General features: G+C 47.6%; 42 protein-coding genes and 3 tRNA genes (1 of these 45 running past the window's edge). 24 read left to right on the top strand and 21 right to left on the bottom strand.

From position 1 onward, the window contains the following. Positions 1-1,300: the 3' portion of a c-type cytochrome gene (locus KW844_RS05260; RefSeq protein ID WP_218375668.1), read on the top strand. The gene continues 965 nt to the left of window position 1, outside the view; only the last 1,300 of its 2,265 coding nucleotides appear in the window; the start codon falls outside the window, past its left edge; the stop codon is at positions 1,298-1,300. Positions 1,301-1,660: 360 nt separating this feature from the next. Beyond that, positions 1,661-3,223: an FMN-binding glutamate synthase family protein gene (locus tag KW844_RS05255; protein WP_218375667.1), complete on the top strand. Its 1,563-nt coding sequence runs from the start codon at positions 1,661-1,663 to the stop codon at positions 3,221-3,223. A gap of 303 nt (positions 3,224-3,526) precedes the next feature. Here the strand turns inward: KW844_RS05255 and KW844_RS05250 are convergent, their stop codons facing one another. The 5 genes from KW844_RS05250 to dnaE all read right to left on the bottom strand — a co-directional run bounded on the left by KW844_RS05250 (position 3,527) and on the right by dnaE (position 11,631). Then, the gene (locus KW844_RS05250; RefSeq protein WP_218375666.1) at positions 3,527-4,054 is read right to left on the bottom strand and encodes a DUF192 domain-containing protein; all 528 of its coding nucleotides are present in this window, start codon (positions 4,052-4,054) and stop codon (positions 3,527-3,529) included. 9 nt (positions 4,055-4,063) lie between these two features. Beyond that, a complete protein-coding gene (gene mqnE, locus KW844_RS05245; RefSeq protein ID WP_218375665.1) occupies positions 4,064-5,239 on the bottom strand; it encodes an aminofutalosine synthase MqnE in 1,176 nt (391 codons plus the stop codon). Between the two features lie 2 nt (positions 5,240-5,241). After that, on the bottom strand, positions 5,242-7,332 hold the full coding sequence (locus tag KW844_RS05240) for a M43 family zinc metalloprotease (protein ID WP_218375664.1): 2,091 nt from the start codon (positions 7,330-7,332) through the stop codon (positions 5,242-5,244). A gap of 211 nt (positions 7,333-7,543) precedes the next feature. Next, the gene (trxA, locus tag KW844_RS05235; RefSeq protein ID WP_218375663.1) at positions 7,544-7,861 is read right to left on the bottom strand and encodes a thioredoxin; all 318 of its coding nucleotides are present in this window, start codon (positions 7,859-7,861) and stop codon (positions 7,544-7,546) included. 128 nt (positions 7,862-7,989) lie between these two features. Next, positions 7,990-11,631: a DNA polymerase III subunit alpha gene (gene dnaE / locus KW844_RS05230; protein ID WP_218375662.1), complete on the bottom strand. Its 3,642-nt coding sequence runs from the start codon at positions 11,629-11,631 to the stop codon at positions 7,990-7,992. Between the two features lie 141 nt (positions 11,632-11,772). Between dnaE and KW844_RS05225 the strand changes: the two genes are divergently transcribed. From KW844_RS05225 to KW844_RS05200, 6 genes are all read left to right on the top strand, one after another. Then, the gene (locus tag KW844_RS05225; protein ID WP_218375661.1) at positions 11,773-12,456 is read left to right on the top strand and encodes a C40 family peptidase; all 684 of its coding nucleotides are present in this window, start codon (positions 11,773-11,775) and stop codon (positions 12,454-12,456) included. A 156-nt stretch (positions 12,457-12,612) separates the two neighbouring features. Continuing rightward, positions 12,613-13,551: a hypothetical protein gene (locus KW844_RS05220; RefSeq protein ID WP_218375660.1), complete on the top strand. Its 939-nt coding sequence runs from the start codon at positions 12,613-12,615 to the stop codon at positions 13,549-13,551. Next, complete coding sequence (locus KW844_RS05215; protein ID WP_218375659.1) at positions 13,544-14,242, top strand: methyltransferase domain-containing protein; 699 nt, start codon at positions 13,544-13,546, stop codon at positions 14,240-14,242. The genes KW844_RS05220 and KW844_RS05215 overlap by 8 nt, the downstream gene beginning before the upstream one ends. Next, positions 14,229-15,227 carry a polysaccharide deacetylase family protein gene (locus KW844_RS05210; protein WP_218375658.1) on the top strand — a complete coding sequence of 333 codons (999 nt, stop codon included), beginning with the start codon at positions 14,229-14,231 and terminating at the stop codon, positions 15,225-15,227. Before KW844_RS05215 ends, KW844_RS05210 begins: the two co-directional genes overlap by 14 nt. 3 nt (positions 15,228-15,230) lie before the next feature. Beyond that, complete coding sequence (locus tag KW844_RS05205; protein ID WP_218375657.1) at positions 15,231-16,472, top strand: glycosyltransferase; 1,242 nt, start codon at positions 15,231-15,233, stop codon at positions 16,470-16,472. 12 nt (positions 16,473-16,484) lie between these two features. Next, complete coding sequence (locus KW844_RS05200) at positions 16,485-17,243, top strand: glycosyltransferase family 2 protein (protein ID WP_218375656.1); 759 nt, start codon at positions 16,485-16,487, stop codon at positions 17,241-17,243. On the opposite strand, the gene KW844_RS05195 is transcribed toward KW844_RS05200, so the two are convergent. Continuing rightward, positions 17,240-18,745, bottom strand: coding sequence for a lipopolysaccharide biosynthesis protein (locus KW844_RS05195; protein WP_218375655.1), 1,506 nt, complete (start codon positions 18,743-18,745; stop codon positions 17,240-17,242). The two genes, KW844_RS05200 and KW844_RS05195, sit on opposite strands and share 4 nt — an antisense overlap. Before the next feature lie 358 nt (positions 18,746-19,103). Between KW844_RS05195 and KW844_RS05190 the strand changes: the two genes are divergently transcribed. Continuing rightward, positions 19,104-19,712, top strand: a complete 609-nt coding sequence (locus KW844_RS05190; RefSeq protein ID WP_218375654.1) for a class I SAM-dependent methyltransferase — start codon at positions 19,104-19,106, stop codon at positions 19,710-19,712. Between the two features lie 80 nt (positions 19,713-19,792). Here the strand turns inward: KW844_RS05190 and KW844_RS05185 are convergent, their stop codons facing one another. After that, positions 19,793-22,339: a YfhO family protein gene (locus KW844_RS05185; protein ID WP_218375653.1), complete on the bottom strand. Its 2,547-nt coding sequence runs from the start codon at positions 22,337-22,339 to the stop codon at positions 19,793-19,795. 343 nt (positions 22,340-22,682) lie between these two features. On the opposite strand from KW844_RS05185, the gene KW844_RS05180 reads away from it, so the two are divergent. Together KW844_RS05180 and KW844_RS05175 are read left to right on the top strand one after the other, a co-directional pair. Then, positions 22,683-23,480 carry a queuosine precursor transporter gene (locus tag KW844_RS05180; RefSeq protein ID WP_218375652.1) on the top strand — a complete coding sequence of 266 codons (798 nt, stop codon included), beginning with the start codon at positions 22,683-22,685 and terminating at the stop codon, positions 23,478-23,480. A gap of 44 nt (positions 23,481-23,524) precedes the next feature. Next, positions 23,525-23,713 carry a hypothetical protein gene (locus tag KW844_RS05175; RefSeq protein ID WP_218375651.1) on the top strand — a complete coding sequence of 63 codons (189 nt, stop codon included), beginning with the start codon at positions 23,525-23,527 and terminating at the stop codon, positions 23,711-23,713. A 43-nt stretch (positions 23,714-23,756) separates the two neighbouring features. Here KW844_RS05175 and KW844_RS05170 read toward each other — a convergent pair whose 3' ends face one another. The 4 genes from KW844_RS05170 to KW844_RS05155 form a co-directional block, all read right to left on the bottom strand. Then, positions 23,757-24,209 carry an NUDIX domain-containing protein gene (locus KW844_RS05170; RefSeq protein WP_218375650.1) on the bottom strand — a complete coding sequence of 151 codons (453 nt, stop codon included), beginning with the start codon at positions 24,207-24,209 and terminating at the stop codon, positions 23,757-23,759. Between the two features lie 11 nt (positions 24,210-24,220). Then, complete coding sequence (locus KW844_RS05165) at positions 24,221-25,159, bottom strand: magnesium transporter CorA family protein (RefSeq protein WP_218375649.1); 939 nt, start codon at positions 25,157-25,159, stop codon at positions 24,221-24,223. 21 nt (positions 25,160-25,180) lie between these two features. Continuing rightward, entirely contained in the window at positions 25,181-25,966 is a 786-nt protein-coding gene (dapF, locus tag KW844_RS05160) for a diaminopimelate epimerase (protein WP_218375648.1), read from the bottom strand. A 139-nt stretch (positions 25,967-26,105) separates the two neighbouring features. Next, positions 26,106-26,984, bottom strand: coding sequence for a nucleoside phosphorylase (locus KW844_RS05155; protein ID WP_218375647.1), 879 nt, complete (start codon positions 26,982-26,984; stop codon positions 26,106-26,108). Positions 26,985-27,185: 201 nt separating this feature from the next. Here KW844_RS05155 and KW844_RS05150 point away from each other — a divergent pair. The 3 genes from KW844_RS05150 to KW844_RS05140 all read left to right on the top strand — a co-directional run bounded on the left by KW844_RS05150 (position 27,186) and on the right by KW844_RS05140 (position 27,975). After that, a tRNA-Cys gene (locus tag KW844_RS05150) sits at positions 27,186-27,256 on the top strand. 50 nt (positions 27,257-27,306) lie between these two features. Then, a tRNA-Cys gene (locus tag KW844_RS05145) sits at positions 27,307-27,377 on the top strand. A 124-nt stretch (positions 27,378-27,501) separates the two neighbouring features. After that, positions 27,502-27,975 carry a GNAT family N-acetyltransferase gene (locus tag KW844_RS05140; RefSeq protein WP_218375646.1) on the top strand — a complete coding sequence of 158 codons (474 nt, stop codon included), beginning with the start codon at positions 27,502-27,504 and terminating at the stop codon, positions 27,973-27,975. A 138-nt stretch (positions 27,976-28,113) separates the two neighbouring features. Here the strand turns inward: KW844_RS05140 and KW844_RS05135 are convergent, their stop codons facing one another. The 3 genes from KW844_RS05135 to KW844_RS05125 all read right to left on the bottom strand — a co-directional run bounded on the left by KW844_RS05135 (position 28,114) and on the right by KW844_RS05125 (position 32,299). Then, on the bottom strand, positions 28,114-29,412 hold the full coding sequence (locus KW844_RS05135) for a Gfo/Idh/MocA family protein (RefSeq protein WP_218375645.1): 1,299 nt from the start codon (positions 29,410-29,412) through the stop codon (positions 28,114-28,116). 265 nt (positions 29,413-29,677) lie between these two features. After that, entirely contained in the window at positions 29,678-31,174 is a 1,497-nt protein-coding gene (locus KW844_RS05130) for a sigma 54-interacting transcriptional regulator (protein ID WP_218375644.1), read from the bottom strand. A 33-nt stretch (positions 31,175-31,207) separates the two neighbouring features. After that, positions 31,208-32,299, bottom strand: a complete 1,092-nt coding sequence (locus KW844_RS05125; protein WP_218375643.1) for a VWA domain-containing protein — start codon at positions 32,297-32,299, stop codon at positions 31,208-31,210. A 121-nt stretch (positions 32,300-32,420) separates the two neighbouring features. Here KW844_RS05125 and KW844_RS05120 point away from each other — a divergent pair, with 121 nt between their 5' ends. After that, a complete protein-coding gene (locus KW844_RS05120) occupies positions 32,421-33,266 on the top strand; it encodes a sugar phosphate isomerase/epimerase (RefSeq protein WP_218375642.1) in 846 nt (281 codons plus the stop codon). 217 nt (positions 33,267-33,483) lie between these two features. On the opposite strand, the gene KW844_RS05115 is transcribed toward KW844_RS05120, so the two are convergent. The 5 genes from KW844_RS05115 to KW844_RS05095 all read right to left on the bottom strand — a co-directional run bounded on the left by KW844_RS05115 (position 33,484) and on the right by KW844_RS05095 (position 41,626). Then, a complete protein-coding gene (locus tag KW844_RS05115; RefSeq protein WP_218375641.1) occupies positions 33,484-35,907 on the bottom strand; it encodes a TonB-dependent receptor in 2,424 nt (807 codons plus the stop codon). Between the two features lie 199 nt (positions 35,908-36,106). Further along, complete coding sequence (locus tag KW844_RS05110; protein WP_218375640.1) at positions 36,107-39,319, bottom strand: DUF2723 domain-containing protein; 3,213 nt, start codon at positions 39,317-39,319, stop codon at positions 36,107-36,109. 139 nt (positions 39,320-39,458) lie between these two features. Next, the gene (locus KW844_RS05105; protein ID WP_218375639.1) at positions 39,459-39,755 is read right to left on the bottom strand and encodes a putative quinol monooxygenase; all 297 of its coding nucleotides are present in this window, start codon (positions 39,753-39,755) and stop codon (positions 39,459-39,461) included. Continuing rightward, positions 39,752-40,579: an S-adenosyl-l-methionine hydroxide adenosyltransferase family protein gene (locus tag KW844_RS05100; RefSeq protein ID WP_218375638.1), complete on the bottom strand. Its 828-nt coding sequence runs from the start codon at positions 40,577-40,579 to the stop codon at positions 39,752-39,754. The genes KW844_RS05105 and KW844_RS05100 overlap by 4 nt, the downstream gene beginning before the upstream one ends. 234 nt (positions 40,580-40,813) lie before the next feature. Next, complete coding sequence (locus KW844_RS05095; RefSeq protein ID WP_218375637.1) at positions 40,814-41,626, bottom strand: SDR family oxidoreductase; 813 nt, start codon at positions 41,624-41,626, stop codon at positions 40,814-40,816. A 143-nt stretch (positions 41,627-41,769) separates the two neighbouring features. On the opposite strand from KW844_RS05095, the gene KW844_RS05090 reads away from it, so the two are divergent. The 3 genes from KW844_RS05090 to KW844_RS05080 all read left to right on the top strand — a co-directional run bounded on the left by KW844_RS05090 (position 41,770) and on the right by KW844_RS05080 (position 43,965). Beyond that, positions 41,770-41,842 (top strand) — tRNA-Lys (locus KW844_RS05090). Positions 41,843-41,958: 116 nt separating this feature from the next. After that, a complete protein-coding gene (locus tag KW844_RS05085) occupies positions 41,959-43,302 on the top strand; it encodes an ATP-dependent endonuclease (protein ID WP_218375636.1) in 1,344 nt (447 codons plus the stop codon). Between the two features lie 3 nt (positions 43,303-43,305). Beyond that, positions 43,306-43,965 carry a hypothetical protein gene (locus KW844_RS05080; RefSeq protein WP_218375635.1) on the top strand — a complete coding sequence of 220 codons (660 nt, stop codon included), beginning with the start codon at positions 43,306-43,308 and terminating at the stop codon, positions 43,963-43,965. An 86-nt stretch (positions 43,966-44,051) separates the two neighbouring features. On the opposite strand, the gene KW844_RS05075 is transcribed toward KW844_RS05080, so the two are convergent. After that, positions 44,052-44,306 carry a helix-turn-helix domain-containing protein gene (locus KW844_RS05075; protein WP_218375634.1) on the bottom strand — a complete coding sequence of 85 codons (255 nt, stop codon included), beginning with the start codon at positions 44,304-44,306 and terminating at the stop codon, positions 44,052-44,054. Between the two features lie 81 nt (positions 44,307-44,387). Here KW844_RS05075 and KW844_RS05070 point away from each other — a divergent pair, with 81 nt between their 5' ends. The 5 genes from KW844_RS05070 (at position 44,388) to KW844_RS05050 (ending at position 55,373) form a co-directional block, all read left to right on the top strand. Next, positions 44,388-45,485, top strand: a complete 1,098-nt coding sequence (locus tag KW844_RS05070) for a FecR family protein (RefSeq protein WP_218375633.1) — start codon at positions 44,388-44,390, stop codon at positions 45,483-45,485. A gap of 254 nt (positions 45,486-45,739) precedes the next feature. Further along, complete coding sequence (locus KW844_RS05065; RefSeq protein ID WP_218375632.1) at positions 45,740-49,036, top strand: SusC/RagA family TonB-linked outer membrane protein; 3,297 nt, start codon at positions 45,740-45,742, stop codon at positions 49,034-49,036. A gap of 16 nt (positions 49,037-49,052) precedes the next feature. Further along, positions 49,053-50,801 (top strand): RagB/SusD family nutrient uptake outer membrane protein, encoded by a 1,749-nt coding sequence (locus KW844_RS05060; protein WP_218375631.1) that lies wholly within the window; start codon positions 49,053-49,055, stop codon positions 50,799-50,801. Between the two features lie 29 nt (positions 50,802-50,830). After that, positions 50,831-51,793 carry a BT_3987 domain-containing protein gene (locus KW844_RS05055; protein WP_218375630.1) on the top strand — a complete coding sequence of 321 codons (963 nt, stop codon included), beginning with the start codon at positions 50,831-50,833 and terminating at the stop codon, positions 51,791-51,793. A 22-nt stretch (positions 51,794-51,815) separates the two neighbouring features. Beyond that, on the top strand, positions 51,816-55,373 hold the full coding sequence (locus tag KW844_RS05050) for a glycoside hydrolase family 2 TIM barrel-domain containing protein (protein ID WP_218375629.1): 3,558 nt from the start codon (positions 51,816-51,818) through the stop codon (positions 55,371-55,373). A 43-nt stretch (positions 55,374-55,416) separates the two neighbouring features. Here the strand turns inward: KW844_RS05050 and KW844_RS05045 are convergent, their stop codons facing one another. Then, positions 55,417-55,989, bottom strand: coding sequence for an RNA polymerase sigma-70 factor (locus KW844_RS05045; RefSeq protein WP_218375628.1), 573 nt, complete (start codon positions 55,987-55,989; stop codon positions 55,417-55,419). A gap of 222 nt (positions 55,990-56,211) precedes the next feature. Here KW844_RS05045 and KW844_RS05040 point away from each other — a divergent pair, with 222 nt between their 5' ends. After that, the gene (locus tag KW844_RS05040; protein WP_218375627.1) at positions 56,212-57,435 is read left to right on the top strand and encodes an OprO/OprP family phosphate-selective porin; all 1,224 of its coding nucleotides are present in this window, start codon (positions 56,212-56,214) and stop codon (positions 57,433-57,435) included. Positions 57,436-57,671: the final 236 nt, after the last annotated feature.

The following is a 57,671-nucleotide window of genomic DNA, read 5'->3' as shown; positions in this document are numbered from 1 at the left end:
CCTGATCAAATGGAATATCCTGCGCGACAGCGGCGATGTTGTTACCGGAGAGCAAGCCTATAAAGGCAAGGAATTTCTGGCCAGTACGGACGAGCGTTTCAGGCCTACTAACCTCATTACCGGTACTGATGGTGCATTGTACATCACGGATATGTACCGGGGCATTATTCAGCATAAGACCTATCTCACCCCATACCTTAAGCAACAGATTGCAGCGCGTAAGCTCACTTTACCACTTAACTGTGGCCGGATTTATCGCATCGTACCGAAAGGTAGCCATCCTAAAATGATGACAACAGCTACCAGTACTTCCGCTATGCTCACCATGCTCCATCATAAGAATGGCATCATCCGTGATATGGCCCAGCAACAGCTGGTGGACCAGGGCATGAAGGCAGCAGTACCGTTGCTGCGTGCCAGTCTGCATGATACGACACATCCGCTTACACAGCGGCATGCCCTCTGGACACTGGAAGGCCTGGATGCGCTTACGTTGAATGACGTGCGCTATCTGCTGGACAGCTCGTCGTTAAAACTACAGATACAGGCCATGGCAGCACTGCCATCTCTCTATAATAAAAGTAATAGTAAGGCTGTAACAGCTATCATAGACAGCCTGCTACGTCAACCGGCTACTGCACGCTATGCCGCCTGGCTGTTGCCGGCTGTAAATAAGTGGGACAAGGCTGCGGTGACTGGTATGGAACAGTTTCTCCTGTCACATTATGCGGCCGACCGTTATATTGCGGCTGCGGTGGTCAACAATGCACAAGGCCGTGAACGTGCGTTGCTGGAACAGCTGCAGGTGGTGAATAAAGACACTACCATCTCCCTGTATAAAGCTTTACATGAAACCATGGAGGACATGCAAAGTGCTGCTGAACAACAGAAAATGGCTGCACTGGAATTGTCGTATCCACGGGGTTATGAAATATTTAACAATATCTGCCAAACCTGCCATGGTAAAAATGGAAATGGTATTGCTTCTATGGCGCCGCCACTCAATGAAAGCAATTGGGTGAATGGTGATAAGAAGAAGCTGGCTGCTATTGTATTATATGGCCTTACCGGACCTGTAACCGTGCATGGTAAAGTATACCAGGCGCCGGAGATCAGCGGTGATATGCCGGGAATCGGTGCCAGTGATGAATACAGCGATGCCGATATTGCGCAGTTATTGTCGTACCTGCGGGCCGCCTGGAAAAATAAGGCTGGTCAGGTTACCGAATCAGATATTAAATGGGTAAAAAAGCAATATAATGGTCGCCAAAAGCCATTCACCGCTTCCGAATTACAATAGAAGAAATGCGTAAATTATTCAATGTTGCACGAGCAACATTGAATAATTACAAAAGAAAAAGCAACAATATTTAATGTCTTGAAATCATTGGCAAAGTGCATTTCCGTGAAGGAAATTAGCCCTACCTTTGCCCTGTAATGACAAAGGCAACACATATACAAACGCAGAGAAACCTATGTACAACAGCTTGCTGTACTTGCGGATTTACGTTGCCATTTTTATCCTGCCCCAAAGACTTCAACATTTTAACCCGGACAACTTAATGGAAAGAGAATAGTTGTTCGGGAGGATCGCTACCTGGCACAACGCAGGCGGCAAACATCCAAAGCAATTACCAAACAATCTTATAAAAACAGTTTTATGAATCATCGGATTGCACGATGGGCGGTTTACTTTTTATGCCTCGTATTGGACATTACCGTAGCAGTGGGGATTTATCGCGGATATCTTAGCGGTTGGATCTTATTACCTGTGGCCGTGGGTTTGACCATTCTCACCCTGTACGACCGTTTCCAGAGAACGCATGCTTTGCTGCGTAACTATCCTGCCCTGGGCAGGTTGCGTTACCTGTTGGAGAACATCCGTCCGGAGATGCGCCAGTACTTTTTTGAATCAGATACAGATGGGCGTCCGTTTAGCCGTCGTCAGCGTTCTGTAGTGTATCAGCGTGCCAAGGATGTGAAGCAAACCGTTGCCTTTGGTGCATTGGCAGATATGTACGAGCCGGGATATGAGTGGGCGTCGCATACCGCGTTTCCAGTAAAAGTTAAAGCAGAAGCACTGCGCGTTACCATCGGTAATGAGCAATGTTCACAGCCATATAATGCCTCTCTGTTAAACATCAGCGCCATGAGTTATGGTGCACTGAGTAAGACGGCGGTGCTGTCGCTCAACGGTGGCGCGCAGATGGGCGAGTTTGCCCACAACACCGGAGAAGGTGGTATCAGTCCTTATCACCTGGAAAACGGTGGTGCCCTGATCTGGCAGATTGGTACCGGTTATTTTGGTTGTCGCGATGAATCGGGTAATTTCTCTCCTGCAGTTTTCGAAGCGGCGGCTGCGGCTCCTGCGGTGAAAATGATTGAGCTGAAACTGAGTCAGGGTGCGAAACCAGGTAAGGGTGGGGTATTGCCGGCGGCTAAGAACACACCTGAAATTGCGGCTATCCGTAAAGTAAAGCCAGGAGTGAGTGTATTATCACCGGCGGCGCATACAGCGTTTAGCAATGAATATGAAATGCTGGCATTTTTGCAGCAGATGAGAAAGCTGAGCGGTGGCAAGCCGGTAGGTTTCAAGCTGTGTGTGGGGCGTGCAGATGAGTTTGAGCGTATCTGTACCGCGATGATTCATACAGGTATCTATCCTGACTTTATCACCGTAGATGGTGCAGAAGGTGGTACCGGTGCGGCTCCGCTGGAATTTACGGATTCTATTGGTATGCCATTATACGATGCACTGGCAATGGTAGTGAATATGCTGAAGCATTACGATCTGAAAAAACATATCCGCATTATGGCCAGTGGAAAAATCATCACCGGTTTCGATATTATGAAAGTGCTGGCACTCGGTGCGGACGCTGCTTACAGCGCACGTGGCATGATGCTTGCGCTGGGTTGCATCCAGGCGTTACAATGTGATAGTGGCAGTTGCCCGGTAGGTGTGGCTACACAGGACCCTACCTTGTATCGTGGTGTGAATGTGGCAGATAAACGTATTCGTGTAGCAAACTACCACCGTAATACAATTTATGCGTTGGCAGAGCTGATGGGCGCCTGTGGCTTTACTTCCGCAGAAAAAGTGCAACCGGAAGCGATGTTCCGCCGTGTAACGAGAACGGATATACGCTCTTATGCAGAGATCTATGGTCCGCGTTTGAGCAAAGCGGGTGCGCCTTTGTACCCGGAGCAGATTGCTCATAATTAATTCAGCTATAGTGTTAGCAGTCAAATATGTATCAAAAGAGCAAAAAAAGCTCCGCTTTCCAGCGGGGCTTTTTTGTATCATCTGGTGTTATTTTGTTCGATTTGGGAGAGACCGAAGGTCTCTCCCAAATCGTTTGTTGGTCCGCCCTGGGCGGACCAACAAACGATGATTGCTTGTGTAAAAAATGCTCCGCTGGAAAGCGGAGCATTCGTTCGTAAGTCAGAATATGTATCAAAAGTGCCGATGGTAATCGGCGAAAAAGCAAAAAAAATCCGCTACTGTAATAGTAGCGGACGGATAGTGTTATTTGTTATAAACGATTTTATCACCGTATCCAATGTGGTATTTATCGCAGAAGCCACCGTTTACTTCCAGCACGTATTGTGCTTTTTTGAAGGAGGGCAGACTTTGTTCTGATAATGGCGTCGCATATTTCTGGATGGATACGATCTCCATTTTATCATCGATATAAATTATATCCAGGGAGATGTAAGTGTTTTTCATCCAGAAGGACCGCTCTTCCATATCAGGGAATATGAAAAGCATACCCTGGTCATCTGTCATCGACTTTCTGTACATCAGGCCATCTTCGCGTTGCGGGTCAGTTTCGGCGAGCTGGATATCAATTTTGCGGATGGTATCAGCACCGGATTTTGAAACGAAAGCCAGGGCAGCGTCCTTTCTGAAGGCGATGCCATTGGCAGTTTCTACCTGTTGTTCTGCAACAGGGGCGGTGGTGGTATCTGCAGCAGATTGATTGCTGGATGCGGACTGATTGCAGCCTGCTGAAGACAGACCTGCGACTAGTAAAAGTTTCAGATATAGATGCATAGATCAGGTTTATTTCAGCAGCAGCTCTTCATCAGAGAAAACTACTTCTGTATAGTCTTTGATTTCATTGTAAACAGTATCTCTTTCTACCGGGCGGCGACCAGCCTGACGAATCAGCATGGCCAGCTGTGCGGTGTTCATGGATGGATTCTGTTCTTCTGCACCTGCCATGGAGTAGATTTTGGTGGTATCGTCGATGGTACCATCCAGGTCGTTTACGCCAAAGCTGAGGGTGAGTTGTGCGGTGTTTCTTCCCAGCATAGGCCAGTAGGCTTTCAGGTGAGGGAAGTTATCCATATAGAGGCGTGCGATGGCATACAGGCGGAGATCTTCTACTACAGAAGTTTCCGGGATGTCTGACATGTCGTTGCCTTTGTTGCGGAATTTCAGCGGAATAAAGGTATTAAAGCCACCGGTTTCGTCCTGCAGGGAACGGAGGCGTTCCATGTGGTCGATGCGGTGTTCGAAGTTTTCTACGTGGCCATACAGCATGGTAGCGTTGGTGTGCATACCCTGGTTGTGTGCCGCTCTGTGAATGGCTAACCATCCATCAGCATCTACTTTATCGTGGCAGATTTTAGCACGTACATCCGGGTGGAAGATTTCAGCACCGCCGCCTGGCATGGATTGCAGACCAGCTTCGTTGAGGATGCGCATGCCTTCTTCTACCGTTACTTTTGCCTTGCGGAACATATAGTCCAGCTCAACAGCAGTAAAACCTTTAATGTGGAGGTCCGGACGATGGGCCCTGATTTTCTGAATCAGTTCCACAAAAAATTCCAGTTGCATTTTAGGATGTACACCGCCCACGATGTGCACTTCAGTAACGGGTTGATTATCGTAGCCTTTTACGATGTCCAGCATCTGGTCGATGCTTAGTTCCCATCCGTCTTCCCGGTTTTTGTAAAGGCGGGAGTAGGAACAGAAGTGACAGGTGAAGATGCAGACGTTCGTAGGTTCGATATGAAAGTTACGATTGAAGTATGTTTTATCGCCGTGCATCCGCTCTCGTACGAGGTTAGCTAATGCGCCCAAATATCCGATATCGCCTTTTTCAAATAAAGTCAGTCCATCTTGTGGCGTCAGTCTTTCCTGTCTTAATACTTTCTCGCCTATTGCTTTCAGCGACTGGTCCAGTCCGGGTTGCTGCAGTAATACTTCTACAGCGGGATAATCTTGTCTCATCGTTATCTTACTTTCATTAATTTAATGGTATTGGCCCTGTTCCTGTAAATTAATTTTACAAAATAAACACCATTTGGCTCATTTACCAAATTAAAGGTCATGCGGTTGGCCCTGTTGATGGCAGCGGGTGGCAAACTGGTAATCAGCTGGCCTGCGGCGTTATAGATCGCAACCTGTTGCAAGTCCTCCGGTACCTGGTAAAATGTCACCCAAACGATCCCCGTACTCGGGTTGGGATTCACCAGTACGCCCTGCTTTCTCAGGTCTTCATTGACGTCTCTCGTAATAATTCTTATATTATCAATATAAATATTATTCTCTGAATTTGAGATATTTCTGAAAGCTACCTGGAATTTTCCTTTACGTACAGCCGCTGTTAAATCAATTGAATCCCTTCGCCATTCGGAGGCGGTAGGGATATATTCAGTCTGGATCGGAGTTTTGTGTGTAATGAGATTCGGGCCCCACTTCTGGTACACCATTTCGGTGGTGTTCATACAATCGCTGCTCACATGCACCTGTAGTGTATCCCAGATATTACTGGTAGTGGCAGGGTCGGTGTAAACGGCCGCAGCTACATCAAAAAAGAGGAATACGGAGTCGTGGCCCTGCGGATCTAAAATGGGCGATAACAGGTCATCCTGCTGGAAATTGGTATTGTACCCCAGGTTGCGGATAAGCGCCGAAGCCTTGCTGGCGCTACCTACATCGCGGATGCGTTCCCAGGTGAAGCTCCTGTCAGGGTTGCGTATGGCCCAGCCGGGAGGAGGGAAGCTGTCGTTTTCAAAACCTTCGGTAAATGGGAGTATTACTTCGGCATCGTAGTTAAACCGGCCGGAGGTAGTATCGTTGGCAGGGTCACCGTCCGGTTGTCCGTTGGGCAACTGCGTATAGGCTTTAATGTTATAGTTACCAATGTTGATATTGGCAGATGGCAGGGTCACGGTGGTAGTAGTGAGCGGGGCCAGGTTGCCTGTCCAGCTATAGGTATGCAAACTACCGCCATTGAGCTGGTAGTTGATATTAACGCTGGTAAGCGGGGCGGTGCCTTTGTTACGCAGCGTTACGACCGGTGCTATGCCCGTATTGCACAACTTGCCCATGGGCGATAACAACTGCACCAGCGAAGCATTGTTGGGATAGACCACTGGAGGGGAGCAGCCGTCGGAGGTCATGAGCGTGGCGATGATATTTTCCAGCACATAGCGCATCCTGGTGACCTGGCCTGCGGTAAACAGTTGCATGCAGGCGTCGTCGGAATAGTCCATATAGTTCATGAACATGATGCCGGGAGCGGCGGGTGTGCAACGATCCGTTCTGGGAAAGGTAAAGCAACCGAAGCTGCTGGTGCCTTGCAGGGGCGTATCGGTGATGTCGTCATCGTCGGAGCAGTCGCCGTTATCATCTCCCCAGATATGTTTCAAACCAAAGTAGTGGCCTATTTCATGGGTCACGGTACGTCCTTTGTTATAGGTAGGGCTGATATTTCCGATGGTACCGAATGCGTTATAGGCGATCACCACCCCTTCCTGTTCGGGCTGAAAGCCGCTGCCAACAGGAGCCGCCACACCGAGGTAGCCGCTGGCCAGCCTGGTAACCCATATATTGAGGTATTTGCGTGTATCCCATGCATCGGAGCCGCCGGTATCGCCGTATTTCACGTCCGGAGCGCCGTTGGTGATATCAAAAGTTCTGTTGCTGGTGACGCGCACGATGCCGTTGGTTGGCTCACCATCAGGGGTGCGCTGGGCCAGGCAAAAGTTGATGTTCATATTCCCGATAATAGACTGCCATACGCCCGGGACTTTGGAAATATCGGTATTGGTAGCGGTATAATCGAGATTGAGTGCTGCCAGTTGTGACTGCACCTGTGCGTCCGTAACGCTGGCGGGATTATCCAGCACTATGTGTATCACCACGGGGATGGTAACGGCGGCTGGTACGGCTTCTGTCTTTAATCGTTGCTGGATCTGGCCGCGTAACAGTTTAGTATGGTATGCTTCAATCCTGGCGGCCATGACCGGGCTTTCAGCTGCCATTTGCTGCAGCACTTCACTGGTTCCACATTTGCGCTGCGCCTGCAGCGTAGACATAGCTGTTAAGGTAAGGAGGATAAGAAAAAGTTTGCGCAACGGCTCGGGTATTTGGTTGTGAAATTGTGGCCGTAAGATAACGTTTCTTTATTATACTTAATTTCTGTATATCGACGAAAAGCCTGGATTTGCGGTCAGGTATCCCATAAAAAAGGCAGGCCTTCCGATACCGGAAAGCCTGCACAAAATATTTCAATTGGTGAATTCCTGATTAGAGGTTTGCCTGGATTTTCTTATCCAGTACAGCTTTAGGAACTGCACCTACTTGTTTATCAACTACTTTGCCGCCTTTTACGAACAGGATCGCAGGAATGCTGGTGATACCGTAGTTGATAGATAACTGCGGATTTTGGTCCACGTTAACTTTACCAATGTTTACCTTTCCTGCGTAGTCTTTAGACAGCTCTTCAATTACCGGACCGATAGCACGACAAGGACCGCACCATTCTGCCCAAAAGTCGATAACTGTTAATTTATCGCTATTCAGAACTTCAGTTTCGAAGTTCGCATCTGTGAATTCTAAAGCCATATACTCTAATTTAAAATGATTTGATATGATTGTTTTGATTTTCTGCTGCTTTGTGTTTTTGTGTTCCAATCAGTGACTAGTTATTGTCAAATCTTGATCCACGTGCAAATTACTGCATTTTTGACATCTTACTTATTGATTATGTCTATATACACATCGATATCCGGTTGTTTAGCCAGGTAGTGTGCCAACTCGTCATTCATTTCGATATTACGGTTGAAAGTGTGGAGTTTAGCCTGTAATTGTGTGTCGATATCCGTCAGGTGTACGTGCATGGTACTGCTGCCAGGATAGCGGTTAACGTTCTCTACCAGGAAGTCCACGGTTTGCCGGGAGATGGACTTCGGAGAAGTCATCAGGAACACCTGCTTGGTATGGGTCTTCTTAACCTCCTGGAGCAGTTGGATGCTATTTACCTTGAACTCGTATTCATTATCATTGAATCGCTTGGATTTGAAGCCCCCATTGATAAACAGGCATAATCCGGGTTTGAGATAGGGAGCAAAACGGATAAAGTCTTCACTCCACAGGGCAAACTCGAATTTCCCGGTATAATCTTCAATGGTCATAATACCGAACTGGCGGTTATTCCTGGAGATTCTTTCCTGGGCGTTGGTGATAAATACGGGCAGGCGGAAGTTTTTTTCTCTGGCGCGACCACCGGTGCTGCCGGGCGTGCTGATGTCGGCCTGGTATTCCACCAGGTCCTGCACAGTGTTCATCTGGTAATGCTTCATTTCGAAGCGGTAATCGTCCAGCGGGTGACCAGAGATATAGATACCTGTTACATCCCGCTCATTATTGAGCTTCATGATCAGCGGCCAATGGTCGCAGGGTGGGATTTTCGGTGGTTCTACATCCGGGAGTTCATCGGCGCCAAAGAGGCTGCCGATATTGGAAGATCCTGCACTTACCTGCTGGCCGAACTTTACAATGCGGTCCAGGCCGGAGAGGGGATCATTTTCTGGTTTATGAAAATACTGCGCACGGTGGAGTTCCGGGAACAGGTCGAAGGCGCCGGACATGGCCAGGGCCTCCAGTGATTTTTTATTGACAGCGCGTTGGTTCACGCGTTTGATAAAATCGAATATAGATTTGTAGTTGCCCTCTTTCTTACGCTCTTCCAGCAGGTTTTCCACGGCTGCTTCACCCACGCCTTTGAGGCCCCCCAGGCCAAAGCGGACCTGGCCCTGTTTGTTCACTGCAAAGCCTTTGAACGATTCATTGACATCCGGCGGCAATACGTCGATGCCCATACGTTTACACTCCTCCATGAAGAAGGTGATTTTCTCAATATTGCTGGCGTTATTAAGTACGGCAGCCATATATTCAGCAGGGTAGTGGGCTTTGAGGTAAGCGGTTTGGTAGGCTACGAACGCATAGCAGGTAGCGTGGGATTTATTGAACGCATAGGATGCAAACGCTTCCCAGTCGGTCCATACTTTATCACAGATTTTGAGGTCATGCCCGTTTTTCTGGCAGCCTTCCATAAACTGTGATTTCATTTTATCCAGTACGGCTTTTTGTTTTTTACCCATAGCCTTACGGAGTACGTCAGCATCTCCTTTGGAGAAGCCGGCGAGCTTCTGGCTGAGCAACATCACCTGCTCCTGGTATACCGTGATACCGTAGGTATCGTTGAGGTATTCCTCCATTTCGGCCAGGTCGTAGGTGGTGGGTTCCAGTCCGTGTTTACGGCGGATAAACGCCGGGATGTACTCCAGTGGTCCCGGACGGTACAAGGCGTTCATGGCAATCAGATCATCGAAACGGTCCGGTTTGAGTTCGCGCAGGTATTTTTGCATACCGGCAGACTCGAACTGGAACGTAGCGTTGGTTTCACCTTTCTGATAGAGCTCGTACGTCTTTTCGTCGTCCAGGGGGATATAGTCGATATCGATCACCACGCCGTGGTTCTGACGGATCAGTTCCAGGGCATTTTTGATGATGGTGAGGGTTTTAAGCCCCAGGAAGTCCATTTTGATAACGCCGGCGTTCTCGATGATGCTACCCTCGAACTGGGTAACGAGGAGGTCGGAGTCTTTGGCGGTGGACACGGGGATCAGATCGTAGAGGTCCTGCGGGGCAATGATGATACCCGCTGCGTGGATACCGGTATTACGCACGGAGCCTTCGAGTACGCAGGCTTCGCGGAGTACTTCCCCCTGGAGGTCTTCTCCTTTGATGAGTTCACGGAGTTTTTTAACGTTCTCGATATCTTCTCCGGCGAGGCCTTCTTTATCGGCCAGGCTTTTATCCCCATCCAGCGGGGCGTTGAAGATACGGTCCAGCTGGATGCCTGGTTTATCCGGCACCAGTTTGGCGAGGGCGTTGGAGTCGGGCAGTGGGAGGTCCATTACACGGGCCACGTCCTTGATACTCATTTTGGCGGCCATGGTACCATAGGTAATGATTTGTGCTACCTGGTTACGGCCGTATTTCTGTACTACGTAGTCGATTACTTTCTGGCGGCCTTCATCATCGAAGTCCGTATCAATATCGGGCATGCTCTTACGTTCCGGGTTAAGGAAACGCTCAAACAGGAGGTTGTATTTAATTGGGTCGATGTTGGTGATACCGATGCAGTATGCTACTGCGGAACCGGCAGCCGATCCACGGCCGGGGCCGATGAACACGCCCAGATCGCGGCCTGCTTTGATGAAGTCGGACACGATGAGGAAGTACCCGGCAAATCCCATGTTTTCAATTACCTGCAGTTCGAAATTGAGGCGTTCTTCCACATCGGCGGTCATTTCCGAGTAGCGGGTGCGGGCGCCTTCGAAGGTGAGGTGGCGCAGGTACTGGTCCTGCGTGAAAAACTCTTTAGGGATGGGGAAGTTAGGCAGCAGGATATCTCTTTTGAGGTCCAGCAGCTGTACTTTATCTACGATTTCGTTGGTATTATCGATGGCCTGCGGAAGATCGTGGAACAGGGCCGACATTTCTTCCGTGGTTTTGAAATAGAATTGGTCGTTATAGAAGGCGAAGCGTCTGTTTTTCATGGACACGTCGTCGTCTGCGAACTCCTTCATGGTTGGCGTACTTTTCTTTTCGCCGGTGTTGATACAAAGGAGGATATCGTGTGCATTGGCATCCGCCTGATCCACGTAGTGGGAGTCGTTGGAGGCAATGATTTTTACATTGTATTTTTTTGCGAAGCGCAGCAGTACTGCGTTTACCTGTTCCTGTTCCGGGATGCCGTGGCGCTGGAGCTCTACATAGAAGTCCTCACCAAAGAGATCGAGCCACCATCTGAATTCCTTTTCACCTTCCTCTTCGCCTTTGCGGAGGATGGTTTTGGGTACGGAGGCGCCGAGGCAGCAGGTAGTGGCTATCAGGCCTTTGTGGTACTGAAGCACCAGTTCCTTATCGATACGGGGGTATTTACCATACAGCCCTTCCATATAGCCCAGGGAGCAGAGTTTGATGAGGTTGCGGTAACCTTCATCATCTTTTGCGAGTAATACCTGGTGGTAGCGGATATCTTTTTCTTCGCGGGTGAAAGCACGTTTGTGGCGGTTTTCCACGAGATAAAATTCGCAGCCCACAATAGGTTTTACTTTCAGCCGTTTATCTTTTGGATCGCCGGGGTTCAGTTTGTTATTGTAAGCTTCTGCCACAAACTGAAATACACCGAACATATTTCCATGGTCTGTAATAGCCAGTGCGGGCTGATTAGAAGCCATCGCTTTTTTATACAGCGATTTTATGTCGGCAGCACCATCCAGCAGGGAAAATTGCGTGTGTACGTGTAAGTGGGAGAAATTCATCTTGCTATCCTCTTTTGTCAGACAGCAAATGTCGGAAAATATTCCTTAAAGCGTTCTATGTGAGTAAATTTAGCAGGAACTCCCTCATGGAAATTCGAAAATCTTAAATATTTTAGCGAAAAATTAACCAGTCCAGAATTTATGAAGCGTGTAAAGAGGAATTTAATTGTGAAATTATCGGTATGTGCACTGTCACTTAGTTCCTGTTCGACACTCCATAAGAGTACTTCCAAAACTGCGGGGAAATCGGCTTCAGCTACTGCCGGTAACCAGTCAGCATCGCGGGTACAGTTTATTGAAGGCATTTCAACAAGGCAAAAACCAAAAGAGGTCGTAAATCCCAACCACAGTAAAAATGTGGCGATCAGTTCCAATGTGAGTGTGGGCAGTTCCATTATCGAAAATGCTTCCAGCTGGCAGTTTAAGTATTCCCAGTTGCTGGATGTGCCGGTAGAAGCGGTGCTCAATGGCAGGTTGTATAACTTCATTGAAGACTGGATGGGCACTCCTTACCGGATGGGAGGAAAAACCAGGGATGGCATTGATTGTAGCGGTTTTGTGAACATCCTGATGAACACGGTGTTTCAACTGAATCTCATTGGTAACTCCGTACAGCTTTATAGCCAGGTTACCCGCCTGGGTAAGCAGCAGCTCAGAGAAGGTGATCTTGTATTCTTCAAAATCCATCATAAAAGAATTTCACACGTCGGTATCTATCTCAATAATGATAAATTCGTACATGCCAGCACCAGTAATGGTGTGATGATCAGTGATCTGAAAGAAATGTACTGGAAAAAATATTATGCCGGCGCGGGCAGATTATAACCCCGGGCACTCTTTTCGTATAACCTGTTACGTTAGTGGATGGTGCTGTACAACCCACCAATGCAGCCTTTCCGGCCTTGCCGGAGCGCGGTGCATATTTGTTTAATTGTGGGTTTTGTGCTATTTTCACGGCTTTGTAATTATAGAATATCCTGGATGGAACTGGCTCCCGTAGTATTATTTGTTTATAATCGTCCTGAACTGACGCTCAGTACCTTAGAGCATTTAAGTCGCAATAATGAAGCTGCAAGCAGCACCTTATATGTATTTTGTGATGGTCCTAAACCGGGGTCGTCAGAAGAGCAGCTGGCATTGATTGCGGAAACGAGAAAAATCGTACGCAGCCGGCAGTGGTGTAAGGAGGTGATTATTGAAGAAGCGGCACAAAACAAGGGGCTGGCTAATTCCATCATTTACGGAGTCACTAAAATTGTGAACCAGTTCGGAAAAATTATTGTGCTGGAAGATGACCTGGTGGTAGCACCGCATTTCCTGGCGTATATTAATGAGGCACTGGTGAAATATGAGCACAATGAAAAAATGCTCGCCGTGCACGGTTATATGTACCCGATTGAAATACCAGCCGGTTATCCGGATGAAACATTAACCATACACGATCCGGGATGCTGGGGCTGGGGTACCTGGGCGCGCGCCTGGAGTAAGTTTGAGCCGGATTCCACCAAGCTGATACAACAGATCACCGAACGTGGCCTGAGAGCGGAATTTGATTTCTGGGGTGGCTATCCGTTTTTCAGAATGCTGCACCAGCAGCAACAGGGGAAGGTAAGCTCCTGGGCAATCCGGTGGAGAGCGGCCGCCTACCTGCATGATATGCTGACGCTTTATCCTACAAAATCGCTGGTAAGGCACGATGGTAACGTGCCGAGTGCTACTCACCATTACACGGTGCATGACTATACCTATACTGAACTCTATCCCGGTGTAATTCCGGTGAAAGATATTCCCGTGGTGAATAACCTGGATATTGAAAAGCGCTTCGGAGTTTTTCTGCGTAAGAATGCCGGGATGACTATCAAGGAAAAAGTAAGAGATAAGCTTATTAAAATCTGGCGCAAAATTGCAGGCAATGCTTAAAAAGATACTCAAGAAGTTTAAACGGGAAATAGTAGCTCCTTTAAACTGGAATAACCTACGCAGTGTAAAACCTATTTCCACGACGTTCGGATTTGATCGTGGCACCCCGGTGGACCGCTATTACATCGAAAGTTTCCTGCAAAAAAACTTACCGGATATTCACGGTCACGTACTGGAGATTGCAGAAAGTTCCTACTCAAAACAGTTCGGTCAGCATGTGACGAAGTTTGAGGTATTGCATACGCAGCAAGGCGCTCATGTAACGATACAAGGTGACCTGACGGACATTACATCTCTCCCTGAAAACCAGATAGACTGCTTTATCTGTACACAAACGTTCAATTTCATATACGATTATAAAACGGCCATCGAAGGGGCCTATTACCTGCTGAAACCCGGCGGTGTGCTGCTGGCAACCCTTGCAGGTGTATCACAGATTTCTGCCTATGATATGCAAAGATGGGGCGACTACTGGCGTTTTACTACCAAATCCGCCCAGCGGGTTTTTGATGAAATTTTTGGAGAAGGCAATGTAACGGTTCAGGCATATGGTAATGTACTGGCAGCTACCTCTCTTTTCCATGGTATTTCCGCAGAGGAAGTTACGCGTGAGGAACTGGATTACCATGATCCGGTGTATCCTGTTATCATCAGCATCAGAGCAACGAAGAGCGCCAATGGGAAAGCTTAGTGATATACTATTTTCGGCTGGCAACTTTGTAGCCAACAAAATCCAGCAACCGGCTGTGATCCTGCTGTATCACCGGGTTACAAACCTAGCTGCTGACCCCCAGGAGCTGGCGGTCAGCCCTGCCAACTTCGATGCACAGTTACAATATCTGCAAGCTAACTATAACGTTTTGGATGCTGCCCAATTTCTGGCGTATGCACAGTCAGGCAAGCCATTTCCGAAACGGTCCGTGCTCATAACTTTTGACGACGGCTATGCGGATAACTACCTGGAAGCTTTACCTATCATGACAAAGCAGGCTACGCCGGCATTGTTTTATATTACTACTTCCAAACTCAATACTACCAAAGAACAATGGTGGGATGACCTGGAACGGGTGTTGCTCACCGGCAATACTTTACCGGACACACTTCACATTAACATTAACGGTGCTGCACACACGTTTAACACCGTTGACACAGCAGCCATCACTGGTACTTATTACGCTTTGCAGGCCATCCTTCGGTTTTGCGCACCGGATGTTATTGATCGTGCGATGCAATACCTCTACAGTTGGGCGGGTTGCGGGTCTGAAGGCAGACCATCCCACCGCATGATGACTTTCGATGAACTGAAAGCGATGGCCGCCAGTCCGTATGTACAAATCGGCTGTCACACCCATCGCCACCCGGCTGTGGGCATGTTGCCCTACGCACAGCAACTACAGGAAATAGGTCAGAGCAAAGAAATACTGGAATCACTTTTGCAGCAGCCCATCCAGCATTTTTCCTATCCTTTTGGCGGGCGTAAATTCCTTGGCAGCAAGCGGTATTACAATGCCGACAGTATTAAAGCCTGCAAGGAGCTTGGGTTACAGATGGTATGTGCCAACTATTACGGACAGGTACATAGCTGGAGTAATCGCTTTGCACTGCCTCGTATCCTCGTCAGGGACTGGAAAGAGGAGGAATTTGCATCCAGGATGGAGCGCTTTTTTAAACTATAACAGGTGAAAGTACTTTTTATAAACAGGTATGAGAATAGCGGGGGCGCTGCCATTGCCGGACAACGGATTGGTGCGGCACTGCAAAAATATTACCATACTACCAATCACTTTATAGCAGGTACGCATCATACCAATGCGGAAAACGTAACGGTGACCCGTACAGGCGCCGCTATTAATTTTATAGAAAGAGGCTGGAACGTTGCCAGCAACCTGATGGGATTGCAGTACCTATGGTTCCCGTTTTCATCAGCGGTGATCATGGATACGGTGAAAAGGTTTAAGCCGGATGTGATCAGTTTACATAACATTCATGGTGGCTACTTTGACGCGGCGCTGCTGCCCAAATTATCCGAATATGCGCCCATCGTATGGACGCTGCATGATATGTGGGCACTTACCGCCAATGCGGCACATACTTTTGGGGATACTTCCTGGAAGGCAGGTTTACCGGCAAAGGGAGAATATAAACACTCGCCCACCACAGGGATCGATACGGGTAATTTCCTGATCCGCAGAAAACAACGAATCTATGCAAAGAGTGATCTGTACATCGTATCACCGGCAGAATGGTTGTATAACATGACCAGGGAAAGCCCGCTCACACAAAACAAGCCGCTCTATCATATTCCGAATCCCATTGATACGGACCAATATGAGCCGCAGGATAAACTGGCTTCCAGAGCCGCTTTGGGACTCACAGAAGATCTCCCTGTTATCAGCTTTGTGTCGGAAAGACTTTTCGCCAGCGAGTTTAAAGGCGGTAAAGAACTGCTACAGGTATTATCTCTCTTAGATGAAAAACTGGATAGAGATGTATACCTGCTTATGATTGGGAAAGACAGACTGCCGGTGGAATTCAAGCACCTCAAAGGAGTGTACACAGGTTATGTAAGCGGAGTAGAAAAAATGATGCAGTGCTACAGCGCCAGCGACATCTTCATCTACCCAACAAAAGCTGATACCCTGCCGAATGTATTAATAGAGGCTGGCAGTTGTGCCACGCCCTGTATTACCTTTGATGTAGGCGGATGCGCAGAAATTGTGTCAGATGGCCAAACCGGCTATGTCATCCCTCCCGGGGATTACCGGCAGTTTACAACAGCAGTGCTGGATTTACTGGCAAATGAGGAGAAGCGTGCCCGATTCTCTTCCCAGGCAAGAAAATATATTATCAATCATTTTGGAATGGAAACTATTGCAAGGCAGTATTATCAGCTGTTTTCAGCGGTAGCAAAACATTCATAAACAGAGGAACCAGTGACCAGTCATACAACAAACCCGGTTATCAGTATCATTACGGTATGTTATAATGCGGAAAAGCACATTGAGAAAACGATTCAAAGCGTGTTATCGCAAACGTACCCGCATATTGAATTCATTATCGTGGATGGTGCTTCGAAAGATGGTACAATGGCGGTGGTGGAAAAGTACCGCGATCACATAGCTACTATCATTTCTGAAAAGGATAAAGGGCTGTATGATGCCATGAATAAGGGTTTGAAAGCGGCTACCGGGGATTATGTTTACTTCCTTAATGCCGATGATCTGCTGCATGACAGCGATGTGCTGACCAAAGCATTTGCTACCTGTGCGGATGCGGATGTATATTATGGAGAAGCCATGTTTCTCACGGAAGATGGCAAGCCTTTGGGACTGAGGTCGCAGCAAACGCCGCATCAGGTGCCGGAGCAGCTTACCTGGAAAAGTTTGCAGCATGGAATGGTGGTATCTCACCAGGCATTTATTGTAAAGCGTACTATCAGTCCGGCGTATGATCTGCAATACAAAGTATGTGCGGATATCGACTGGATGATACAGGTATTAAAGCATGCGAAGACCTGTTGCAATACACACCTGGTGATAGCCGGATTCAGGGTGGGAGGCACTTCCAAGCAGCGGCAGCGCCTGGCCTGGAAGGAACGTTACCGGATACTGGACCAGTATTATGGCAAGGTATCCAACTTCCTGCATCACCTGTATATTGTTGCCCGTTATGTTGTTAAGAAGAAGTATTAAGCCTGCTTCCTGCTGATTTTTTCATAGACCATTGTCCACATGCCATTAATATCTTCCGAAAGTCTCAGCCCTATTACAGCAGGTACATACAGAATTACGAATACGATACTTCTGATGATCGTATCTGCGTACAGGTTCCAGGCAAATGGGATTTGCAGGGTGATGGCGATACAGGCTACGCCCAACACCAATGTAATCAACGTTTTATAACTCAGCGGCTGCATGCCGAATTTAATCCAGATAAAGGCGAAACGGACCATATTGTTCAGCGAAACGCCGATCAGTGTAGCGTATGCCGCTCCAACGATGGCCATTTTTTTCTGTAGGATATAAGTAAGCACAATCGATACGATTACAAAGGAGATCGCACTGATAAAATCAAAGCGCCAGAAGTTGGAGGTTTGAATAACAATGTTATTCACGCCTGTTACGAGGTCGATCAGTTTGGCGATGCAAAGGACCAGAATGATTTGTGGGATAATAGCCTGTTGTGAAGGGTTTAGGAAGTGATTAAGGAACAACACCAGGTTATGCTGACTGCACCAGATCACGCCGAATATACCGAATCCAAGTATGATCAGCGTAATAGAGCTTTTGGAATAGATGGACTGTATTTTGGTCAGGTCACGGTCTTTCCAGGCCTGCGACAGGATTGGTGTGGTAATTGAATACATACTCCGTTGCGGTACCTCAATGAGGCTGGCCACGAAAGTGGCGATGCTGTAAACACCTGCTGCTTCCAGGCCGATTACGCTGGACATAATCAGCAGGTCATTGGTTCTTGCTATCAGGGAAAATACATTGGCAGAAAATACGTAGCCACTAAAAATCATGATACGCCCTTTCATTCTCCTGGTTACGCTGCTCAGCCGGGGAACGGTTTTCAGCTCATCCGTTCTATAGATTACCCACCACAACAACACTGCTATCAATGCGTACGGTACGCAGAACAGTATCATAAAGGTGCTGAATTGGAACTGTGCTATCGCGTAAATGATCAATATAACGGTGGTGGCTACACGCAGTAGGTTTTCTTTCAGGAAGTTGGAAGCGATCGTTTTTTTCAATCCCCAGGCAAAGGCTTCCAGCAGGTTGTAAACCATTATAAAGAAGGTGAGGGGGTATACGATGTAAAAATAATCAATGAACAGCTGGGAGTTGCCGCTGAACTTCTGTATAATCAACCCTTTAAAAATGAAGGAGAAGATAACGAAAAGCAGAAAGCCTATAGCTGCTACTATGGTGGTGATATATGGGAGATCGTTATTTTTCTTTGTCAGATAGTCTTTATAGAACGGAAAGAACTTATTAATAGCAGGAACGGCGCCCAGGGATGCGACAGTTGCCATCAGGGTGGCTACATCAATCAGGAGACCTTTAAGACCATATTGCTCAGCGTTCAGTAAACGGGGAAACAGTACCAATTGATTAAATGCACCAAATGCAAAACCAATATAAATGGAGATGGAGGAATATAAACTCTGTTTTCTTACAATGCCCATTTAAGCGTGCGTGTTTATCGATTCGGGCAAAGATAAGCAGCCCGGGTGAAATTATAGGTAAGCAGTAGGGTATTCGCCCTGGTTTGGGGTATTATTTTTGTCCAGATGGTATTTTTTTATAATTTCGTCGGATGTAGTATCAGGTGTTGAGCGCTGATATTACAGGAGTTCAGGCGTTTTACATAACTCACTTATTAACCAGACAATGATAAAAAACTTCCTGATAAGGAATAGTGTTGCCCTCTTTAATAAAAAATTAAGAAAGCAACCACTTCAACCATATCCGCTGACTTTTTGGGAAAACCGCAGGGCGCAGTTACGTAAATATGCTGCGTTGCCGGATATTTTAAGACCATCCATGAGAACATTGAAAACTGCCGGGGAAAATATTCCCATTGCGGAGTTGCGTGGATTTTTTGATGGCCGTGTACTGGGCGAATGGACGCTGGATGCAGACTCGATGCTTTTTTTGTGGCAGCGTTTACAGGCCGAAAAACCAAAAGTGATCGTAGAATGTGGTTCTGGTGTAAGTACGTTGTTGTTTGCCCGTTACCTTTCTTTGTATCAGCCGGATGGTGTTTTGCTCAGCCTTGAGCAGAGTGCCGAAGAAACGAAGGTGGCACAGGATAGGTTGGAGAAGCATGGCCTGGCAAAATTTGTGAAGATGTATCATGCGCCAATGGTGAGTGAAGAGAGAGGGTACAACCTGAACGGAGTAGAAACCTGGCCTGGCATGCAGCGGTTTGACTGGATACTCGTTGATGGCCCTGCAGGCAATAATCTGGTGAGATATTATACCATTGCGGATATGCAAAAGCTTGCCAACCCGGGTGCCCGCTGGTTCCTGGACGACAGCTTCCGGGACAATGAATTAAATGTACTGAGCAAATGGGCTGAACTGCCAGGAGTGAAAGTAGAAGGTATTTATCCGATAGGAAAGGGCTTAAGCACAGGTACCATTCAGTAGATAGTATTATTGCATTTATAGCATTAAAAAAGGAGTTTCCACTGTGGAAACTCCTTTTTTAATGTTAGGATGTATGCTAATTACTTAGCACCGGGTGCTTGTTTTTTATCCAGGAGCGCCTGTCCTACAAATCCGGCAATCACCAGCAGGATGAGCAGGATGGAGGAGATGCCTGCAATTTTTACTCCTTTGAAATAAGTAGGCGGTGCAAATTTCATTTCGATCTTGTGCTGACCGGCAGGGATTTTCAGGCCGCGTAAACCATAGTTAGTGCGGATGATATCCGTTTCCTTTCCATCTATGTACGCATACCAGCCGGCAGGGTAGTAGATGTCGGAGAATACGGCAAAGCCTTCCTGGCTATTGCTGGAAGCGTATTCCAGGTTGTTCAGGCCGTATTTGGTCAGTTTAATGGTTGCCGCGGAATCCGCCACAGGTTGGAATGCACCACCCAGTTTAGGTTCGAAGCGTTTGTCGACTACTGCACTATCTTTCACGTTGAGTGATTGCAGGGTAGTCATTTCGCTGTTGGCATCCGGTGCGTATACGATACCTTTTACAAACCATGCGTTGCCGTAGGCATCCGGGTTGCGTTGTGGCACCAGTTGGTTATTCTGACCAGGGTAGATCAGGTATTTGGTATTGAGCATGTTAAGGATGCGCATATCCTGTGCGGTAGGTTTACCGGAGGCGATGTGCTGATAAGCCGGGATCAGCAGATGATCCAGCATATCCTGGTAGATCCAGAGCTTAGCAGGGCTGTAACCACCGATATTCTTATGGAAGTAAGAAGGAGCGGCATTGTCCAGCGGTGCTGAGAGGTTCCAAACGCGGTAATATGGATCCGGGTCTTTTTTGATTTCCAGATCGGCAGCGGTAGGCTGTAATTCCGCCATGAAGGTGGATTCGTCCACGAAGCTATCGTTGTTGAGATATTTTTTATCCTGCTGCCAGAGGTCGATGGTGATAGCGCCAATGATAATTACTGCCAGTACTTTTATATTGATCTTGCTTTTCAGGTAAGCCCAGAGTGCGGCAGCCGCGATCAGAATAAACACCAGGGAGCGGAAAGAATCTTTCATCACCAATGCTGCTCTGTCTTTTTCGAGGCCTCTGATAATGGATTTGGCGTTTTCTTCTCCACCAAAATACTGGGTAAAGCTGGTGAGCAGTTGTGCATCATGATGGCTGGTCATGCTCATCATGGAGCTGCCAACCATACCAAATACTACGATAACGCCGGCGGTAGCGATGGTGCCGTATTGCAGTTTTTTGAGCAATACTGGTGTTGACAGCGTACCTGCCACGATTTCCTGCAGTGCCAGGATAGCCATTACTACAAAGGAGAATGATGGTATCACGAGCGCCATGGCAGGAGCACGGAATTTATTGTAGTAAGGGAGATGGTAGAACAGGAATTCGTTGATGACCATGAAGTGGTTACCCCAGGAGAGGATGAAACCAATAATGGTAATAGGTATCAGCCACCACATATGCCAGCTGCGAACGATCAGGAAAGCCATCATCACCAGCAGGCAAATAATAGCGCCTACGTAAACCGGGCCGGATGTGCCTTTAGGCTGGTCGCCATGGTACATCGGGAAAGGTGCCTGTTGCAGTATTTGTTCGGCCTGTGCTTCCGGTGCACCGATTTTTACCAGTGCTTCGTAAGTGTTGGAGCCTGGGCCTGGTCTGGCGCTGGAGGAGTTACCTGCATAGCCGGGGATGAGCATGGTGAATGATTCGCCCACGCCGTAGCTCCAGTCGTATGCATAGTCGATATCCAGGCCGGTAGATTTTTCATCTTTCTTAGAAGTGCCTGATTCTTCGGGAGAATGAATGGTTAATTCGGACTTACTGCCGCGCATGGTATAATCGGTATACTCATGGGTGATGAGCAGCGAGTTCATATTGGGCAGGATACTGATAATACCCATGGCCACCAGGATAGCGGATGCTTTGAAGAAAGCAGGCAGCTCTCCCTGTTTTTGGGCACGGATGAACGCTGCGATGGCCACTACCAGGATACAGATCAGCGCATAGTATATTACCTGTAGGTGGTTGTTATAGATGAAGAGGGCGGTTGCCAGCAGGGTAAGTGCGGCGCCGCTCAGGTATCGTTTTTTGTAGGTGAGCAATATCCCTGCAAACACGGCCGGCATGAGGGCGATATCGTACATTTTGGTGATGTGCCCTACGTCGATAATGATCACGTTATAGGTACAGAAGGCAAAGGCGATGGCGCCGGCGATTCTGATCCAGTATTTAATATCTAACACACATGCCAGTACGTACATACACAGCATGGCAAGGAAGAGCATGTTGATGGGGTCCGGCAAAAAAAGGCATACGGCTTTGTTGAGTACCGATATTTTATTCGGGTTTGGGCCGGTGTACACCACATAGGTGGGCATACCACCGAACATGCTGTTGGACCACAGAGGAACATCGCCAGTTTGCTGATAGTAATCTTTTGCTTCTTTGGCCATTCCCTGCACGTTCATCATGTCGGACTGGTTTACCACTTTCCCTTCGAGGACGGGAGCGCAGTAAACGGTAGCCAGGATCAGGAAGATCCCGATCGCTGCCAGATGTGGAAGTATGGCTTTTAGCCAGTTTTGCTTCATCGGATATTTTGAATTTAGTTTTAAAGAAACAAAAATAACTGTAATTTATCCGAAATTTCAATATGCGCCTGATACGTTTTCTGTTAAAATTTGTGTTTATCTGTAATCTGTGCTTTGTTACCGGAGAAATTCTACGTATTACAGCGTATAACCATAACTGGGATGGTTTGGTAAAACATGTCCTGGTGTTGGGCGTGGGGATTGCTTTTCCATTGAACTTTTTGCTGAGTATAATAGTTGGTGTATTGTTGCTGATCCGAAAAATAGAATGGAAATCACTCCCACCGTGGGTATATTTGTCGAATCTTGCAATACTTATAGTTCAACTCATAGTTTCATTCTGATGATCAAGAAAATATTAGATGATAAGCCCACGAAGCTTTTCATCGGATTTGCCTGTTTTTTTGTTGCCAACGCCTTGCTGGCGGAATGTATTGGTGGCAAGCTGTTTTCACTGGAAAAGTTACTGGGGTTACCGGTACATGAATTTACCATTTTCGGGCAGAGTGGTTTGTCGGTGACGCTCACAGCGGGTGTGTTGTTATGGCCGCTGGAGTTTGTGATGACAGACATCGTGAACGAGTACTACGGTCCAAAGGCGGTGAAACGTATCTCTTATACGGCCGTGATCCTGATATCCTACGCTTTTCTCATGTTCCTGGTGGCGATGAAAGTGCCGCCATCAGATTTCTGGAAGGGAAGTCATCAGGCAGAAGGTATTCCCGATATGCAGGTGGCGTTTGAAAGTATTTTCGGCCAGGGGATGTGGATCATACTCGGTAGTTTAACGGCCTTCCTGGTAAGCCAGATTGTAGATGTGACGGTATTCCATAAGATTAAAAAACGTACTGGTGAAAAGTATGTCTGGTTGCGTGCTACCGGGTCTACGCTGGTATCGCAGCTGGTGGACAGCTTTATAGTGCTGTACATCGCCTTTAAGCTGGGGCAGGGATGGAGCTGGCAGCTGGTATTGGCAATTTGTGTGGTGAACTATACTTATAAAGCTGTAGTGGCAGTGGCACTGACACCGTTGATATATTTCCTGGAGCACCGGATTAATAAGTATTTAGGTCCGGAAACTACTGCGCGGATGAAGGCGGAAGCGATGGGAAAGGAGTATGTGCCGGTGGTGAATGATTGATTTTTAATTTTTAATATACCTATGCTAAAGAAAGTTTTATCCACTTGGGTGGTGACCAACATCTCCCTGAAATACCCTCCGCAGCTACTGTAGAAAAAGAAGGGATTGAATTAGGGGAGATGAATAAGAAACTGTTGCAGAAGATTGAAGAGTTAACGCTCTATATTATCCAGCAGGATAAGCAACTGGCAGAAGTGCAGGAGCGGTTAAAGAAATTAGAAGAAAAGAAATAAAAGCAGAACGGGCAACTACCTTGGTAATTGCCCGTTTTACATTTTAATATTTTGCTTTCACCATATCGGCTACTACCTTATCTATAGGCAGTGTAACAGCTTCAGCTGAAAACTCGTCCCAGTTGATCCAGCGTGCCCTTTCCATTTCGTCGGTGCCTTCCGGCACTTCAAAGTCAAACGGTGTGGTAATTATCGGGGCAATAAAGGGAGATGTTGGTGTTACGAGATAATAGATGCTGATGATCTGTGTAACGTTGTCGAAGGCGGAAATCTGGAAGAAGTCGGTGGTATAAATATGCTCTACCACCTTTACGTCCTGGCCCAGTTCTTCCTGCCACTCTCTCACTACGCATTCGAGCGTACCTTCTCCAAATTCGAGGCCTCCGCCCGGAAATTTTGTATAGTAACCTCCTCTGATATATTCGTCACTAACGAGCACCTGTTTCTGTTCATTGATCATGATGCCGTAAACTCTAACGTTGAAGCCTGTAGTCATAATTTAAGTTATCAGAACCATTTCTTTTTCATGAAGTACCAGCTGATGACCACTGATATTGCGATGGAGAGAATGATCGGGATGTAGAATGCGTGTAGGGTGTGTTGATAGGGGATATCTACGTTCATGCCGTAGATACTGGCTACCAGCATCGGGAAAGTGAGTACGATGGTAATGGACGTGAGCCGTTTCATCACCACGTTCAGGTTGTTGGAGATGATACTGGCAAAGGTATCCATGGTATTGCTAAGTATGTTGGTGTAGGTGTTGGCCATCTCGAGGGCCTGTGAAGTGTCTACGATAAGATCGTTGAGGAATTCCTTTTCGTCTTCATTGAGGGCGAGGAAGTTGGTGCGTTCCAGTTTCATGAGCAGCAGTTCGTTGCTGCGCAGGGCGGTGACGAAGTAGACCAGACTTTTCTGTATCCGCATGATGGCGAGGAGTTCCTCGTTACGGTTGGAGTCGTAGAGTTTTTGTTCCAGTATATCTCTGCGCTGGTTGATTTCCTTGAGGTAGTCGAGGAAGTTAACCACCACTTTTTCAAACACTTTGAGCACCATCATATTTCTCTTTTCGGGAGAGCGGTTATGGAAGGTATTCAGGAATTTTTTGATGGCGGTGTTATCGAAAGAGTTGACGGTGATTACCTGGTTATGTGTCAGAATGATAACGATTGGGATAGTGATGTAGTAGGCATCACTTTCGTTGATGGAGTTATTTTCTGCAGGTGTTTTGATTACGATCAGCCTTACTTTGTCTTCCAGTTCATAGCGGGGGCGCTCATCGATATCGAGGGAGTCGGTGAGGAAGTCCAGCGGGATGTCCAGTTCTTCAGACAGCTGTTCGAATTCGCTTTGTTTCAGTGGGGGGGTGATGTTAATCCAGGCGCCTTCTTCGGGCGCCTGGACTGCCACTGTTTTAGCATCAATATTTTTAAAATACTGGATCATCAGGGAAATGTGGGGTGGAGATTACCGGATATTCAACTGTCCTTCAAACACGAGGGTGGCGGGGCCACATAACCATACGTTTTCGAAGGATCGTTCACCGGTTTTATCGAATTTCACTTCCAGTTGTCCGCCGAGTGTTTGCACGGGGATTTCGTAGTGATCTTCTTCTTTACCGGCGAAGGTAAGGGCGGCGGCGGTTACGCCGGTGCCACAGGAGTAGGTTTCATCTTCCACGCCTCTTTCGTAAGTTCTTACGAAGATGCCTTTTTCGAAGGGCTGTACGAAGTTGACGTTGGTGCCAACGGCTGAAAACCTTTCGTTATAGCGGATTTTGCGTCCTTCGTCGAACACGTCTACGGCTTGTACATCATCTACAAATTTCACGAAGTGTGGGGAGCCGGTGTTGAGGTAGTAATACAGGGAGCCATGTTCTACATCATGTACGTCCTGCATTTTCAGGTTTACCCAGGAGTCACCGTCGATGGTGGCTTCGTGGGGGCCGTCTACTGCGATGAAGTAGAAGTTGCCGTCGCCTACGCCCATTTTATGAGCAAAGGCTACGAGGCAGCGGCCACCGTTGCCGCACATGGTGCCTTCGCGCCCATCTGCGTTGTAATATTTCATGGCGAAGTCATAGTCTTCGCTTTTATTGAGCAGCATCAACCCGTCGGCGCCGATGCCGAAGCGGCGGTCGCACAATTCATGCACCTGTTCGTCTGTAAGCCAGTCGTACTGGCCATCCCGGTTGTCCATGATGACAAAGTCATTACCGGTACCCTGATATTTGTAGAAATTGATCTGCTTCATGTGCGCAAATATAATTTAGATATTCTGGACATGCAAAATATCAAATGGTTATGACGGTATAGTTATCCCTGGTTGTGCCAGCGCCTTCGGCGCTGGCACAACCAGGGAACTGTAGGACCGAAGGTCCAGCAGTTCCCAATTAAAGTGTTGCAATAATTTCCAATCCTTTTTTAATCAGCGCCTGCACGGCTGCGCCACCATCTTTACTAAACTCCTGCCGGATACGGTTAGCCACAATAGCGCTGATAGACACCGTTTGGTGGCCCAGCACGCGGCACATACCGTACATGGCGGAGGTTTCCATTTCGAAGTTGGAAATACGGTGATGGTTATACGAAAACCTGGTTAAGTTATCAATCAGGTTTGGATTGGAGAGGGTTCCTCTGAGCACGCGTCCCTGTGGTGCATAGAAGCCCGGGCAGGTAACGGTGATACCATGATGGAAACCTTCCTGGAATTTGTCAAAGAGGCTCGCGCCGGCTGCAAAGATAGCAGGGAAGGCACTTCCAGGGTAGAGTGCTACCTGTCCGCGAAATGCTTCCAGGAGCTGTTTTTCTTCTTCCGTATTATCAAAAGCATAATAATTCATGAGGTTATCCAGGCCAAGGCCGTGGGACGACACCACAAAGCTATCCACGGGAATGCCTTCCTGCAAGGCGCCGGAAGTACCAAGGCGGATGATGTTGAGCGACGAAAGATTTTCCTTTACCAGGCGGGTATTGAAATCAATATTTACCAGTGCGTCCAGTTCATTAAAAACGATATCGATGTTATCGGTGCCAATGCCGGTAGACACTACAGACAGGCGTTTGTTGCCGATATATCCGGTATGGGTCACAAATTCCCTGTGTTGGAATTTGCCTTCAATTTTATCAAAATGCTGACTCACAGCAGCTACCCTGTCGGGGTCACCTACGGTAATAATAGTATCTGCAAGTTCTTCAGGTCGTACGTCCAGGTGGTATACTGCACCACGGCTATTAATGATGAGTTCTGACTCAGCGATACGTTTATCCATGTTAGATATTTTATTATTCACAATACGTTACTTTCTCTGGTTCCGGGGTCAATATTCCTAAGTCCCTGCCTATTATCAAAATATTTTCTCAGATATTTTTTGAATAATATTTGGTGATTATCAGAATTTTACTACTTTTGCAATCCCAACAACGAAAGAGGATTGCCAGCTGGGTGAAAAATGGTAATATTGCAAATATACGGTTTCATGGCCGAGTGGCTAGGCAGAGCTCTGCAAAAGCTCGTACAGCGGTTCGAATCCGCTTGAAACCTCTGAAAAAGGATCGCTGATACAGCGGTCCTTTTTTATCTCTGAAAAAAATGGTTCTATGGCCGAGTGGCTAGGCAGAGCTCTGCAAAAGCTCGTACAGCGGTTCGAATCCGCTTGGAACCTCTGAAAGGATCGCTGCTACAGCGGTCCTTTTTTTATGTGAAATCCTAAAATAATTGCTTGGAAATTGCCGGAAAATAATTAAGTTGTACGTCCCAAAATTATTTGGTGCTAAAACAGTGTGGTTATGATTGAAATAATAAAAGTAACCGCCGATGACACCGCGAACCTGGACGCTGTTAGGTCCCTGTTTCGTGAATATGCCAATTGGTTGAGCGTAGATCTTAGTTTCCAGCAATTTGAAGATGAGATGGCTCATCTGCCTGGCGCTTACGCTGCGCCCACCGGTGCATTATTCCTGGCTAAATCGGATGGTCAGATCGCAGGATGTGTGGCAGTCAGAGAATTTGACAAGAGTACTGCCGAAATGAAAAGATTGTTTGTAAGAGATGCATTTAAAAAGCAGGGATTAGGAAAAATGCTTGCATCTACAGCGATAGAAGAAAGTAAGAAATTAGGGTATAAACGGATTTTATTAGATACCCTGGCCCATATGCGACCCGCTATTGAGTTATATACTTCTCTTGGTTTCCAGCCTATTGCAGCGTATTACGACAATCCACTTTCCAGTGCAGTATACCTGTCACTGAATATTGAATAGGGATTGTATCAACAGTGATTTTCGCGGGGCATCTGTTCCTTTGTTTTCCGTCATTTGGTAATGACGGTGATTGGGGATTTTTTGTTGCTGCGTAAAAGAAACAACACCACGCTATGCGCGGTGTTGTTGATTACTTCATTATCCTATCTTAGGGATTTTGTATCCGTTATGATAAGCTGCGGCCAGTAATTTATTGGCATCGCTGTCAGTGAAGTTTTGTTTTCCTTCGTTCCAGTAAATTTTCTTGCCGGTGCGGAAGGCGATATTGCCCATCTGCGCAAAGGAGGCAATATGTGCGCCTGCGCTGATAGGGCAGTTCAGGTCACTCATTTTCCTGGATTTAATAACGTCTACAAAATTTTTGGCGTGCAGGTCCAAACCTTTATCTACGGAAGGTTTGCGGTCTACCGCTTCCATCTTGCCTTTTTCCGGAATTACTTCCCATCCGCCACGATCCAATACCAGCGTGCCGTTGTTGCCAATGAAGGCGATACCGTGCGTGCGGCCATAAGGACCTCCATCGATACCGGTAGCCTGTTCCCACTGGATATTATAGTTGTCGAATTCGTATACGGTAGTGAGGGTATCAGGTGTTTGGGCGGCATCATTCGGGTAAGCGAATTTACCACCTGCTGCCATGATGGATTTCGGGTTGCTGGACTTCATACCGATCAGGGCATAGTCGAGCAGATGCACGCCCCAGTCAGTCATTAAGCCACCTGCATAATCCCAATACCAGCGGAAGTTAAAGTGAAACCTGTTGGCATTGAACGGACGTGTTTCCGCAGGGCCGAGCCAGGCTTTATAATCTACTCCTTCAGGCACCGGACCATCGGCTACTACGGGGATGGATTTCATCCAACCCATGTAGGCCCATGCTTTTACGAGGCGAACCTGTCCTAACTGTCCTGAATGTACGAAGCTGATGGCATCGCGGAAGTGCTGCTGGCTGCGTTGCCATTGGCCTACCTGCACTACGCGGTTATAGCGCTGTTGTGCAGCTACCATGGTGGCACATTCAATGATGGAGTTGCCCACCGGTTTTTCTACGTATACATCTTTGCCGGCAGAGCAGGCATCTGTCATCATCAGGCAATGCCAATGGTCAGGAGAGCCAATTACAACGGCATCGATGGATTTATCTTCCAGCAGCTTGCGGTAATCGGTGTAGCCTTTTACCTTGATATCTCTTTTCGCGAGTTCGGCAATGCGTTTGTCCAGTACATTCTTATCTACATCACAGAGCGCTACTACTTCTACTTCCGGGTTTTTAAGCAGGGCGGTAAGGTCTGACCAGCCCATGCCATTAATACCGATTGCGCCTATACGAATTTTGTCGCTCGGAGCGATGGCACGCAGGGGCAGGGTATTCAGGAGACTTGCGCCAGCAACCAACGCGGACGCAGATCTGATGAAGGATCTTCTTGAATTATTCATGTGATTTGTACTTTTTGTAGGAATCGTGGAATTTTTATGTCGCAAACAAAATAGTGAAAATCTTTTTTTTGTTTAGAATTTTGGGAGGAATGAAACATTTGACACCCTTATTTCATTAAAAAGAGGCCGCTGCTGGTGGATTATTTCAGGCGGGCGGCCCTTTCAGGGCTTGAAGTGTAGCCTGGTGTTGCACCTATATGTTTTCATAAAAAGAAGGGTCCCGCCATCGGCGGGACCCTCCTTTTTATGAAAACATATAGGAATGCTATTCTACATCGTCTTCGCTGCTGAGGTTGAAATTCATCATAGTTCCCAGCAGGTCGGAGAACCGCGTTTCATTTTCCAGCACTTTTTTGCTGATGAGCGAATACGCGCTGAGTCCGTGCAGTACGAATTCCATGAGTAGCAGGGCTTCGCGGCCGTTGGCTTTAGGGAATTTTTCCCCAACCAGTTCCCGGAGGCCGTCCACTGACATCAGGCGGGATTCGTATTGTTTGTCGGTCAGGTCGCCGAGGAGTTGCAGCTGATTGCCCTGGTCGAACCATAGGATGACGGTACGATATGGGTTTTCTGCCGGGGATGCCTGTTTACGCTTTTTATAGTTTTCCGGGTTAGGGAAGTAGGTGGCAAACACGGTGCGGATGGATTTATCCAGCAGGTTGTGTGCTACCTGTAACGGGCCTTCCTGTTCACCTTCATATACCAGTTCAATTTTACCGGTGATGGCGGGGATAATGCCCTGGAGGTCGCCTATACGTACCTGTGTTTCTTTTTCTTTGTTGATGATGGCTCTTCTTTCGCCGGCGCTGACTGCATTTTCGTAGGCGGCGATGGTAAGGCGGGCGGATACGCCGCTTTTCTTGTCTACGTACTCGCTGTTGCGGGCTTCGAAGGCTACCTGTTCAATAAGGCGTTTGACCATATCGGAGATCTGCACCTTTTTGAGCTGGTCGCTGTGTACATCGGCTTCCTGTTCAGTGATGAGCAGGGAGTTTTCGATGTTTTTCGGGTAGTGGGTAATGATCTGGCTTTCGATCCTGTCTTTCAGCGGTGTAACGATGGAGCCGCGGTTCGTATAGTCTTCCGGGTTAGCGGTAAACACAAAGAGGATATCGAGCGGCATTCTGATTTTGAAGCCACGGATCTGGATATCGCCTTCCTGGAGGATATTGAACAGCGACACCTGGATACGCGCCTGGAGGTCGGGTAGTTCATTGATAACGAATATGCCTCTGTTGGAGCGCGGGATGATACCGAAGTGGATCACGCGTTCGTCGGCGAAGCTGAGTTTAAGGTTGGCGGCTTTGATCGGGTCGATGTCACCGATCAGGTCGGCCACGGAAACGTCAGGCGTGGCGAGCTTTTCGCCGTATCGCTGGCTGCGGTGCAGCCAGGAGATCGGCGTTTTATCACCTTTTTCGGCGATGAGGTCGCGGGCATAACGAGAGAGGGGCATGAATGGATCATCGTTTACTTCTGATCCTTCTATAACTGGTATATATTCGTCGAGTAAGTCTACCATTTGCCTGGCCATCCTGGTTTTCGCCTGGCCGCGGAGGCCGAGGAAGAGGATGTTATGGCGGGAGAGCAGGGCTCTTTCTGTATCGGGGATAACGGTATCTTCATAACCAATAATTCCCGGGAAGGCCGAATCTTTTTCTTTGAGTTTGGTAATCAGGTTTTGTCTGATCTCTTCTTTTACCGACTTAGGCTTGTAGCCGCTTTTTTTCAGTTCGCCCAGCGTTTTAATATTTGTGTCCATGCTCAAATTTTGCTGATTACTAGTAGAATAAGTTTAAAACAATTTACGTTTACCATTTTCGAAGTCGTGGAACAGGAACTGGCCGAGGTTATCGGTGCCGCTGAAAAAGGCTTTACCGTTATTTGTTTCGGTGAATTCCTGCACAAATTGCTGTAACCACGGGTCGGTGGCTACCATGAAAGTGGTGATGGGAATTTTCAGTTTTTTGCATTGGGCGGCGAGGTTGAGTGTCCGGTTAAGGATTTTCCTGTCGAGCCCGAAGCTGTTTTTGTAATACTGTTTTCCCTGTTTGAGGCAGGTAGGTTTACCATCTGTGATCATGAAGATCTGCTTGTTCGGATTGCGTCGTCTGCGAAGCAGGTCCATGGCCAATTCCAGCCCAGCTACCGTATTGGTATGGTAGGGGCCTACCTGAAGGTATGGCAGGTCTTTGATTTCAATCTGCCAGGCGTCATTTCCAAACACGATGATGTCCAGGGTATCTTTTGGATACCGGGTGGTGATAAGTTCGCTCAGCGCCATGGCTACTTTTTTAGCGGGCGTGATGCGGTCTTCCCCATAGAGGATCATGGAGTGGGAGATATCGATCATCAGGGCGGTAGACGTTTGGGTTTTATAGTCTGTTTCCTTGATGACGAGGTCGTCCTGGTCGATGTTAAAGCTGTCGATACCGTGATTGACCTGTGCATTGTGAATGGAAGCGGTAATATCGAGGTGGTCCACATTATCACCAAACTGGTAGGGGCGGCTTTCAGCGTTTAGCTCATCGCCCATGCCTGATTTGCGGATGTTATGGTTACCGGCACCTGATTTTTTTAGTTTACCGAATATTTCTTCCAGTGCACTTTTGCGGATGGTTTGTTCTGTTTTGGAGGTGATGGATATTTCGCCGGCTTCATTTTCGCGGAGATATCCTTTTTCCTGCAGGTCGCTTAGGAAATCACCTATGCCATAGTCTTCATCAGTGAGGCCGTACTCATTATCCAGCTGGGTAAGCCATTGCAGGGCTTCATTTACATCGCCGCTGGTATATGTCAGGAGTTGTGTGAAGAGATCCAGGAGTTTCTGGAAAGGTGGCTTGGTACTGTCGCCAGGGTTAAACCTGGAAAATGTAATTCCTCTCATAGCACTAGTTCTACCTTAAAAGTAACGAAAAATAACCGGAATACTAAAATGGAATAATAGGAGCAGAGATTTGCATTTTAACCTGAAAGCTATTACTTTCAATTATCAAAAAAATATCTATATGAAAAAACTGAGACATGCATTAATGCTGGCCGGTGGCCTAACGGCTGCTCTATTTGCACAAAGCGCCAAGTCCCAGGCCAGGGCTGATGCATTGGGCTGGAAACTGGGGGCACAGGCTTACACCTTCCACAAATTTACTTTTGCTGAGGCGCTGGACAAAATGGACAGCTGTGGTATTCAGTACGTAGAGGCGTTCCCGGGGCAACAGCTGGGTGGTGGCCTGGAAGGTACCTTTGATTATCATATGTCGCCCGAAAAACAGGAACAATTGAAGCAACTGATTAAAAAGAAACACAAAGTGCTCATGGCCTTTGGCGTGGTAGTACCAAAGTCTGCTGCTGAATGGAGAATGTTATTTGATTTTGCCAACCGTATGGGGATTCAGAGTATTACCACAGAACCGCAGGCAGAGTTCCTGGATTTGATTTCTTCTCTCTGTGATCAATATAATATTAAAGTAGCGATACATGACCATCCGAAGCCAAGTCATTACTGGCATCCGGACAGCGTACTGGCGGCCATCAAAGGCAGGAGTAAGCTCATGGGTGCTTGTGCCGATATCGGTCACTGGGTGCGTAGTGGTCTCGATCCGGTGGAGTGTCTGAAAAAGCTGAACGGTCGTGTGGTGAGCCTGCATTTCAAGGATCTGAACGAAAAATCAGCGCAGGCGCATGATGTGGTTTGGGGTAATGGTGTTTCAGAAATTCCGGGAGTGCTGGAAGAGCTGAAAAATCAGAAGTTCAAAGGTTTGTTTTCGGTAGAATATGAATATCACTGGGATAACAGTGTTCCGGAAGTGAAAGAGAGCGTGAAGTATTGGAGAACTATGGTGAGTAATTTGTAAGACGTCAGGGTTACCTGGGTAGGTGGACCCGTTCATAGGGCCTTATGTGCAGGTAGACCGTTTCGCGAAATTGCCCGGTTGTGTGTAAGCCATTGTACCAATGTGCATAGGCCCTGGCCACGAGGTGGTGGGAAGGTAACTTCTCTTTAAATAAAAAAAAGAACGTCCGGTCAAACGACCGGACGTTCTTTTTTTTATCGGTATTCGGAAAATTAAATTAGAACCTGTAAGTCACGTTAGCAGAGAATCTGCGAGGCATTTGCTGCTCGATTGTAGTCCAACCGGTGAAGTATTCCTTGTTGGTCAGGTTGTCCAGTTTCAGGCCAATTCTGTATTTCTTCACATCGTAGAACACGGAAGCGTTCAGGATGGTATAAGAAGGGAGGATGAACTGACCGGTTGTAACCGTATTGGTGACAATGTTTTCGCTGGCATAGTTACCACCAAAACCAGCGCCGAGGCCGTGGAGCGTACCGCTTTTAACGGTATAGCTTACCCAGAGGTTAGCCTGGTCAACAGGACCGGCGCTAACAGGGCGCAGACCTTTGGTATTGGCAGGTGCTTCCGGGAGGTTGCTGGTATTGTGGCTGTATCCGGCGGTGATATTTAAACCTGGCAGCGGATTAGCGCCAACTTCCAGTTCAAAGCCACGGCTGGTTTGTACACCACCCTGGGAATTGTAGTTGTATACGGTGCCGTCTGGAGCAGTGTAGGTAGCAGGCAGCAGGATGTTGTTTACTTTGATATCATAGTAGCTGGCAGTGAGGTTGAGTTTACCGTTGGCCAGTTCTGTTTTCACACCACCTTCCCATTGGTTAGCCTGTTGTGGCTTCATGGTGTATTGCAGTTCAGGCAGCGGGAATGTTTGCGGTGCTACGTTTTTGAAACCGTTCATATAGTTGGCGAACAGACTTACTCTGTCTTTCACTACCTGGTAGATCAGACCGAATTTAGGAGACAGTGCCACCTGGTTGTAACCGGCGCCGGTAGTTTGACTGATATAGTCCTTGTAACCTTTAAGATCATAGTAGTCAACACGAAGGCTGGCCATGGCCAATAATCTGTCGGTAACATTGAGTACATCGGAGATGTAGGCGCTGTAGGTATAGTTATTACGCTGGCCTCTGGTGGCTCCTTTATTTTCAGAAGCGGCGATTTTAGCGTCTACTGCCTGTCGGGTCAGCTTATTGTAGTTAGCATCGTTTTTAAATGCATCCAATCTGTCAAACACCAGGTAAGGTGAGTTATCGTCAGTTTGCTGGAGGTGCAGGAAGTCCAGACCAAATACCAGGCGGTTACGCATGTTACCGATTTTAAAGTCGCCGGTAAAGTTCTGCTGGATGTTGGTAGAAATGGTGGTGGAGTTCTGCTGATAAACGTACCTGCTGAGGGTATCGTCTTTAGGACCGAGGAACATTACATAAGAGTAATATCCTTTGGAAGTGGCGCTGTTGCGGCCCACTACTGTTTGAGAGGTCCATTTGTCAGATATCTTATAATCCGCTGTTGCCTGGAGGGAGACAGTAGGCGTTTTATAAGTAATATCGTTCATGGTGTATGACTTATTGAAATTGAAGCCGGCGTTTGCCATTTGCGCTGGCGTATTGTATTCCAGCTTACGGGCACGGTTAGGGAATATCATGGGTACGTTGGTGGATTCCATGGTATTGAAAACCGTGCTCAGGTTCAGAGTGAGTTTATCGTTTACGCTATATTTCAGGCTTGGCGCGAGGAACATGCTTTTGCGGAAGCCGGCATCCTGCCAGGTATTTTCGGAAGAGTAGGCAGCGATGGTACGCAGTACTACAGATTTATCTGCATTGAGTGGTGCGTTGATATCGCCGGACACACGGTTAAGGCCATATCCGCCAGCGGTGTAGGAAACTTCACCACCGAAGCTGTCATAAGGTTTTTTGGTTACGATATTGATCAGGCCACCGAAGGAAATGAGGCTGGAACCGTAGAGGGTACCGGATGGGCCTTTGATTACTTCCAGGTTTTCGATATATGCCGGATCGTTTACGCCGTTGGTGATGCCTGCGATACCATTGATCATGGTTGGTTGCACGGCGAATCCGCGGAGGGAGAAGTAGCCGGCACCATCAGCAGGGCGGCCTGTAGAGGACCACATTTTGGAGATGCCAGGAACGTTTTTGATAGCATCGTCAAAGTTGGTGATCACCTGTTCTTTCATCAGGGCGGAGCCCACTACAGAGTATGCTTGTGGGTTTTCCAGGTTTCTGATAGGAAGCTTGGCGATGTATTTTGAGTTTTTAATATCTTTTTTCTGAGTACCGGTAACGGTTACTTCTGCCAGTTGTTTATCAGTTACGTTGAGGCGGACGGATACACTAGCTGTTTTATTAGCTTCCACCTGTACCTGTTGTTCCGTGGCTTCGTAGCCGATCATGGAGATATATAAGGTGTAAGATCCCGGTTCCAGTTTACGGAGGGAGAATTCACCTTTTTCGTTGGATACGGTACCGCGGTCGGTAGGTTTCACCTGTACGCTAACGAAGGGGCCAGGTTGGCCGTCGTTGGTAACGATGGTGCCTTTGATATTACCTGTGTTGGACTGTGCGGAGGCTACTGTGCAAAGTGCGAGCAGTAGTGTGAGAATGCCTGTTAATTTTCTTAGCATATGCAGCTTGTATATTGCTTCCTTAAATATGGCAGTGCGTTGGTATTACAGTGCCTTTGAGGCCGCAAAGTTGGGGCAATGGCATCTCCCTACATACTCCAATCGGGAAAATGAGTTACGCGATGCGGAAAAACTGCAAACAAAAAGCCCGGTAACCTTGGTTACCGGGCTTTTATATATCAGATTGAAACTGAATGTATTATTGCTTGCTTGAATCAGGAGCGGTATGTACTTCTACGCCTTGTTCCTGGTTGGCGGCAGGTGTTTGCGGGTGACCGAAGTCTACTTTCATACGTTCCATCCAGGCGATCATTTGCTGGGCGGCCTGACCGTCGCGTTTGAGATCTTCTGTCATTCTGTTGTCCGGCAGTTGGTTGTAGTAGCGCAGCTGCTGGTTACAGTCTTTGATGATCTTATCGGCGATGGCGTCACCTTTTTTGGTGTCACCGGTCTGGTAGTAAGCGTAAGCTACCTGCAGGGAGGTATAGTTATGCATGTTACCAGGGGAGGTCATGGCGTAAGGGTAGTTTTCATCCAGGATATTGGAATCCATGTAGTTGAGGGCTTTGAGGCCTTCAGCTTTTTTGCCGTCGGCGGCCATGGCTACACCCAGTTTAGCGAATGCCTGGCGGAGGTACAGCAGCATTTTCCTGTTAGGCTCATCGAAGTAAGTACCAGGTGTTTGTGCACCACCGAAGGAGAATTTGGTCATCATGTTGTTGTACATCACGTCTCTGTTGATCTGGATGTCCATACCGATTGGATCGTTGTTAGGCTCTTTGGCCAGAGGCACGAGGCGGTAGGTCAGACCATCAGGACGGAGGTAGTCGTTCAGACCCAGATCCGTAGGGCTGGTGAAGTAGATAGGGCGCTTCCAGTTGTTGGTAGCGATGATATCGTACACAGCCAGGTCGTTTTTCACCAGGTAGTTCTTACTGATTTTGAAAGGTACCTGAGGGAGGATACGGGCGCTGTCGGCAATGGTAACCACTCCGTCTTTAATCACCTGATCTTTATCCACTGGGATAAACAGCTGGCGGGTAGGGAGGAAGTTCTCAGAGCCACCGTCCTGGGTATTTACTTTAGCGTTTACGTCGTCGTTACCCATGAAGGCTACGATTTCTTTCAGGTTAAAGTATTTATCCTGCGGGATATTACCTGGATCGAAGTAGCGGATAAAGTTGCGGGTTTCGCCGCGGTATTTATCAGGCGACCAGCTCATTGGTACGCCGGGGCTGTTGTTTACTTTCACGCGTTGCTGATCGATGTACCAGTCTACTCCGAGGAGGGAGAGGTTGATCACGCGAACGTCCGTACGAATTCCTTCTACTTCCTGTGCGTACCACAGTGGGTAGGTATCGTTATCTCCTACGGTAAAGAGGATAGCGTTAGGAGCGCAGGATTCGAGATAGTCTTTAGCTACATCTCTGGCGATGGTTTTGGTGGAGCGGTCGTGGTCGTCCCATTCCTGGAAGCCCATGAGCACTGGCACGGCCAGCAGGCAGATGATAGTAGCTACGGCAGGGCCGGTGGTACCTTTGAGTGATTTTTTGAGCCAGTAGTATACCTGGAGTACACCTAAACCGATCCAGATGGCGTAAGCGTAGAAGGAGCCTACGTAGGCGTAGTCACGTTCACGTGGCTGGTTACCGGCCTGGTTGAGGTATAATACGATGGCGAAGCCTGTAAAGAAGAACAGCAGGGATACGATGAGGGTATCTTTGCGGTGGTATTTGTATTGGAAGAAGAAACCGATGATCCCGAGTGCCAGTGGCAGCAGGAACAGGCGGTTATGTGCTTTGTTTTTGGTGAGACTGTCCGGCATGGCGGATTGGTCGCCATAGAGGAAGTTATCAATAAATGGAATACCGGAGATCCAGTTACCATCGCGCACGTTGCCGTATCCCTGGGTATCATTTTGTTTACCGGCGAAGTTCCAGAGGAAGTAGCGGAAGTACATGAAGTTCACCTGGTATTGGAGGAAGAATTTCACGTTATCGCCGAAGGAAGGCTTTTCTCCTTGCTGGAGGCCTAACCAGGAGCGGTAGTAATCGGCATGGCCCTGATCGTTGCTGGCGTCCCAAACGCGTGGGAACAGCATCATATCTTCAGGTGCGTATACCGGGTCCATTTTTTTACCGGAGACTTCATATTTCTTTTCGCCGCGGGCGTAGATGTTACCACCTTCTTTGTATTCGGTAGGCCGTGCGGTAAACACCTGACCGTAGATGAGTGGGAAGTCGCCATATTGTTCACGACCGAGGTAACCAACCAGGGAGATGGGGTTATCTACGTTGTACATATCTACGGAAGGGTTGGCGGTAGAGCGAACCATGGTAGTTACGTAGGTAGAGTAGCCGAGGAGCATGAACAGGATAACAGCGATAGAGAGTTTGCTGAAGTGAGCAACTTTACCGGTGTTGAGTTTTACACCAAATGATTTCAGGATATAAGGGATGGCCAGGAACACGGCTGCCAGGAAGAATTTGGCGGCGATGGTGGTACCGGATGCATCGTTGAAAGCAGGAATGATGAGGAGGCTGGCGATCACGATCAGCGGGGCGTAGATACCGAATTTAGGTTTTCTGTAGCCGATGATCAGGATGGCGGTGATGGCCAGGAAGTAGAAGGTAAATCCTGTGAAGAAGCCGAGGCCTAGGGTATTCACGAAGAATACGTCCATATAGCCGGATGCTCTTACGGTATCCTGGATAATGAATTTCTGTACGATACCGGTGATGGCGCAACCGAGGAGGAAAGCCCAGAAGGTACCCCAGGCAGTAACCTTATATTTCCTGAAGTAGTACACCATAACCATAGCGGGGATGGTGAGGAGGTTGAGCAGATGGACACCGATAGAGAGGCCGAGGAGGTATGCGATGAGCACGATCCAGCGGTCGGCATAAGGCTCATCTGCTTCATGTTCCCATTTCAGGATGGCCCAGAATACGATGGCGGTGAAGAAGGAGGACATAGCGTATACCTCACCTTCTACAGCGGAGAACCAGAATGAATCAGAAAAGGTATAGGCCAGTGCACCAACGGCGCCTGCGCCCATAATAGCGATCATTTTTTCACGGGAGATCTCTTCACCGGCTTTAACCATCAGACGACGGGCGAAGTGAGTGATGGTCCAGAAGAGGAACAGGATGGTGAAACCAGAAGCGAGAGCTGACATGGTGTTAACACCGAGGGCAGCCTGTGATGGTTTCAGAAAAAAGCTGAACAGTCTTCCGAGCAGCACAAACAGTGGCGCTCCTGGCGGGTGGGGGACTTGTACTTTGTACGCGCTTGAGATAAACTCGCCGCAGTCCCACAAGCTGCCGGTTGCCTCCATAGTCTTAATGTAAACAAAGCAGGCAATGATACAAACGATCCAGCCTACAATGTTGTTGGTCCTTTTAAAATTCATAAGGTTGTTTTAAGGTCCGACAAAAATAGAAAAAGTAGCAAATTATGCTAATCTGCCGGATAGTTTTAACTTTTTGTAAATATATTTTTATTTGTGACTAATTGGTATACAATGTACTAGATTAAAATTGCCTTGGGCATTATTGCAGGATGGCGGCAGGTATAACGCTCCATGCTGCTGGTTTTGCGGCGAACAGTACTTTGGTTTGTGCCCATGTGTGGCGGAAGAGGTCAGAATGCCTGTATGATTCCAGGGCTTCTTCGGACTCCCATTTGCTGAAGGTGAAGAAGGTATTACCGGAGGCCGGGTGTTCCCAGAGTTCCAGGTGGAGGCATCCGGGGAAGTTTCTGATTTGTTGTTGCTGGCGGGCGAATAGTTCCCGGAAGGAGTGTACCTGATCGGGCAGGAACTCCATTTTAACTAAACGGTTGATCATTGAAATATGATTCTTACAGTTTGGTAGTATGATAGTTGTTGGAAGCCGGCGGGCTGTGTAAGCTGTTCGCGGCGGAAGCCTTGCAGGCCGAATAGTCCGGCTGCATTGCCTTTGTTGATAGCGATTTCGAGATAGCCAGCGGCGTTGAAGAGGGCCAGTTTGGTACCTTCGGGCACATCGGCGTATGTTTCGCTGATCTGGCTGATGACTTCATCGCGTCGGAAGAAGATACGAAAGCGTCTGTTTTTGCGTTGAGCGGCAAATTGTTCGCGGGTGATATTGACTACTACGTTTTCAAAGGCATCGATATGAATGATCTGGCCTTCGATGAAGTCGTCGCCCACGAGTGGTTGCAGGTTATGTTTGACTACTATTTGTTGGGTGAGTGGTCCCAGTTCGCCGAGTGCGGCGCCTCTGCTAAGTTCGCGGGCGGCGGCGGCGAGCAGTTTAATGATGGCGAAGGTGTTGCGTGGTTCCTCTTTGGCCAGTGGTATTTTGATTACTTTTTCCGGCATACCACCTACGATCATGGTGAGCAGGCCATTGTCGGCGCAGCCGATATACTGTCCGTTATGTTCGGCCACGAGCACGTGATCGGGCCTTCGGTCGAACAGGTTGATGAGTACGAAGTGGAAGGTACCTAAAGGAAAGTAGGCGAATGCGCTTTTGCAGATGTAGGTAGCTTGCGGGAGGTTGAAGGGGCTGATATGGTGGGTAATGTCTGTAACATGACATTCCGGGCAGTATTGCCAGAGTTGCCCTTTGATGGCACCTACCAGGTAATCCTGCAAACCAATGTCTGATGTTAATGTAATAATGGACATGCCCTTATATCTAAATCCCAATCTCTTAAAATCGTAACCACACGCCAATCCTCACTGCATGATGGCAACCTTACTGCGTCGCTTTCCTGTCAAAAAGAATGCCACCGGTGTGAGATGCACCCTGAGTGCAAAGAAAGTTAAAATAACAATGCAATGTTAAATTAACCGCAATATTAAGTATTTGTACGTACTAACGTTAACGGCTAAGGCAGACAATTGTTTATTTCGAATGATTTATTGCAGGGGGGACCCTGGTTCTTTTCTGAAGTGGTTGAATACGATACCATCGAGGATGCCGGGAATGAGTTTGCTCAGCAAGACGGTCAGTTTGCCTTGTGTGGTAAGCACGAGGGTGCGTTTACGTTTGGCGATGGCGGTGCAGATGCGTGCGGCTACTTCTTCGGCGCTCATGAGTTTATCTTCGTTGAGCGGCGTTTCGCTTTGCGCTTGTCCTTGTGGATTGAGGGCGGTGTTGCGGATATTGGAGGCGGTGAAGCCGGGGCATACCCACATTACGTTGACGCCTGTACGAAGATTTTCGGTACGCAATGCTTCGAGGAATCCCTGCATGGCAAATTTGGATGCGGAATAACCAGTACGGGCGGGGAGTCCGCGGTAGCCGGCGATGGAAGATACGCCAACGATAGAGCCTTTATTGGCCTGTATGGAAGGGTATGCGTATTTAGTGCAATACACGGTACCCCAGAAATTGATATCCATGAGGGACTTGAGTACATTCAAATCCAGGTCTTTAAACAGTGCGCGCATAGAAATCCCCGCATTGTTGATCAGCACATCTATTTTTCCGAAGCGTGCGATGACGGCTTCGATAAAAGCTTTACAATCATTTTCCACGCTAACGTCGGCCACGAAGGTGAATACGTCTTTGGCGCCGAGTTCATTTTTCATGGCTTCGAGGGCGGCTTGTTTGCGACCGCACACGGCTACATTGGCGCCCTGCTTTACCATTTCGGCAACGAGGGCTTTACCAATGCCAGAAGAACCACCGGTGATAACAATTGTTTTGTGCTGATAGAAATTATTCATGAGTACAATTTAGCGCCACAAAAATAGGAGAGAATTATCTGGAATGAAAATAATTACATGAAACAATTTTTTATATAGAGCGAAAAAAAATTTGGTAGTTATGAATAATTTTCTACTTTTGCACTCCCGAAACAAACGGGAATGATTCCGTAGCTCAGTTGGTAGAGCAATACACTTTTAATGTATGGGCCCTGGGTTCGAGTCCCAGCGGGATCACAGAAGAAGGGCTAGGTAGTAGAAACTACTTAGCCCTTTTTTATTTTCCTAAGTTTTTGTTTTGTGGAATTATATTCTAGTGCAGAATAGTTATTTTACAGATAGAAACATACGCCATGAAAGTATCCAGGATTACTATCAAAGATTTTCATCAGTTTAAGGACCTTGATTTGGATTTGACTTATCCGGCTGGGCATCCTAAAGCGGGAAAGCCGTTGGATAAGGTGTGTTTTATTGGGCAGAGCGGGACAGGGAAAACGACGTTGCTGGAGATGATACCGTTGTTTACGAGTAGATATCATACAAAATCATTTCCTGAGGAAAGTTTGGATTATATCAATCAAGTCTCCATCAATTTATCATACGGGCATGAAGCAGAGTATAATGTAAAGATAAGTGATGTAGAACAAGATATTAGATTTTGGGAAGTCAATGATTCGGAGGCAATTTATCAGAAGCGAACTGCAACTAATCAAGATTTTCTAGCCTATTATAAGGAAGAGTGGGTAAAAAAAGTAGCAAGTAAAGTTGTTTATTTTCCTGCAAACCTGAATTTTGAAATTGATGATATTGGCTTCCAGCATTATAATTATGGAAAAATAGTTGACTTCAGTAAAAGTAAGGTATCAACCGTTTGGAACCTTTTACTTGACTCGATTCAAAAATACCAGGAGCATGAATTACAGTTGAGACAAGATATTTCCAGAACAGTTGAACATGCTTCTACTGACCTTGATTCCATTAAGTCTGCCTTAAACAGGCTGGAAGAATGGAAAAAGAATGAATTTAATCCAATTGCTGATGTTGCGGATAATTGTTTGGATCCACTATTAGCAAATTTTAAACTGAGGGTTAAGCGGGAATTTCATTTTAATACCCGAGGAGATATAGGTTTTATCAAGATTGAGGACTTTCAGAATAACGAGATTCCGGAGCATTTATGGAGTACAGGAACTAAGCAAGTGGTATTAAGCGCGCTTCCATTATATCTTCTTAAACCTAAAAATACTATTATCCTTTTTGATGAGCCAGAACGCTCCTTATATCCGGATTTGCAGCGGTTAATCATCAACTACTATGAATCTCTCACCAACAATTGCCAATTTTTCTATTCTACTCACTCTCCTGTTATTGCATCCAGCTTTGATCCCTGGGAGATTGTGGAATTAAAATTTAATGAACCAGGGCATATTTATAGGGAGGTTTATTACGATGGGGAAAACCATGTAGATAATTATCACCTAAATCCTAAAACCATGCGCTGGGACGACATTCTTCAAAGAATCTTCGATCTGGAAAATGATGGGTCTGATTTTCGCAAGCAAAAGCTGGATGAGCTGGCAACCCTTAATGTAAAGTTCCGCAAGCTGCTGGATGGAGGTGAAGCAGAATCAGGACCAGCTAAGGCATTGCGCAGCCAAATTCAAAAACTCTCAGAAGAATTGTCTAAATGGGATTAATGAATGAAAAAGATTGATAAAAAACTGGAAGGTATTTTATCTGCGAAGTATAGGGATTGGGTGATTAAGCTGGAAGATAAGCAGGGGAATCATAATGGAGATTATAAATATTATTACGATGATGTGGTGATGAGCTTATACAAATGCCAGCAAGGCGTTTGTGCTTATACTGAAATGCATATCTGTATTCCGGAATTATATACTGACTTAAATTGGGAAGCCGGCCGGTTCAAGTTGAACCCTGATATAGATTTTAAAAGAACCGATCATCTGGGTGAAATGGATCATTATGATCCTTCTTTAAAAGCGGAAAAATACTGGCGCTGGAGCAATTTGTTCATGATACACGCCAAAATAAACAGCTTGAAACGTAATACAGCTGTTGTTCCTTACCTTAAGCCTGACCTGGAGAATTATTCCCCGGAAGAATATTTTGACTACGATGAATCTACCCACCGATTTGTACCCAATGTGAGCATTGAGGATGAGAATATCCGAAAAGAAATACAACACATGATTGATAATGTACTGTTTCTTAATCACGGGGTTGTGCAAAGAGAAAGGAGGGATTATATTCAATGGATCAGACAAGATATTAGATTTGGATTACCGTACGTAGTTGATCGCTTTCATACAGCAGTCAGCTTTTGTATTAATAATTAATTCCTCAAACAACCTACCTGATGCGCTTTTACCGAGGTTACCTCAATTTAAAAACTCATGCACAGGTAAGCATTCGTAATATATCACTATTTCCCCATCACCTTTTTCCTATGCTGCAACCCCCAGAAATGCAGCTCATCCAACACTTTCCCCAGCGATAACCCATGCGGCGTAATCGTATACTCCACCGTGGGCGGAAAAGTATCATACACTTCCCTGCTGATCAGCTGATTAGATTCCAGGCTTTTCAACTCCTTCGATAAAGTTTTATCCGTAATCCCACTGACCTCCCTGGCAATCTGCCGAAAGTGCTTGGGCTTTTCAGATAAGGCAAATAACATCTCCCTGGAAAAAAATTTTCCACCCCATTCAGGGAAAGCCTCCTTTCAATTGACCTTGTTATAGGCAAAGACATCATTTACATGAATAATGAACGCTACCAGGTCCTTTCCCGTAAACTGCTGGAACGCACCATCACTCCGGAAGAGGAACAGGAACTGGCACAATGGCTCAATCAGGACGACGGCGAAATACTGGAAATCCCAGCTGCTATCGCCGCCAGCCAGGATGTACACGAAAAAAAGATATGGCAAGCGATCCGGCAAGAAGTACGCCCTAAACGGCGACTCCTCCTGGTATCCTCCGCAGCAGCTGCCGCCATGCTGCTGCTGGTTGCCATAGGTTATATACTCAAAGCTCCGCCTGCTGAAAAGCAGGCCATAGCACAGGAACTCCTGCCTGCCGGAAATAAAGCCGTGCTCACCCTCGGCAACGGTCAGCAGGTAGTACTGGACAGCCTTGCCACCGGCGCGCGACTCGACCAGGCCATAAAGGCCGACAGCGGCAGCTTGACCTACCTCCGGGGCACTAACGGTCCCGTACAAACGAATACACTCACCACACCACGTGGCGGCCGCTATAATGTAGTATTGCCCGACGGTACCGTCGTGTGGCTCAACGCCGCCAGCAAACTCACCTATCCCACCGCATTTACCGGCACCGACAGAACCGTTGCACTACAAGGCCAGGCATACTTTGAAGTAGCCAAAGACGCCAGCCGCCCGTTTTACGTGAACGCTGGTGAGGTAAACGTAAAAGTTCTCGGTACCACCTTCGATGTAATGGCCTACCCGGATGAAAAACAAATCAATACCACCCTGGTAGAAGGAAGTGTTCAGGTAGCAAACAGCCACGCCACCAAACTGCTGCACCCACGCCAGCAGGCGATAGCAAACGTTGGCGCAGGCACCCTGACACTACAACCTGCTAACATAGATAAAGCCCTCGCCTGGAAAAACGGATTGTTCATTTTTAATAACGCCGACCTCGAATCCATCCTGCGAGAAATTGCCCGATGGTATGATGTGGAATTTATCAACCTCGCCGGCAACAGCGACGAGCTATATGGAGGAAGTATCAGCAGGAATAAAAATCTCCCGGATGTACTAAAATTACTGGGCGCCTACGGCTCTCACCAGTTCAAAATAGAAGGAAGGAAAGTTACCGTTTTACGTAAGTAATGCTATTCTAAACCAAAATCAACATTCACAACATGCATGCACCCTAACTATCAGCCGCTTACTTAACAGTGTAAACGGAGGTGCTGGGAACACCCCCGTTTGATATCTGGACATCCAAAATCTTGTAACAGGGTTCCACCACGCTAAGCGGTGAAATCTGATTAAGAACTACCAAACACTACAAATTTATGCATTTTAAACGGAATGCACGGGCTTCGTATGGAATGAAGTCATCAACCAAAATTTGGCTGATAATGAAATTAACAGCTTTCTTACTCCTTGTTGGTTTCCTGCACGTAAATGCTGCAGCGTATTCACAAAAGGTGTCACTTTCGGTCCGTAACAAAAGCCTCCAGGAAATATTCCCGGAGCTGACGCGGCAAACAGGCATTTCTATCTTTTATAAGGAAATGCTCATGAAAAAAACTGCGCCCGTAAGCCTGCAGGTCAAAGGCGCCAGCTTAACAGAAGTGCTGGACCTCTGTACCAGGGATCAGCCCATCAGCTATACGCTGGAAGGTGGGAACATATTTATTAAAGCCAGACCGCTGGCACCACCACCGGTTATAACGGCAACGGATACACCGCGACTTACCATCACCGGTCGCGTGCAGGATGCGGCCGGACTCTTCCTGCCCGGTGCCACCATCATCAACAGAAGTACCGGTCGCGTAGTGCCTACCAACGACCAGGGACGCTACAGCATCGGCGCCAACATCGGCGACTCCCTCCAGTTCTCCTACATCGGTTACTCCCAGCAAACCATCGCCATACGCGATCAACTGGTGGTGAACATCATCCTGGAAGCTAAAAGCGGTAGTGTGAAAGACGTAGTGGTAGTAGGCTTTGGGCGGCAGAAAAGAATTAGTCTCATCGGGGCACAGTCCTCCATCAAAGCGGAAGACCTGAAAATCCCCGCTGCCAACCTCACCAATGCCATCGCCGGCCGCGTGGCAGGCGTTATAGGGGTACAACGCAGCGGCGAACCGGGATACGACGGCTCACAGATCTACATCCGCGGTATCTCGACCTTCACCAACAGCAGTCCGCTGGTGCTGGTAGACGGTGTGGAACGTACTTTTAATAACATCGACCCGGAAGATATCGCCAGCTTTACTATTCTCAAAGACGCATCCGCCACTGCTGTATATGGTGTGCGCGGCGCCAATGGCGTCATCCTGATCGAAACCAAAAAAGGAAAACAAGGTAAGCCACAGGTAAATGCACAGCTAAACCAGGGTATCACCGCCTTCACCAAAACACCGCAGTTTGCCGACGGTGTCACCTACCTGAAAATGGCCAACGAAGCCTACGCCAACACCAAACCCGGTGCAGGCCCACTTTATTCCGAAGAGAAAATTCAGAAAACAGCCGACGGCAGTGACCCCGACCTGTATCCAAACGTAAACTGGATGAAGGAAATGTTCAACAAACACGGCTATAACAGAAGGGTGAACCTCAATGCCAGCGGTGGTTCTGAAAGGGCAACCTATTATTTGTCTGCCGGCTACTACAACGAAACCGGCCTTTACAAAACAGATGAACTGGCACAATATAATTCTGCCATCAAGTTCACCCGCTATAACTTCACCAGCAATCTCACCTTACAGGTTTTTAAAAATACGAAAGTAGACTTCGGCGCGTCCGGATGGATATCTGAAGGTAACTATCCCGGTAAAGGCACCGGCGATATCTGGAACGCCGCCTACATCATGCCGCCAACCATTATCCCGGTGAAATATTCGAACGGACTCATTCCGCAGGTGCGCGGCGAGGAAGCCAACCCTTATGATATGCTCACGCAAAGCGGCTATATCAATAATATGAACAGCCAGCTGTGGTCCAACGCACGCATCACGCAGGACCTGAGTCCGCTGCTGAAAGGGTTATCAGCCTACGGCATGTTCTCCTTCGATAACTATAACTACCACCAGATTTCCCGTACCAAAACAGTAGACGCCTGGTTTGCTACCAATCGTGATAACGATGGTAACCTCGTGTTTGAGCAAACACGTGTGGGCTCCAGCTACCTGACCTACGGCCGTAATAACAGCGGCAGCCGCCAGTTCTATACGGAAGCAGCGCTGAATTACAATAGCTCTTTCGGTAAACATGAGGTATCCGGTATGTTGCTGTACAACCAGAGTGACCGCACCGATGCTTTTGCCGGCAACTTTATTGATGCCATCCCATACCGCTACCAGGGTGTGGCCGCCAGAGCAACCTATGGTTACGATGAACGCTACTTGTTAGAACTGAACCTGGGCTATAACGGATCAGAAACTTTCAGCAAGGAATCACGTTTCGGATTTTTCCCATCCTATGGTGTAGGCTGGGTAGCTTCTAATGAAGCATTCTTCGAATCACTGAAAAATACGATCCAGTTCCTGAAATTCCGCGGTTCATACGGTATCGTGGGTAACAGCAACATCGGCGGCCGCAGGTTTGCCTATATCTCCACTGTTGCTACCACTACTGGTTACTCCTTTGGAAAAAATACCAACAATGATTTTGGTGGCGTGGATGTGGGCGACTATGCAGTGGACGTTACCTGGGAACGTGCTAAGAAAGCCAATCTGGGTATTGAACTGCGATTGCTGAAAGATGCGCTGTCTGTTACTACGGATTTCTTCCTCGAAAACCGTGACGGTATTTTCCGCCAGCGCGGTGACCTGCCCAACTACGCAGGTATCCAGCGCTCGCCATATGGTAACCTCGGTGCTGTAAGAAACAAAGGGGTAGATGCTACCATCACCTTCAACAAAAAGCTGAGCAAGGATTTATATTTTGAATTCCGTGGTAACATGGTATGGAACCGCGCCATCGTGAAACAGGATGCAAATGCACTCTGGCCATATTCCTGGCAACAGGCCATTGGTCGTAAGTTGGGACAGCGCTTCGGATTGACCGCCCTGGGCTTATTCCAGTCAAAAGAAGAGATTGCCAACAGTGCCGTGCAAACGGGTGATATTCAGCCGGGTGATATCAAATACAAAGACATGAACGGCGATGGGCTTATCAACAACTACGATGAAGGCCCCATTGGTTATGGCTCTATTCCGGAGATAGTCTATGGCTTTGGTCCCTCTTTTTCCTATAAAGGATTTAGTGTAGGCGCCTGGTTTAAAGGTATCAGTAACGTAGATATTTCGTTGAACGGGGAAGGGTTGCAGCCGTTCCAGAAAGAAGGGTCAAGAGGTAATTTGTTTAATAACATCACCGACCGCTGGACACCGGATGGCTCCAATCCCAATCCCTGGTATCCGCGCCTGACCTATCCTTCCACCTCCAACTCCAATTATGCCAACAGCACCTGGTGGATCAAAAACGGTGCGTTCATACGCCTCCAAAATGTGGAGTTGAGTTATACCATCCAGCAAAAACGTCTGCTCCATCAACTAGGTATCAGCAACTTCAGAATCTATGCAGTAGGCTATAACGTAGCAACCTTCAGCGATTTTAAACTTTGGGATGTAGAGCTCGGCGATGGTAAAGGAGCACAATACCCGTTACTGAAAACATACAGCTTTGGCATCGACTGCCGGTTTTAACAACAACGACTAGCAAATGAAAAAGAACTATTTCCTGTTATATATCAGCACCTGTTTGCTTTACATCATTTTGCCTGCCTGCTCCAAATACCTGGATCAGGTGCCTAACGACCGGCAAACGATTGAAGAGGTGTTTCAGAAGAAAAAGCCTACAGAAGAATACCTGGCAAACGTATACAACTTTGTTCGGGATGAAAGTGACCAGTGGAACGGCAATCCGTGGACAGGCAACGTGGATGAGGTAAATGTAGCCTGGGCAAAATGGACGATCTACCAGGTGAACGTGGGGAATTTTAGTCCGGGTACTTCGCCGTTTTATACCTGGCAGTCGTACTACAATGGTATCCGTTCTGCTACCTATTTCATGAATCATATCGATGCCAACAAGGAAATATTAGCGTTGGATGGCCAGCGGCTGATAGATCAGTACAAGGCGGAAGCCAGGTTCCTGCGCGCTTATTTCTATTTCATGATTATCCGCCAATACGGGCCTGCCGTGCTGATGGGCGAAAAAGAATTGCCGGCGGATGCACAGCCGGCAGATATGATGCTGCCACGTAATACCTATGATGAGTGCGTGGATTACATTGTATCTGAGCTCGACAAAGCAGCGGCTGTATTGCCCCTGGTGCCTGCTGCGGACCGTGATTACGGTCGTGTGACCAAAGGCGCTGCTCTCGCCATTAAGTCAAGGGTATTGTTATATGCCGCCAGCCCGCAATACAATGGCAATACAGAGTTCGCCTCTTTTGTGAATGCAGATGGGAAGCCATTTATTTCTCAGTCGCAGGACCGCGAACGCTGGAAAAAAGCGGCGGATGCAGCAAAAGCAGTGATTGATCTCAACCTGTATAAATTATATGAAGATCCTTCCGGCAACCCGGTGAAGTCGTATCGCGGGATTCATTTAATGCCCTGGAACGACGAGTGCATATTTGTACGCAAGGACAATGACCTGTGGAACTGGGATTACAACTGCTCCCTGCGTTCTGCCGGCGGCTGGAACGGCGTGGCACCGGTGCAGGAAATGGTGGATGCCTATTTCATGAAAGATGGTTTGCCGATCGCTAAATCACCGCTTTACTCCGAAACTGGTTTTACCAACGGCGTATATAACATGTACCTGAACCGGGAACCGAGGTTTTATGCCTCCATTCTGTACAGTGGTGCACGGTACAAAGGTGGCGCTATCACCCAGGATTCTATCACCGTGGATATGACTTTTTCGGGGAGAGATGGAAAGAAAAACGGGGGCGAGGACTATTCCCATACCGGGTATCTCGTGTTAAAAAATGTATCACCGGAAACCAACAGGCTGGCGGGTATTAGTAATAGTCGCCCATTTGTACTGATACGCCTGGGAGAGATTTACCTCAACTATGCAGAAGCGCTGGCTGAATACGGCGGCAATGATGCTGAAGCATTGAAGTACCTGAACCTTATCCGTAAAAGAGCCGGTATCCCGGAATATGGCAGCGGCGAGTTAGCTGAAATACACGGTACCGAACTTATTGCGGCTATACGTGCAGAAAGAAGGATAGAGCTGGCTTTTGAATGCCACCGATGGTTTGATGTGAGAAGATGGAAGATAGTACCATCCATCATGCATGAGCTGTATGGAATGAATGTAAACAAGGATGGCGCTGAGTTTTATCAGCGTGTGGTGGCCGACAACCGCGCCTGGAAGAGTGCCTACTACTGGTTCCCGCTATCGCAGTTTGAAATGGACCGGGGACTGAAACTAGTACAGAATCCGGGCTGGTAACATCTCTCCAAACATTAATTATTACCATTATGACATTAAAAAATATAACCCTTGCGCTTGCAGGTTTATGGCTGTTGACAGCCTGTGAAAAAATTGCTATCCCAAAGGAGGAACTTAACGCGGCAAACAGCCAGGTATATATGGCTGCCGCTGCCAGGAATATGAATATGCCCGTGCTCCGTATGGCTGATACTACTTACACCATAACCTATGGTGCCAGCTATGGCGGGTACGAAAATCTGACCCGGGATGTGCAGGTAGAATTTGTGGAAGACGTAACGAAAGTACAGGCATACAATGAGCAGCATGGTACCAGCTACGCCCTTTTGCCGGCAAAATGTTACGAACTGGAAACATTGAGCGCCACTATTCCCAAAGGTAGTACTACTACTGCTCCCTTGGCTGTGAAGATCAATCCCAGCAAAGGAATGGAACTTTTTAAAGACTATCTGCTTGCCATCTCCATAAAACAAGTAAGTGGAAATATTAAACTCAATTCGACGTTGCAAACTGCGTATTACATTGTTCGTGCTTCACTGGATTTTACAGACTTCGCGGATTATGACCGTAGTCAATGGATGGTAGCAGGAGTTTCTTCCGAAGAACCTGCCGAAGGCAGTACCAACGGTGGTCTTGGGATTCACGCTATTGATGGAAAAAACAGCACCTTCTGGCACACCAAATGGGATGGCGGCTTTGGTACACCTCCGCACTGGATTGCTATTGATATGGGAGAGAAAAAAGTGATTCATGGCCTGGTGCTCACGGGCCGGCAAAGTACCAACAATGGCAAGCCCAATACCATTCAACTGGAAGTGAGTGACGATAACAGCACATGGACGCATGCCGGTATTTTTAACCTGCAGAACATCAATACTGCCCAGCGATTTTTTGTAACCACCTTTCCGGAAGGCCGCTACTTCAGGATTACAGTGCTTAGCAACTATGGAAACGTGGAATATACACACCTCGCTGAGCTAAGCGCTTTTTAAGAAGATTAAGATTCAGCAAATAATGAAACCAGCTATTTTTTCATGGAAAACACTTGTGTACAGCACAAGTGTTTTCCTGACCTCTTTGCATGCATCCGCACAATTTGACGCACAGAAATATTATCAGTTGATCAACTGCCACCAGCAGGTAGCGGACGTAAAAGACAACCGTTTCAACAACGCATCTGTACAACTAGAGGCTGCCAGTAAAACGGCTTCGCAGGCCTGGAGCCTGCAACCGCTATCCAATGGCGCCTGGCAGCTGAATATGGCCCTGGGCGCAAAAAGTATTGATAACGGAAACAGGGCGGATCAACATGGCAATCCCGTATTACTCTGGGATCGTGAACCTGAAAATATAAACCAGCAATGGTTTATTAAACCTGTATCCAACGGTACATATACCATCACCAGTGCTGCTACCGGACAACGACTGGGTAGCCGTCAGCTGGATAATGGCAATACCGTATTATTTCAATCACCTGTACGGCTAAACGATTCTACCCAATACTGGCGCATTGCTCCGCTAAAAGTAAAGATACCGGTGGCAAAAATTATCAGGGGCGCAGCCTGGGAAGATGAAACGATTTTCGGCATTAATAAGGAACCAACACATGTAACTTATATTCCTTTTCCCTCAAAAGAAACCGCTGCCACCACCACCGATACAGGATATGCGTCGCCGTTATATCAGTCGCTCAACGGCCCGTGGAAATTCAACTGGGTAAAGCATCCGGATGAAAGGCCGACAGATTTTTACCGCCCCGGCTTTGATGATCAGCACTGGAAAACCATACCAGTGCCGGCTAACATGGAGATGCAGGGCTATGGCACACCTATCTATACAAACATCACTTATCCGTTCCGGAATGATCCGCCCCGCGTAATGGGGCCTGTACCGGGCGACTGGACAACCGCCAGGGAACCTAATCCTGTTGGGTCGTACCGCAGGGAGTTTACTATTCCGGAGGACTGGGATGGTAAAGAAATATTCCTCCATTTTGATGGCGTGATCAGCGCTATGTACGTGTGGGTAAACGGAAAACAAGTGGGTTATTCCGAGAATAGTTTTAGTCCTGCGGAATTCAACATCACCCCTTACATTAAGCGCGGGAAAAATACCATAGCGGTGGAGGTCTATAAATACAGTGATGGCAGCTACCTGGAGGATCAGGATATGACCCGCTTCAGTGGTATTCACAGAAGGGTATATCTGTTTGCTGTGCCCAAAACGTATATCCGTGATTATTTTGTGCAGCCGGCACTGAATTCGGAATACACTTCAGCAGCTGTTTCCATTACCGCTGACATACGCAGCAATCGCCGTAATACACCAGCATCACTGGAAGCGGAAATTGTGGATGCGAGCGGCAGGCCTGTAGCCACCGCAACGGCTGCTGCGGTAACGAAAGGTGAGGTGACCATAGCCTGTAATATTTCTAATCCGGTATTATGGTCCGCCGAAAAACCTTACCTATACACGGTTTACCTGACTTTGAAAGATGCTGACGGCCGCGTGACGGAAGTGCTGACCAACAAACTGGGTATCCGTGAAGTAAAAATACAGGATAGCCGTTTACTGGTTAATGGCAAGCCGGTGTTGCTGAAAGGGGTGAACAGGCACGAGATTCATCCGGTGCTGGGCAAGGCAGTGACGGCGGAAAGTATGATACAGGATATATTACTGATGAAGCAGCATAACATCAATACAGTGCGCAGCTGCCATTATCCCAATGATCCGGTGTGGCTGCAGTTGTGCGACTATTATGGTTTATACGTGATTGATGAAGCAAATCATGAAACGCACGGCCATCAGAAAATAGCCACCTACCCGTCGTGGCAGCCCGCTATCGTGGATCGTACGGAGCGTTTGGTAGCGCGGGACAAAAATCATGCTTCGGTGATTATATGGTCGCTGGGTAATGAAGCCGGCGCTGGTGCTAACTTTGAAGCCGCCAGGGCAGTAGTGAAAAGAATGGATGTATCCAGGCCTATACACTACGAAGGTATGAACAGTGTGGCGGACATTGAGTCGAACATGTATCCCGGTGTAGACTATGTGATTGAGCGTGGAAAAGCGAAATCAGAGAAGCCTTACTTCATGTGTGAATACGCCCATGCCATGGGTAATTCCGTGGGTAACCTGCAAGAATACTGGGATGCGATTGAAAGTCACCAACGGCTGATTGGCGGCTGTATTTGGGAATGGGTGGATCAGGGTCTGCTGGCACATGCACCCGGCGGTGAAAATTATTTCGCCTATGGTGGCGACTTAGGCGATAAACCGAATGATGGCACATTTAGTATAAAAGGATTGGTCACTTCCGACCGCCAGCTGAAGCCTGCCATACAGGAGGTGAAGCAGGTGTATCAGTATGTAAAATTTAGTAACCTGCCTGGTGGCCGGGTGAAAATCAGCAACCGCTATGCTTTCCTTGATTTTTCCGGTTTTCGTGTACAATGGAGTTTACTGGAAGATGGCAAGGCCGTACAGCAGGGTGAATTCGATCCCTTCACGCTTACTCCCGGAGCAGATACGGTACTAACGGTGCCGTATACACCGACTAAGCCGGGTGCGGAGTACTTCCTGAATATGGAGGTAAAACTCAGCCAGGATGAGTCCTGGGCAAAGAAAGGACATATAGTGGCCGCAGGGCAACTGGCAGTTCAACAGCCAACTGCAACTGTGGTATCCAATAGCAACAAGCCTCTCAGGCTGGAGCAAACGGCCAGCCGTATAACCGTTACCGGTAGTAATGTGCAGGTGTCGTTTGATAAGAATTCAGGTCGTATGGTGCAGCTGCAATATGGGCAGCAAACGATCATTGATGGGCCGGAGCAGGGGCTGGCAGTGAACCTGTACAGGGCCATGCTGGACAATGATCATACCAGCGACTGGGGGCAGCCCTATGACACGCGCGCTTTAGGATTTGATCAGCCGGCGTATGTGCTGCAAAAACTGGACGTTGTGCCAGGTGCATCAGCGGTGACCGTAAAAACAGCTATCCGCGTTAATACACGCAGCGGTTTTGGTGTACATGCAGTGTTGGATTATATCATCACCGATCATGAAATAAGGGTAGATGCGGTGATTACCCCGGATACTACCTCGTACTTTATCAATCGCCTTGGTCTGCGTATGCTGCTGGCGCCCGGTTTGGAGCAGGTGGACTGGTACGGCCGGGGGCCGCATGAAAATTATATCGATCGGAAGTCGGCCGCATTTGTAGGCTTGTATAGTAACACGGTGACGCATATGGCGGAATTGTATGAAAAGCCGCAGGGCATGGGCAACCGGGAAGATGTTCGCTGGGTGCGACTTACCCGGCCTGGCGCCGGAGGAATTGAGATTGTGGTGCATGATACCATGAGCTTTAGTGCATTGCACTATACAGATCAGGACCTGGGTAGTGCAGCACACTTGTATCAGCTGCAACCGCGTAAGGAAACGGTGCTAACCCTGGATGCCCGTCAGATGGGCCTGGGCAATGGCAGTTGCGGCCCTATGCAGCTACCGCAGTACCTGGTGCCGGTAGCGCCTTGTAAAATGTCATTTACCATAAAACCCGTTGGTTTGTAGTCCCTGGTTGGAAGGCAGGCCCTGGTGGTCTGTCTTCCTTTTTTTAAAAGAGAAGTGAAAACAGCGAGGAGAGGCGCTGGCTGATGCTGGCGCGTATCGCTTTCAGCGCGCGGCTGATATGGGTTTCTACTGTTTTTTCTGAAATCTGCATTTGTTGTGCAATCTCTTTTTGTGTGAACCCTTCTTCCCTTAGCTGGTAGGCCATGCGGCATTTTTCCGGCAGCTGTGCTACCATCTTAAACAACCATTCCCGCAGGTCTTCGAAGCTGATCCAGTCTTCCGTGGTGGAGTCGTTGATGTTTTGCCGGGTGCTGATGTACTGTTGATATGAGCGGAAGCGGTCCTGCCGGGCGAGGTAATTGATGATGCGGTATTTTACTGCCACTACGAGGTAGCCTTCCAGGTTTTCGTGTATCCGTAACTGTTCCCTGCGATGCCAGAGGTCAACGAATACATCCTGCACAATGCTTTCTGCTTCTTCCAGCTCCTGCAGTTTTTTGGCGGCAAGGTAGTACAGCTTATCCCAGTATCGGCGATAAATCTCGTTAAAGGCGCGGTGGTCGCTGGTTTGAAGAAGGCCTAGTAACTCATGGTCGGTATAGCAGTCAGTAAGCATCAGGTTGATAAAAAAGAATATCGAAAGGTAATGGAAAATAATGGGTTGTCAAAGTTAACTCGTGCCTGATGTTAAAATTGTTACCCTGTAATACAATGGGTAACTATGTTGATCTTCAACTTTTTTGCGCCTGTAGCGTTAAGCAATTGATATCTGGTATGTGACGCTGGCTTTCTTCCTGGATTCCTTTGCAGTTGTTCCACCTAAAGAAAAAGAAATAATATGAGCCACTATTTCTGTGCGCGGAAAGCTTTGACCATATTGAGCTTGCCTGTATGTTGCCTCTTTACAAACAAAGTCTTCGGGCAATACATCCTGGCGGATACATCGAATAAAGTATCTGTCCAATACGGGGAAAAAGGCTTTGAATTCCGTACGAGGGATGACAAATTTCTTTTACAGATTCAGAGCAGGTTTCAGTTCCGTTTTGCTACCCCTGAAGATCAGGACCCGGTTACTTATGATGACTTCATGGGGGAGAATAAAACTTCATTTAAAATTAACAGGGCCAGGTTGAAAGTAGGAGGTCATGCATTTAAGCCCTGGATTAAATATTACTGGGAATATGAGCTGAGTCAGTCCAATCTGCTAAACTTTACGCTTTCGGTGGAGAAGTGGGATTGGCTGAAATTCCAGGTGGGCCAGTTTAAAGTGGAGTACTCACGGGAACGGAGAATCAGTAGCGGGGAGCAGCAGATGGTGGACCGATCTGTCATCAACCGTCCATTCACAGTGGACCGGCAGCAGGGAGCAGAAATTTACGGAAGGTTGAAGGGCAGGGGTGTGGCCGATTTTAATTACTGGATGGGCGTTTTTACGGGTACCGGCCGCGGCTCTACGCAAAATGATGATAATCATCTGATGTATTTTACCCGTTTGCAGTGGAACTTCACGGGTGAATACCTGGATTTTGAGGGTAGTGACTTAGAGATTCATGAACGGCCTGCCGGCGTGCTGGCCTTGAACGGAGTCACTAACCGTAGTCCTTATACACGATTTTCACAGGCTGGAGGCGGAGAGCTGGAGGGGTATGATAACGGGTTGCCTGGACAGTACCGGGTAAACCAGGCGAATGTTGAAACCGCCCTCATGTATAAGGGTTTTAGCTGGCAGATGGAATATCACTGGAAAGAGATTATAGACAAGCTGAATAATGATCACACCAACACACTGCATGGGTATTATGTGGAGGCAGGTTATTTTTTCCACCAGGCATTTGACTGGTGGCCGGCGCCATTGGAAATGGCCGCAAGAAATGCAGGTTACTTTCCTAACCGGGAAGAAGATCAGACTAAAAAAAGAGAAACGTCATTGGCATTCAACTGGTTTTTTCACAAGCATAAGAACAAACTCACGGCCGAAACCAGTTATTTCAATTATGATAAAACCGGGGGAATTCCGGCTAGTGAATGGCGCTTTCGGTTACAGTGGGATATATCGTTATAATCAAAAAAAGGTACTGTTTTGATTTCCAAAAAAAGCAGAACTTTATTTTAAGGAAGACCTGGTTTTTATGGCAAGGTTTATCCTGTGCAGGCAGACTTAGGTCTGCCTGTTTTATGTGTGCCAGGCATGTGTTATAGCTCTAGGGTGCAAGTCCCGAATGCGCTTTGTAGTAGGAAGCATTAGCCAATAGCAAGGGTGTCCATTGTAAGATGGAATCTGAAGGAAGCTGGCGGCAA

It is taken from the genome of Chitinophaga sp. sic0106 (genome assembly GCF_019219075.1).
GTDB lineage: Bacteria > Bacteroidota > Bacteroidia > Chitinophagales > Chitinophagaceae > Chitinophaga.
Note: the sequence above shows the minus strand (reverse complement) of the source record. Positions and strands in the feature narration are given on the sequence as shown.

Excerpts from the sequence above, each read along its gene's own strand:
- KW844_RS05125 (WP_218375643.1), bottom strand. The coding sequence starts at position 32,299 with ATGAGAGGAATTACATTTTCCAGGTTTAACCCTGGCGACAGTACCAAG.
- dapF (WP_218375648.1), bottom strand. The coding sequence starts at position 25,966 with ATGAAGCAGATCAATTTCTACAAATATCAGGGTACCGGTAATGACTTT.
- KW844_RS05095 (WP_218375637.1), bottom strand. The coding sequence starts at position 41,626 with ATGAATAATTTCTATCAGCACAAAACAATTGTTATCACCGGTGGTTCT.
- trxA (WP_218375663.1), bottom strand. The coding sequence starts at position 7,861 with ATGGCTTTAGAATTCACAGATGCGAACTTCGAAACTGAAGTTCTGAAT.
- KW844_RS05050 (WP_218375629.1), top strand. The coding sequence starts at position 51,816 with ATGAAACCAGCTATTTTTTCATGGAAAACACTTGTGTACAGCACAAGT.
- KW844_RS05105 (WP_218375639.1), bottom strand. The coding sequence starts at position 39,755 with ATGATCAACCGTTTAGTTAAAATGGAGTTCCTGCCCGATCAGGTACAC.
- KW844_RS05250 (WP_218375666.1), bottom strand. The coding sequence starts at position 4,054 with ATGCATCTATATCTGAAACTTTTACTAGTCGCAGGTCTGTCTTCAGCA.
- KW844_RS05220 (WP_218375660.1), top strand. The coding sequence starts at position 12,613 with ATGGAACTGGCTCCCGTAGTATTATTTGTTTATAATCGTCCTGAACTG.
- KW844_RS05210 (WP_218375658.1), top strand. The coding sequence starts at position 14,229 with ATGGGAAAGCTTAGTGATATACTATTTTCGGCTGGCAACTTTGTAGCC.
- KW844_RS05040 (WP_218375627.1), top strand. The coding sequence starts at position 56,212 with ATGAGCCACTATTTCTGTGCGCGGAAAGCTTTGACCATATTGAGCTTG.
- KW844_RS05070 (WP_218375633.1), top strand. The coding sequence starts at position 44,388 with ATGAATAATGAACGCTACCAGGTCCTTTCCCGTAAACTGCTGGAACGC.
- KW844_RS05120 (WP_218375642.1), top strand. The coding sequence starts at position 32,421 with ATGAAAAAACTGAGACATGCATTAATGCTGGCCGGTGGCCTAACGGCT.
- KW844_RS05140 (WP_218375646.1), top strand. The coding sequence starts at position 27,502 with ATGATTGAAATAATAAAAGTAACCGCCGATGACACCGCGAACCTGGAC.
- KW844_RS05100 (WP_218375638.1), bottom strand. The coding sequence starts at position 40,579 with ATGTCCATTATTACATTAACATCAGACATTGGTTTGCAGGATTACCTG.
- KW844_RS05190 (WP_218375654.1), top strand. The coding sequence starts at position 19,104 with ATGAGAACATTGAAAACTGCCGGGGAAAATATTCCCATTGCGGAGTTG.
- dnaE (WP_218375662.1), bottom strand. The coding sequence starts at position 11,631 with ATGAATTTCTCCCACTTACACGTACACACGCAATTTTCCCTGCTGGAT.
- KW844_RS05155 (WP_218375647.1), bottom strand. The coding sequence starts at position 26,984 with ATGGATAAACGTATCGCTGAGTCAGAACTCATCATTAATAGCCGTGGT.
- KW844_RS05085 (WP_218375636.1), top strand. The coding sequence starts at position 41,959 with ATGAAAGTATCCAGGATTACTATCAAAGATTTTCATCAGTTTAAGGAC.
- KW844_RS05165 (WP_218375649.1), bottom strand. The coding sequence starts at position 25,159 with ATGATCCAGTATTTTAAAAATATTGATGCTAAAACAGTGGCAGTCCAG.
- KW844_RS05225 (WP_218375661.1), top strand. The coding sequence starts at position 11,773 with ATGAAGCGTGTAAAGAGGAATTTAATTGTGAAATTATCGGTATGTGCA.
- KW844_RS05055 (WP_218375630.1), top strand. The coding sequence starts at position 50,831 with ATGACATTAAAAAATATAACCCTTGCGCTTGCAGGTTTATGGCTGTTG.
- KW844_RS05080 (WP_218375635.1), top strand. The coding sequence starts at position 43,306 with ATGAAAAAGATTGATAAAAAACTGGAAGGTATTTTATCTGCGAAGTAT.
- KW844_RS05075 (WP_218375634.1), bottom strand. The coding sequence starts at position 44,306 with ATGTTATTTGCCTTATCTGAAAAGCCCAAGCACTTTCGGCAGATTGCC.
- KW844_RS05065 (WP_218375632.1), top strand. The coding sequence starts at position 45,740 with ATGAAATTAACAGCTTTCTTACTCCTTGTTGGTTTCCTGCACGTAAAT.
- KW844_RS05195 (WP_218375655.1), bottom strand. The coding sequence starts at position 18,745 with ATGGGCATTGTAAGAAAACAGAGTTTATATTCCTCCATCTCCATTTAT.
- mqnE (WP_218375665.1), bottom strand. The coding sequence starts at position 5,239 with ATGAGACAAGATTATCCCGCTGTAGAAGTATTACTGCAGCAACCCGGA.
- KW844_RS05135 (WP_218375645.1), bottom strand. The coding sequence starts at position 29,412 with ATGAATAATTCAAGAAGATCCTTCATCAGATCTGCGTCCGCGTTGGTT.
- KW844_RS05130 (WP_218375644.1), bottom strand. The coding sequence starts at position 31,174 with ATGGACACAAATATTAAAACGCTGGGCGAACTGAAAAAAAGCGGCTAC.
- KW844_RS05255 (WP_218375667.1), top strand. The coding sequence starts at position 1,661 with ATGAATCATCGGATTGCACGATGGGCGGTTTACTTTTTATGCCTCGTA.
- KW844_RS05115 (WP_218375641.1), bottom strand. The coding sequence starts at position 35,907 with ATGCTAAGAAAATTAACAGGCATTCTCACACTACTGCTCGCACTTTGC.
- KW844_RS05215 (WP_218375659.1), top strand. The coding sequence starts at position 13,544 with ATGCTTAAAAAGATACTCAAGAAGTTTAAACGGGAAATAGTAGCTCCT.
- KW844_RS05045 (WP_218375628.1), bottom strand. The coding sequence starts at position 55,989 with ATGCTTACTGACTGCTATACCGACCATGAGTTACTAGGCCTTCTTCAA.
- KW844_RS05185 (WP_218375653.1), bottom strand. The coding sequence starts at position 22,339 with ATGAAGCAAAACTGGCTAAAAGCCATACTTCCACATCTGGCAGCGATC.
- KW844_RS05060 (WP_218375631.1), top strand. The coding sequence starts at position 49,053 with ATGAAAAAGAACTATTTCCTGTTATATATCAGCACCTGTTTGCTTTAC.
- KW844_RS05170 (WP_218375650.1), bottom strand. The coding sequence starts at position 24,209 with ATGACTACAGGCTTCAACGTTAGAGTTTACGGCATCATGATCAATGAA.
- KW844_RS05240 (WP_218375664.1), bottom strand. The coding sequence starts at position 7,332 with ATGTCTACGCTGCAGGCGCAGCGCAAATGTGGAACCAGTGAAGTGCTG.
- KW844_RS05180 (WP_218375652.1), top strand. The coding sequence starts at position 22,683 with ATGATCAAGAAAATATTAGATGATAAGCCCACGAAGCTTTTCATCGGA.
- KW844_RS05110 (WP_218375640.1), bottom strand. The coding sequence starts at position 39,319 with ATGAATTTTAAAAGGACCAACAACATTGTAGGCTGGATCGTTTGTATC.